Source organism: Clostridium sp. AF20-7 (genome assembly GCF_003479275.1).
Taxonomy (GTDB): domain Bacteria; phylum Bacillota; class Clostridia; order Lachnospirales; family Lachnospiraceae; genus Otoolea; species Otoolea fessa.
The window spans coordinates 57098-114768 of record NZ_QUGF01000002.1 but is presented as its reverse complement, the minus strand read 5'-3'; the positions used below and the strand labels follow the sequence as shown (position 1 = coordinate 114768).

Below are 57671 nucleotides of genomic sequence, written 5' to 3'. Positions count from 1 at the left end.
TGGCACTTTGCGGACTTTCCCAGCTTCTCATGGGAGGCGGTCAGCATCTGGACTGGAATCTGGGCGATTATTACGCGCAGGCAGGTGGAGGCGGCTTTATCGGTGGCATTCTGATGTTGCTGTTGTGCGGAACAGTGGGAACGATCGGAGCAGTTCTGATTCTGCTGGTGCTTTTGGCACTCGGTGCTGTGTGCATTACGGAGCGTTCCCTGGTAAACTTCGTTAAACAGGGCAGCGGAAGGGCGTATGAGTATGCGAAAGAAGATATGAGCCGCCGCCGTGAGATACATGAGGAGAAAAAGGAAGAAAAACGCCGTCTGCGGGAGGAACAGCGGGTTCGTGGCGTTGATCTTGAGGGCGCCAAGCTGACCGAGCTGCCAGTGATGCGGAATTTCTTGGAAGGAGTCCCGGAGGGAACCGTGCTGGGACCGGAGGACGCACCGGAGGAATTCCGTGAGATGCATGGAAGACAGGAAAACTTGCAGGATGAGACAGCGGCTTATGATGATTGGACCGATGTTCCGGCAGAGGGAAAAAATCTGGCACAGGATTCCGGACAGGGAGTAGAGAAGAAGAATCCGGCAGATGTATTTCGCGGTCAGATATTTCACGGCGGCGGAGCGGTAGAACCGGAACCGGTGGAGTATGAAGAAGATCCGGTGGAGTACGAAGAAGAACCAGTGGAATCGGAGCAGGATCCATATACATACGCTGGTTCAGAATCCCAGCTTCAGGAAGAAGCGGAGCGCGAGACGGCGCGGGCGGTAAGAGAGACAGAATTTGCGGAGGAGCCTGCAGAGACAGAGGACAGTGCGAGCGACCAGTTACTGAAACGCCTGTATGTACGCCGTGATACCCGGACGATGGAAGAATTTGCCGGCGGCGAGAGTCAGAAAGGTCCAGGCTATTATCCGGTAGAGACACGGGAGAGACCGGCTGCGGAGGCGGTTTCCGGTTTGACCGCGGAGGAGGTTCATACAGATTTAGGGCATCAGGATGTCTTTGAACCATCGGAAGACGAGTGGGAAACCGTTTCGATGGAAAATGAGAATGAAGGGAACGGACCTATATCTGGGGAAACAGATTCCGAGCCAATTGATGGCTATTATAAGACGCTGGAATCGGAACGGGGCGAGGCAAAGGGCAGTTTCTTTGTCCCGGAGGATTCCAAAACGGTCGTGACTGCATCCGGAAAGGTGATCGAGACAGATACAGAGGCGATACAGAAAAAACTGGAGCAGAAACGGGAAGAACGAAAAGCACTTCCAGTTGAGGAACTAACGGTTCCAGAGCAGATCGAGCGCAAGGAAGAGGAAGAAAAGAAGATCCAGAAAGAATACATATTCCCGCCATTGACGCTTTTAAAACGTGGCACGGGACAGACCGATTTCTCGGATCAGGAGTACCGGGAGACGGCGATCAAGCTGCAGCAGACGCTCCAGAACTTTGGCGTGGGTGTGACGGTTACAAACATCAGCTGTGGACCGACGGTTACCCGCTATGAGCTTCACCCGGAGCAGGGTGTCAAGGTCAGCAAGATTGTAGCGCTGGCGGATGATATCAAGTTAAATCTGGCAGCGGCGGACATCCGTATCGAGGCGCCGATTCCTGGCAAGGCGGCAGTCGGTATCGAGGTTCCGAACAAGGAGAACCATGTGGTTCTGCTGCGCGATCTGCTGGAGTCGGAGACATTTAAGAAATATCCGTCCCGGCTGGCATTCGCGGTCGGAAAAGATATCGCAGGTCAGACGGTTGTCAGCGACATTGCGAAGATGCCGCATCTTCTGATCGCGGGTGCGACCGGATCGGGTAAATCAGTCTGCATCAATACGCTGATCATGAGTGTGATTTATAAAGCAAAGCCGAGCGAGGTCAAGCTCATCATGATCGATCCAAAGGTGGTAGAGTTAAGTGTATACAACGGTATTCCGCATCTTTTGATTCCGGTTGTGACCGACCCGAAAAAGGCATCCGGAGCCCTCAACTGGGCGGTGGCAGAGATGACCGACCGTTACCAGAAGTTTGCAAAATACGGTGTGCGCGATCTTAAGGGTTTCAATGCCAAGGTTGCGTCGATTGCGGATATCGACGATCCGAAGAAACCGGAGAAACTGCCCCAGATCATCATTATCGTGGATGAGCTTGCCGATTTGATGATGGTAGCGCCGGGCGAAGTAGAAGATTCGATCTGCCGTCTGGCACAGCTGGCGCGTGCAGCGGGCATTCATCTGGTGATTGCGACGCAGCGACCATCGGTCAATGTCATCACCGGTGTGATCAAGGCAAATATTCCGTCGAGAATTGCTTTTTCCGTCTCTTCCGGAGTGGATTCCCGTACCATTATTGATATGAACGGCGCGGAGAAACTGCTCGGAAAGGGCGATATGCTGTTCTATCCGTCGGGTTATCAGAAACCGCAGCGTGTACAGGGCGCGTTTGTGTCCGACAATGAGGTTTCGGATGTGGTCGGATTTTTGAAACAGGAGGGGCTGACCGCAGAGTACAGCGCCGAGGTTGAGTCCAAGATCCGTTCGACGGCGATGGATGTGGGCTTTGGCGGCGGTGAGCGCGATGCCTATTTTGCACAGGCAGGTAAATTTATTATTGAGAAAGACAAAGCATCCATCGGCATGCTGCAGCGTATGTTTAAGATTGGCTTCAACCGTGCCGCGCGTATCATGGATCAGCTTGCAGATGCAGGCGTGGTCGGTGAGGAAGAAGGCACGAAGCCGCGTAAGGTGCTGATGAGCATGGAGCAGTTTGAAAACATGATGGAAGAAGGATATTAAAAAGCGGAATCATTATAAAATATCAAAATCAGGAGGTATCCTATGAAGCTTAAAAGCTGGCTGAAAGAATTGCCGTATACATTATTGCAGGGCAGCCTGGAGACGGAGGTTGACGAGGTGGTCTACGATTCAAGAAAGGTGGCGCCGGGGACGGTGTTTGTGTGTATGCGCGGGGCAAACGTCGATTCGCATACCTTTATCCCGGATGTGGTTGAAAAGGGCGCGCCGGTTCTGGTGGTCGAGCATCCGGTTGAGGCACCTGAGAACGTGACGGTCATTCAAGTGAAGAATGGACGGAACGCGCTATCGCTTCTTTCGGCGGCACGTTTTGATTATCCGGCGCGGAAGATGACGGCGATCGGTGTGACCGGCACGAAGGGAAAGACGACTACCACTTATATGATCAAGGCGATTCTGGAGGCAGCCGGACAGAAGACGGGTCTCATCGGAACGAACGGCGCTGTGATCGGTGAGAATCATTATCCAACCAAAAATACGACGCCGGAATCCTACATTTTGCAAGAATATTTTGCAAAAATGGTGGAAGCGGGCTGCCGTTACATCGTGATGGAGGTTTCTTCCCAAAGCTACCTGATGCACCGGGTAGACGGACTTTTCTTTGATTATGGAATTTTCCTGAATATTTCCAATGATCATATTGGCCCGAATGAACATGCAAGTTTTGAAGAATATCTTTACTACAAAAAGCAGCTTTTGAAAAACTGCCGGACAGCGCTGGTCAACCGCGATGATCCGAACTTTGATGCGATCGTAGAAGGGGCGACAGCAGAGATCCTGACCTTTTCATTGGAACAGGCGGCTGATTTTACAGCGGATGACATTCACTATGTACGCGAACATGATTTCGTGGGCGTCGAATTTCAGACGCATGGACGATATGAGAGCGATCTGCGTGTCGGCATTCCGGGCAAATTTAACGTGGACAATGCGCTGGCGGCAGCGGGCGTGTGCAGCTTCTTTGATCTGCCGAAGGAGAAAGTCTGCCATGCGCTGGAACATATCCAGGTCGATGGACGGATGGAGATTGTATATAAATCAGCAAAGTGCACCGTGATCGTTGACTACGCCCACAATGCGGTCAGCATGGAAAGTCTTCTTCTGACGCTGCGCGACTACAAGCCGAAGCGTCTCGTCTGCGTCTTCGGATGCGGCGGCAACCGGGCGCGCGATCGCCGGTACTCGATGGGAGAGATTGGCGGAAAGCTGGCAGATCTGTCGATCATCACGGCGGATAATTCCCGCTTTGAGAAAGTGGAAGATATTCTGGCAGATATCAAGGTCGGACTTGCAAAAACCGACGGCAAATACGTTGAAATCCCGGATCGCCGCGAAGCGATTGAGTACAGCTTGTCCCATGCGGAGGATGGCGATATCATCGCGATCATCGGAAAAGGGCATGAGGATTATCAGGAGATCGAGGGCGTGCGCTATCATTTCCTTGATCGGGAAGTAGTGCAGGAGACGGTGAAGAAGCTGCATATGTAATCAATTTGGAGGCAAAATATGGACCATATTACAGTCAGACATATCGTGGAAGCAGTGTCGGGAACACTGCTCTGCGGAGATGCAGATACAGAGTTAAAACACATCAGCATTGATTCCCGGAGTATGCGCGGGGCGGATCTGTTTGTTCCGCTGATCGGGGAGAAATCAGACGCGCATCGTTTCCTGGTTCAGGCGATGGACAATGGGGCGGCAGCCGCACTGACTTCGGAGCATGAGGCGGCACCGGAGGGCTTTCACGGCGCCCTGATCCAGGTGAAAGATACGAAACTGGCATTGCAGACGATCGGACGCTGCCTGCGGGCACGCCTTTCTATCCCGTTAGTTGGTATCACCGGCAGCGTGGGAAAGACGACGACGCGCGAAATGGTGGCGGCGGCGCTTTCAGCGAAATATAAGACATTCAAGACACCGGCAAACCACAACAGCCAGATCGGTGTGCCACTCACGATCTCGGAGATTTCTGAGAATGATGAGATCGGCGTGCTGGAACTGGGAATGAGTGAGCCGGGCGAGATGGCGGTGATCGCGGAGATTGCGGCGGTGGATTCGGCAGTCATGACGAATATCGGTGTGACGCATATTGAGAATCTGGGCTCCCGCGAGAATATCTTAAAAGAAAAGCTGCATATCCAGGACGGTATGAAGGCAGGCGGAATCCTGTTTGTAAATGGAGATAATGATATGCTTTCTACCGTGCATGCAAAAGCAGGCTGCCATACCGTCCGTTATGGACTTGGAGCAGATAACGACTACCGCGCCGAGGATCTTTCATATCTGGATGGATTTCCGTCCTTTACGATGGTACACGGCGAGGTGCGCGTCCCGGTGAAGCTGACTGTTATGGGCGAGCACAATGTCATGAATGCGCTGGCTGCCCTGGCGGTTGCGGATGCCTACGATGTGCCGCTTGCCGATGCAGCGGAAAAGCTGCTTGAATTTGGCGGGTTCAAGAACCGTCAGCAGATTTATCATAAAAATGGTTATACGATCGTGGACGATACCTACAATGCAAGCCCGGATTCGATGAAAGCGGCGATAGGTGTGCTTTCTTCCCTGCCGGCAGGACGCAGAATTGCGGTTCTGGCGGATATGAAGGAACTGGGAGAGAATACGATTCAGTTCCACCGTGAAGTTGGTGCGTTTCTGGCGGAAAAACCGGTCGATATCCTGGTTGTATATGGCGAACTGGCGCAGGCGATCGCCGAGGGAGCAAAGAAAGTCAAACCGGATCTGCATGTCGTTTCGTTTGAAGAGGACGAAAAAGAAGATATGCTTGACTGGCTGGATGCACAGATCGGTGAGGGAGATGCAGTCCTGTTCAAGGGTTCCAACAGTATGAAGCTGGGGGAGACGGCAGCGAGGTTTATCTCAGTCGAGAAGACTCCCACCTCTTCAGGTGGTAAGTAATAGCAAGTTTGTCTCAGTAGGAGTCCATTCTCCGACTGAGATAAACGCTCCGCGAGGATGCGCAGTGATTCTGTAGAGAATATGTCAGCTTCGCTGACCAGAATCACGCGCCAAATCTCACGGACGTTCGACTTGAATTAGAAATAGAAAGAGAAGGAATCATGGCGTATCAATACGCGGATATTATTATAGATATATCCCATGAGAAGGTGGATCGCCCGTTTCAGTACCGGATTCCGGCGCAGCTGGCGGAGGAGATTACGGCGGGAACGTGCGTGACGGTACCGTTTGGAAAGGGTAATTCACTTCGGACTGGATATGTGGTGGGAATGGGAAATACGGCGGAGTATGACCCATCCCGCATCAAGGAGATAGCTGGGATCGCACCGGGCAGTATGTCGGTGCAATCTCAGCTTATCCGTCTGGCGTGGTGGATGCGGGAACGTTATGGCGCGACGATGAACCAGACGCTCAAAACCGTACTTCCCGTCAAGGAAAAGATAAAACCGCGCGAGAAAAAGACGCTGCATTGTCTTTTAAAACAGGAAGAGCTGGAAGCGGCAATCCTGGCGGCACAGAAGCGGCATTATAAGGCGCGGGTGCGGCTCCTTGAGGCATTCCGGGACAATCTGGATATTCCGATGGAATTTGCCCGACGGGAGCTTGACCTGACCCTGGCGGCGATCCGCCCGATGGAGGAACAGGGACAGCTTTCAGTGAAAGTTTCCCGTGAGGAACGCGGGTTAAACCATGCAAAACTGCCGCGTCCAGCCGGACAGACCGTGCATCTCAATGAAGAGCAGCAGGCGGCGGTTGACCGTTTCTGTGAGGATTATGAGATGGGGAAACGTGAAACGTATCTGATTCACGGCGTTACGGGAAGTGGAAAGACCGAAGTCTACATGGAGCTGATGGCGCGTGTCCTGCGGGATGGAAAGCAGGTGATTCTGCTGATCCCGGAAATTTCGCTGACATATCAGACGGTGATGCGGTTTTACCGGCGATTTGGCGATCAGATCGCGATTCTGAATTCCCGTCTCTCTGCGGGAGAACGCTATGATCAGTGGGAACGGGCGGCGCGGGGCGAGGTTTCCGTGATGATCGGACCGCGGTCGGCGCTGTTTGCCCCATTTTCCAATCTGGGACTGATTCTGATCGACGAGGAACATGAGGGCGCCTATAAGAGCGAGACGATGCCGCGCTATCATGCAAGGGAAGTAGCGGCGGAGCGCGCCCGGCTTTCCGGGGCTTCGCTGGTCTTGGGCTCAGCGACTCCTTCTCTGGAATCGTATCTGCGGGCTCAGAATGGCGAATATGTGCTTCTGCCCCTGCATCACCGGGCAGTGGCGGGAAGTATCCTGCCGAAGGTACAGATCGCTGATATGCGTGCGGAGATGCAGGCAGGCAATAAATCGGTGTTCAGCCGGTCATTGGATGCAATGTTGACAGAGAGACTCGCACGTGGCGAGCAGGCGATGCTTTTTATGAACCGGCGCGGCTATTCCAATTTTGTTTCCTGTCGTTCCTGCGGAAAGGCGGTGACCTGTCCGCATTGTGATGTTTCCCTGACACTACACGGGAAGAACCGTCTGGTCTGTCATTACTGCGGCTATACGATTCCGCTGATGAAGCAGTGTCCGTCCTGCGGATCACCGTATATTGCCGGGTTTGGGGCCGGAACGCAGAAGATGGAAGAATTTACGAAAATTCGGTTTCCGGATGCGAGGATCCTGCGGATGGATGCGGATACAACGGCAAAAAAAGGCGGACATGAAGCGATTCTGGAGGCATTTGCAAATCGTGAGGCAGATATTCTGATCGGCACGCAGATGATTGTAAAAGGGCATGATTTTCCAGGAGTGACGCTGGTCGGAATTCTGGCGGCGGATCTTTCCTTAAATACGCCGGATTACCGCAGCGCGGAGCGGACGTTCCAGCTTCTGACGCAGGCGGCTGGCAGAGCGGGACGCGCCGGGAAGCCCGGCGATGTGGTCATCCAGACGTACCGGCCGGAACACTATGCCGTGCAGGCGGCAGCGGCGCAGAATTATGAGCTGTTTTACAGCCATGAGATCAATTACCGGAGGCTGCTTCGTTATCCACCAGTCTGCCAGATGGCTGCGGTTTATTTTGCCTGCGGCGATGAGGTGGTGCTGGATAAATGTGCGGAAATGGCGGCGCGGCGGCTGCGCGAAAGTGCCGAGTGTATCGGTCCGGTTCCGGCACCAGTATACAAAGTTAATGACATCTACAGAAAAATTTTATATATAAAGTGTGAAAAATGTGCTATACTGGATCAAATCAGGGGTCAGATTGAAACCCTGGCTGCCGCAGATACAAAATGGCAGGCGGTCCAGATTCAATACGATATATCATAGAGAGGAAGAGTGTATAAAATGGCAATCCGGTCAATTAGAACTATTGGCGATGAGGTACTGAAAAAAGAGTGTAAGGCAGTGACGGAGGTAACCGATCACACACTTGAACTGATAGAGGATATGTTTGACACGATGTATTCAGCCGGCGGCGTAGGTCTGGCAGCACCGCAGGTCGGTATCCGCAAACAGATCGTAGTAATCGACGTGGAGGACGGCAACCAGTATGTCCTGATCAATCCGGTCATCGAGGAAATGTCCGGCAGCCAGACTGGTCAGGAAGGCTGTTTAAGCGTTCCGGGCAAGGCTGGTATGGTAACCCGTCCGAGCCACGTAAAGGTACGCGCGCTGAACGAAAAAATGGAAGAGTTTGTCCTGGAAGCAGATGATTTCCTGGCACGTGCGATCTGCCATGAGTGCGATCATCTGCACGGACATCTGTATGTGGAGTTGGTAGAAGGTCCGTTAGAGGATGTAACGGCAGAGGAAGAATAAAGCACATTGGCAGAATGAGAGAAAAACAAGAGTGGGGTGACAGGCAGATATGAAGATCGTATTTATGGGAACACCGGATTTTGCGGTTCCGACACTGGAAGCGCTCTATCAGAGCCGGCATGAAGTAGCGGCGGTGGTGACACAGCCAGATAAGCCGAAGGGACGCGGCAAGGCGATGGCAATGCCGCCTGTCAAGGAAAAAGCGCTGGAATATGGAATCCCGGTGTATCAGCCGGTGCGCGTCCGCAAGGATGAGGCATTTTTTGAGGAATTGACGAAGATTCAGCCGGATGTGATCGTCGTGATTGCATTTGGTCAGATTCTGCCGGAGCGGATTCTGAACCTGCCGAAATACGGCTGTATCAACATCCATGCGTCGCTTCTGCCAAAATACCGTGGGGCAGCCCCGATCCAGTGGGCGGTCATCAATGGCGATGAGGTCAGCGGTGTGACGACGATGCAGATGGATGTCGGTCTGGACACCGGAGATATCCTGGATACCGTGGAAGTACGCCTGGATCCGAAAGAGACAGGCGGCAGCCTGTTTGACCGCTTGAGCCTTGCGGGAGGAAAGCTGATTCTCTCCACGCTTGAAAAAGCGGAGGCGGGAATCCTGCATCCGGTTAAACAAGATGAGGCAGAGGCAACCCATGTGACAATGCTCGATAAGTCGATGGGGCAGATCGACTGGTCGATGGATGCGGCAGTGATTGAGCGCCTGATTCGCGGCTTAAATCCATGGCCGAGCGCTTATACAAAATTTGAAGGAAAAACCCTGAAAATCTGGTCGGCGGATGTCGAGGAAGATGCGGCGGGAAGGCCGTCACCGGAGACATTCGGACAGGTGGTATGTGTCGGTAAAGATGCATTCTCTGTCCAGACCGGCAAAGGGCTTCTCACAATTCGGGAACTTCAGCTGGAAGGCAAGAAGCGGATGGATACGGCGGCATTTTTACGCGGATATCCGGTGGAAACGGGAGTAAAGCTCGGATAAAATGAATGCTTCAGCAGGAACTGAACTGCTACAGGCAGCCAGGCGTTTGAAAGGAGTTGGAGTGATATGTACGGATACGGATATGGATATTACAGTATGTTTGATCCGACGATGATTCTGGTATTAATTGGTGTATTTCTGTCATTAGGGGCATCTGCGAAGGTGAAAAGCACCTACGCGCGGTTTTCAAGAGTCCGGAGCATGACTGGCATGACGGGAGCCGAGGCGGCGAGACAGCTTTTAAATTCACAGGGCATCTATGATGTCCAGATCCGCCAGGTGGCAGGCAGTCTGACCGACCACTATGATCCGCGGACCAAGACTGTGAATTTATCTGAGAGTGTATATGGTTCTACTTCGGTCGCGGCGATCGGTGTTGCGGCGCATGAGTGCGGACATGCGATGCAGGATGCATCTGAGTATGTTCCGCTGCGCCTGCGCGGTTCAATGGTGCCGGTGGTCAACATCGGCGCACAGCTTTCCTGGCCTATGATCCTGATTGGTGTCCTGATCGGCGGCATGGGATCTCCGATCGTTTCACTTGGAATTCTTTTATTTTCCTTGTCGGTGCTGTTCCAGCTGGTGACGCTTCCGGTTGAGTTCAATGCATCCGCGCGTGCGGTACGTCTGCTTGATTCAACAGGGATTCTTCGCGGGGAAGAAGTTGGATATACCAAACAGGTGCTTGGTGCGGCGGCACTGACGTATGTGGCAGCGGCGGCTGGTTCGATTTTACAGCTTCTGCGTCTGATTATATTATTTGGAGGACGACGCGATGACTGATGGAACTGCGCTGCGTGAAATAGCGGCAGAAATTTTGACTGAGATTCTGGAAAAGGGACAGTATACACATCTGGCCCTTTTTCAGGCTCTTTCTAAATATCAGTATCTGGAGAAATCAGACCGCTCGTTTTTAAAACGGATTGTGGACGGGACGGTGGAGTATAAAATCCAGATTGATTATATTATCAACGCATATTCCAAAACAAAAGTTCATAAGATGAAACCGTTTATCCGCACACTTCTGCGGATGAGCGTGTACCAGATTTATTATATGGACCGTGTACCGGATTCGGCGGCGTGCAATGAGGCGGTGCGCCTTGCGAAAAAACGCGGATTTTCCGGACTTTCCGGCTTTGTAAATGGTGTGTTGCGTTCTGTGGTGCGTGGAAAAGGCAAACTGACCTTCCCGGATGATTCAGTGCGGTATTCAATGCCGGACTGGATTTTATCTCTCTGGGAGGAAAACTATGGGGCAGAGACGACGCACAGGATGGCACAGGCTGGTCTGGAGAAACGTCCGTTTATGGTGCGGTTTGCCGAGAGCCGTGCAGGGAAAGAAGAGATTCTTGCCTCCCTGTCCGCCCAGGGCGTGACGGCAGAGGAGACAGCGGCGGGAAGCGGCGTTTACCGTCTGACGGGAGTGGACTATCCAGAGAGTCTGGATGCGTTCCGCGAAGGACTAATCCGGATTCAGGACCTGAGTTCGTCGCTGGCAGGTGATGCGGCGGGTATTAAAGAGGGTGATTTTGTACTCGATGTCTGTGGGGCACCGGGTGGAAAAGGGCTTCATGCGGCGGATCTGCTGTACGGAACTGGACAGGTTGAGATCCGGGATGTGAGTGATTACAAGGTATCTTTGATCAAGGAGAATATTGCCTGCAGCGGCTGTACAAACGTCTCTGCCTGCGCCTGGAATGCGTGTGAATTCGATGCTTCGATGGAGCAGAAAGCGGATGTGGTCATTGCCGATCTGCCGTGTTCAGGACTTGGCATTATCGGACGCAAGCCGGATATCAAATACAACGCTTCAATGGACGGAATCCGGGACCTGGCTGCATTGCAGCGGCAGATGCTGTCGGTGGTCTGGCAGTACGTGAAGCCGGGTGGAGTGCTGGTTTACAGCACCTGCACGGTCAACCGTCTGGAAAATGATGAAAACCGGGCATGGTTTTTAAACGAATATCCATTTGAGCCGGTTGATATCAGTGGTCGTCTGGGGATTGATTTTCAGGAAGACAGCCTGAAAGAGGGATACATCCAGCTCTATCCGGGCGTTCATCCGTGTGATGGATTTTTCATCTCTGTGATGAAAAGAAAAGGATAACTGGACGGAACAGCGTATGAATACAGGAAAGACTCCGAGAGTGCATATAGGAGAGAGGGAGGCAGTCCGATATGGAAAAGCAGGATATAAAATCAATGACGCAGGAGGAACTGCGTGCCTTTTTGGTGAGTCTGGGTGAAAAACCATTCCGGACCGCCCAGATCTATCAGTGGATGCATGAAAAACTGGCATCTTCCTTTGACGATATGACAAACCTTTCCAAGGTACTCCGGCAGAAGCTGCAGGACGCGTGCGAGTATGTATCGCTGGAAAAGGTACGGGTGCAGATTTCGCAGATCGATGGAACCCGCAAGTACCTGTTCCGCCTCGCGGACGGCAATGTCATCGAGAGTGTCCTGATGCGTTATAAGCATGGAAATTCCGTTTGTATTTCCTCGCAGGTGGGGTGTCGGATGGGCTGCCGTTTCTGTGCTTCGACCCTGGACGGCCTGGAACGGAACCTGCGCCCGTCGGAGATGCTGGACCAGATTTATCAGATTCAGCGCGATACAGGCGAACGCGTTTCCAACGTGGTTGTGATGGGATCGGGTGAACCGCTGGACAATTACGATAACCTGATCCGCTTTATCCATCTTTTGACGGAGGAAGGCGGACTGCATATCAGTCAGCGGAATGTGACGGTTTCCACCTGTGGGCTGGTTCCGAAGATCCGGGAGCTGGCAGATCAGGGACTGACCATCACGCTGGCACTTTCTCTGCATGCGCCGAATGACGAGGTGCGGAAGAGCCTGATGCCGATCGCGCGTACATATGCGTTAAAGGATGTATTGGCGGCCTGTCATTACTATTTTGAAAAAACGGGACGCCGCATGACGTTTGAGTACAGCCTGGTGCAGGGAGTCAACGACAATCTGGACGAGGCGCGCGAGCTGGCGGCGCTGATTCAGGATCAGCACGGGCATGTGAATCTGATTCCGGTCAATCCGATCAAGGAGCGCTCTTATGTACAGTCGGGACGGAAAGCGATCGAAGCATTTAAGGGATGTCTGGAATCCAAGGGAATCAATGTGACAATCCGGCGCGAGATGGGGCGCGACATAGACGGTGCCTGCGGACAGCTCCGGAAGAGCTATATGGATAAAGAGCAGGAGAAAGAAGGTGCGGCAGTCAAATGAAAGCATACGCACTGACGGATATCGGAAAAACGCGTAAGGTCAATCAGGATGCTCAGTTTGCCAGCACGGAGCCGGTGGGAGAACTTTCCAACCTGTTTGTTGTGGCGGACGGAATGGGCGGTCATCAGGCGGGAGATTTTGCTTCGCGCTATCTGATCGAGCATATGCCGGAATATATCAAAGAGAGTGGTGAGAATGAGCCGGTCGCGGCGCTTCGAAAGGGGATCGAGGCAGTCAATCAGGAACTTTATACCCTTTCCTGTGAGCGCGAGGAGCTTGCCGGCATGGGAACAACGCTGGTAGCGGCTTCAATTCAGGGAAATACACTCTATGTGGCAAACGTGGGGGACAGCCGTCTCTACCGGATTGAGCGCTCCGGCATTCATCAGATTACCCGGGATCATTCCTACGTGGAGGCGATGGTCTCGCTGGGACAGATGAGCCGCGGCAGCCGGGAATATGAGACGAAGAAAAATATCATTACCCGCGCAGTCGGGATCGGTGGGCATGTGGAGCCGGATTTCTTTGAGGTTTCACTGAACCCGGGCGATTACGTACTGCTGTGTTCGGACGGGTTAACCAATATGGTGGATAATTCAGCAATTTACCGGATGGTGCTTCTGCCGGGAACCCTGGACACCAAGGCAAGGGCGCTCACGGCGCTCGCAAACCAGAACGGCGGGAAAGATAATATCGCGGTCATATTGATTGACCCGCAGATCAAGGAGGTGAGAGAATCATGATGCTGAAACCGGGAACCTATCTGCAGGATCGCTATGAGATCCTCTCACTGATTGGTACGGGCGGCATGTCAGAGGTGTATCAGGCAAAATGCCACACTCTGAACCGTCTGGTGGCGATCAAGGTTTTAAAGGATGAGTACAGCCAGGATGCGAATTTCGTCAGCAAATTCAAGATGGAGGCGCAGGCGGCGGCAGGGCTTTCCCATCCAAATATTGTGAGTGTTTATGACGTTGTGGATGAGGGCAGTCTTCATTATATCGTCATGGAACTCATCGAGGGAATCACGCTGAAAAGCTACATTCTCAAGAAAGGTCATCTGGGCGTCAAAGAAACGATTGGAATTGCCATCCAGGTAGCGCAGGGGCTGGCAGCGGCACATGACCAGCATATTGTGCACCGGGACATCAAACCGCAGAATATGATTATCTCGCGTGACGGCAAGGTGAAGGTGGCGGATTTCGGTATTGCCAGAGCTGTATCGTCCCAGACGATCGGGGTCAATGCGGTCGGTTCCGTGCATTATATCTCGCCGGAGCAGGCAAAAGGAAATTATAGCGACGGACGAAGCGATCTGTATTCACTGGGAATCACGATGTATGAGATGCTAACAGGAAAACTTCCGTTTGACGGGGATAACCCGGTTTCAGTGGCACTGGCGCATTTGGAAGAACCGGTGCAGCCGCCGAGCCGCATCAACCCGGAGGTGTCGGCAAGCCTGGACCGCATTATTTTAAAATGTACCCAAAAAAAGCCGGAACGCCGTTACCAGAATGCGTATGAGCTGATCGCGGATCTGCGCCATGCGCTGGTGGATCCAAACGATGATTTCCTGAAAAAAGAACCGGAATTTGATGAAAATTCCCCGACAGTCGTGCGCGGGGCAGAGGAACTGAACCGCCAGATGGAGGCACAGAGAAATCGAAATCTGGAACAGACGATGGAACATCCGGCAGTGAGTGAAAAGACCAGACCGGTTCCGACAGAAAATGAACGTGGTGAGGTAGTCTGGAAAGAGCCGGAACCGTCGGAGAACGAGATAGAAGGTTGGCAGGAAGAAGAGACGGATGTCTATGAGGAAGAAACCTCAAGGCGCCCAGACCGTAGACGGAAGGGACGCCGTATAGAAGAAGACAGCGAGGATGTCAATCCGCAGATGGAGCGCCTGCTTACGATGATTGGAATCGGTGCAGCCGTATTGATTGTGGTGGTTGTGATTGTCATTGCTGCGAAGTTGACAGGCATCTTTAATCTGGGATCTGGTAGTCAGAAGCATCCGAAGACGACCGTTGAAGCTTCTTCGGATGCGTCTGAGAGCGAGAGTCTGGAATCAACGGAGTGCAGGGTTCCGCCTATGGACGGCATGACGGAGGATGAGGCGAAGACAGCATTGGAAAAGCAGTCGTTGAAAATCCGTTATGAATATGAAAAGTCGGAAACCTCTGAAAAGGGGAAGGTCATCGGTCAGAGTATTGCCAGCGGCACGGTTGTCTCGAAACAGACGGAAGTTATCGTCACGATCGGAGAAGGCAATGAGGCAATAGATTTGACGAAACTTGGACTGGAAGAGATGTCCGGCGAGGATGCAGAGACGCTTCTGGCAGAAGAAAATAAACTGACCGTAGTAGTGCAGAAAGAGAGCAGCGATACGGTTGCCTCCGGTATAGTGATCCGATACAGTCCGTCCAGCGTGGATCCAGGCGGTACGGTGACGCTGTATGTCAGCACAGGTCCGAACGTACCGACGGTACCGATGCCGAGGATTACAGGGCTTTCAGAGGAAAATGCAAAAGTTGTTCTGGAAGCGGTCGGATTAGAGCTTGGCGAGCGCAAGGAAGCGAAGAGTTCAGAAGTGGCAAAGGGCAAGATCATCAGTCAGGATGTCCTGGAGAAAACAGATACACCGGAGGGAAGTGCCATTGGCTATACAGTCAGTCTGGGAAAAGGAACCCGCTATGTGGCGGCGATCAACGATGAATTCCAGATGAGTGAACTGTTTGGACCAAGTTCCGGAGATACGCATATCCGCGTCAGTATTGTGATGAAGCAGACGATTGCCGGCAATACTGTGACTAAGACGGTCATGGAACCGAGGGAGATCGGCGGCGATATCACGCTTCCGATTCATTATAATATCGAGGGAGCGGACGGTGTGCAGACAGGTGAGCTGCAGATCCTCGATCTGACGAACGATCGGGTTCTAAAAACGTATCAGCTTGAATTTGTGGAAGTTTCAGATAATTAATAAGAGGTAGTTGTAAGGTACAGATATGCAGGGAAAGATAATTAAAGGGATCGGCGGTTTCTATTATGTACACGACGGTATTGGAAAGGTATATGAATGCCGTGCAAAGGGAATTTTCCGAAATCGCGGCATCAAGCCGCTGGTAGGCGATGACGTGGAGATCAGTGTTCTCGATGAGGAGAAGGCGACAGGCAATCTCGATGAGATCCTTCCTCGTAAAAACCGTCTGATCCGCCCGGCGGTTTCAAATGTTGATCAGGCGGTGGTGGTTTTTGCCATCACCGATCCGATGCCAAATTTAAACCTTCTCGACCGCTTCCTCGTCATGATGGAACGGCAGGAAGTTCCGGTCAGCATCTGTTTCAACAAGATCGATCTGGTTGATGCAGCCGAGCAGGAGAAGCTGCGTGCGATCTATGAACCGGCGGGCTATCCGGTGCATTTTATCAGCACCTACGAAAAATCAGGGCTGGAGGAGTTTCATCGGTTGATCATTGGGAAAACAACGGTCTTAGCAGGACCTTCGGGTGTCGGAAAATCGTCGATCACGAACTTTATCCAGCCGGAGGCACAGATGGAAACGGGCGGTATCAGTGAGAAGATCCGCCGGGGCAAACATACGACGCGCCATTCAGAACTGTTTTTCGTGGAAGAGAGCACCTATATGATGGATACGCCGGGATTCAGTTCTCTCTATATCGAGGATTTGGAGCCGGAGGCGCTCAAGGACTTTTTCCCGGAATTTGAGGCATATGAGGATGAATGCCGTTTCTTAGGCTGTGTCCACATTGGCGAGCGCGAATGCGGCGTCAAGACGGCGGTGCAGGAGCATAAGATCGGGCAGAGCCGGTATGACAATTACCGTTTGATGTATCAGGAATTAAAAGAGAAAAAGAAATACGGCAGAAGCAGCCGTTGAGGATATTATACAAAAAATGGGAGGAAAGAACCATGATTATATTATCACCTTCGATTCTGGGGGCAGATTTTACGAAGCTGGGAGAGCAGGTCGCTGAGGTGGACAAGGCAGGCGCACAGTACATCCATCTGGATGTGATGGATGGCGCGTTTGTGCCGAGTATCTCCTTTGGAATGCCGGTAATTAAGAGCCTGCGCCCGGTGACGGATCGTGTGTTTGACGTACACATGATGGTGGAAGAACCGGGACGTTACGTAGAGGATATCAAAAAAGCGGGGGCGGATCTGATCTGTGTGCATCAGGAAGCCTGTCTTCATCTGGACCGCACGATCGCGCAGATCCGTGAGGCAGGGCTGCAAACAGGTGTAGCGTTAAATCCGGCGACCCCGGTCGAGACACTGGATGTTATTTTGCCGGAGGTGGACATGGTTCTTCTGATGACGGTCAACCCGGGATTTGGCGGTCAGAAATTTATTCCATATACGGTAGAAAAAATCAAGAAGCTGCGCGCAATGTGCAGCGAGAGGGGACTTTCCACCCGCATTGAGGTGGACGGAGGAATCACGCCGGACAATGTGCGGACGGTATTAGAGGCAGGAGCCGATGTGATCGTGGCGGGAAGCGCCGTATTTAAGGGAAACCCGGCTGGGAATGTAAAAACATTTTTAAATATTTTTCAGGAATTTGAACAGGGATGATGAAGATGAAGCGTTGTTTGATTGTGACAGGCGGAACGATTGATATTGCGTTTGCGAAAGATTTTCTCTCACAGCGCTCGTATGACTATGTAATTGCGGCAGATGCGGGGCTGGAGGTTCTGCGCCCGCTGCATATTTCTCCGAATGCGGTGGTCGGCGATCTGGACACGGTGGACAAAAAGGTTCTGGAAGAATATCAGAACCAGCCGGACATCGAATTTGAGATCCATAAACCGGAGAAGGATGAGACGGATACGGAGCTGGCGCTTTTGACGGCGGCGCGCCAGGGCTGTGAGGCAGTTGATATCCTGGGGGCGCTGGGCGGCCGTATGGATCACGCCATCGGCAATATCCAGCTGATGTATCAGTTTTTCTGCCAGGGAATGGAAGTGAATATTTATGATGCCCGCAACCGCCTGTATCTTCTGGGCGGGCATAAGGTATTTCACCGGGAAAAGGTGTATGGAAAATACATTTCGTTCCTGCCGATGACCGAGACTGTCGAGGGACTGACGCTGCGGGGATTTAAATACCCGCTCCAGCGGCGGACGATCGGGCTGGGGACGAGTCTCTGCATCAGCAATGAACTCAAACGGGAAGAGGGCATTCTGGAGCTGGAGAGAGGCGTCCTTTTGTGCGTGGAGGCACATGATTAATCAGGATAAAAAAGTGGCAAGTTATAACTGACCTGCTTAAAATGATAAAAACTGTATGTTTTTCAGGGGACAAGATTGTGCTATGATGAGTCCAATAACAAGGGAGGATGAAACATCATGGCAAACAAATCAAATCAGGCTTACAAGATCGCGATGGTCGGTCTGCTGGCAGCTCTCTCCTATGTCGTATTTACATACGGACAGGTGAAGATCACACTTCCGGGCGGCGATGCAACCTCCATTCATCTGGGAAATGCAGTCTGTGTCATCGGGGCACTCTTAGTCGGCGGCTTTTACGGCGGTTTGGGAGGTGCTATCGGCATGACGATAGGTGACCTTCTCGATCCGGTTTATATTGTATATGCACCGAAGACATTTATCTGCAAACTCTGCATCGGACTGATCGCCGGATTCGTAGCACATCGTCTGGGCAAGATTGACCGGAGCACCGATAAGAACCACATCCTTGGTTTTACGATTGCAGCAGCGGTGGCAGGTCTTTTATTCAACGTCATTGCAGATCCGCTGATCGGATATTATTATAAACTCTGGATCATTGGTAAACCGGCGGCAGAGCTCACACTTGCATGGAATATCGCAGCGACTTCGATCAATGCGGTGACATCTACGATTGCGTCTGTTGTTATATATATGGCAGTTCGTCCGGCACTCCGCAAGGCAGGTTTTCTGGATGCATTGTCTGTAGAAGCGAGAGCATAAGGCAATTTATCTCAGTCGAGAAGAATTAAAATGAAATACATACAGGAGACTGTGGTTGGGCAGAATGGGAAAAACATCTGTCCGGGCGCAGTCTCCTTGTTGCGTCATTGGAGTGTACGGCTTATGAAACACAAATGCATAGATACACGCTTGTAGAAACCAGAATCATGCTGCAGGCAGTCGTATCTGCCGCGAGAATATGTTAGATTATAAAGTTGCTTAAAATGATGTTGGGGTCAAAAGACGTTTTGACCCCTCTGATACCAGATTGCTCCGCACTATATGCTCCAGCAATCTTCGAAAACATTCGTAATTCGCTCATTTTTCTTTGAAAAATGGCTACTTACTCATGTTTTTGGCGGGTCCCAAGGTCAAAAATTCTCCTGCAAGCAAGCTTGCGTCGAACTTCTGACCTTTTGACCCTGGTATCTTAAAATTAAGAAAATGAGGAAAAATTATACATGGAAGGAATGCAGAAGAAAATAGCAGTTTTAAATGACCTGTCAGGCTACGGGCGCTGTTCGCTGACGGCGGCGATGCCGGTTATCAGCGCCCTCAAGGTACAGTGCTGTCCGGTGGTAACGGCGGTGCTGTCCAATCACGCGGGATATCCGGAATGCTATATGGATGATTATACCGATCGGATGGAGGCATACCTGGAGCCGTGGCGGAAGATGGGATTTGAGATGGACGGAATCATGACTGGATTCTTAGGTTCTGCCAGACAGGCGTCGATCGTGGCAGATTTTATCCGGGATTTCAAACGGGAAAATACGCAGGTTTTGGTAGATCCGACGATGGGCGACCACGGACATCTCTACAGCGTCTGTGACGAGGATCTGATCGAGGCGATGCGGGAGCTGATGCAGTATGCGGACGTTGTCACGCCAAATCTGACTGAGGCCTGTGCCCTGACGGACACGCTGTATCAGGAAAATGGATGGAGTAAGCGCAAGCTCTCAGATCTGACCTGGAAGCTTCACCTTTTGGGCGCGCGGTCAGTCATTTTGACGGGCGTGGTCAAGGGCAAACAGATCCTCAACGTGATCCATGAGCGCGGCAAGGAGCCGGTCTTTCATGCAACTAAATTTGTGGCGGGCAATTACCACGGAACCGGGGATATCTTTGCAGCAGTCATCGGTGCCAGCATGGTGCGAGGTGTGCCGATGGAGGAAGCCGTCAGACGGGCGGCAGCTTTTACAAAAAAATGTGTGGAAAAGACAGAAGAACTTGGTGCCCCGGAGCAGGACGGACTGTGCCTGGAGGCGTGTCTGTCCTATTTGACGAAGTTGAGTTAAATATAATGGGGCAGTCTATCCTGTTTTGTATCAAGAAGAACAGAGGTTACAGTTCACGGGTAGGCACTTTTGGAACCGAAAGTGCCGTAAGAAAACGTGATGGCAGCAGGAATTTGCCGTATTTAAATGCGAAGCCACGGCAAATTCCGCTACTGTTCACGTATGCGTGAACAGTAACGAACAGAGGAACTCTTGAAACAGGGCTTTTCATTCGTACAAAGTTGTAGTATAATTATAACTAGTTTTCGTGCAGTTAATTGCATAACAGTAGGAGGAAGATATGTTAGATCTTAAATTCGTCAGAGAAAATCCTGACATTGTAAAGCAGAATATTAAAAATAAGTTCCAGGACAAGAAAATTCCGCTGGTAGACGAGGTAATTGAGCTGGATGCCAAGAACCGTGCAGCGAAGAAGGAAGCAGATGATCTGCGTGCGAACAAGAACAAGATTGCAAAACAGATCGGCGCTCTGATGGGTCAGGGAAAGAAAGAGGAAGCAGAAGAGCTGAAGAAACAGGTAGCAGAGCAGTCTGCCCGCCTGTCTGAGCTGGAAGAGCAGGAGAAGGATCTTGGCGAGCGCATCTTAAAGATTATGATGACCATCCCGAACATCATTGATCCGAGTGTTCCGATCGGTAAAGACGACAGCGAGAACGTAGAGATCGAGCGCTTCGGCGAGCCGGTGGTACCGGATTTCGAGATCCCGTACCACACCGAGATTATGGAGAAATTTAACGGCATCGATCTGGACAGTGCCAGAAAGGTAGCTGGAAATGGTTTCTATTACCTGATGGGCGATATCGCAAGACTTCATTCTGCTGTTATCGCATATGCAAGAGATTTCATGATTGACCGTGGATTTACCTACTGTATCCCGCCGTTCATGATCCGCAGCAATGTTGTAACCGGCGTTATGAGTTTCGATGAGATGGATGCGATGATGTACAAGATCGAGGGCGAGGATCTTTACCTGATCGGTACCAGCGAGCACTCTATGATCGGTAAATTCATTGATACCGTAGTTCCGGAGGAAGAGCTTCCGAAAACACTGACCAGCTATTCTCCGTGTTTCCGTAAAGAGAAGGGCGCTCACGGCATCGAGGAGAGAGGCGTATACCGCATCCACCAGTTTGAGAAACAGGAAATGATCGTAGTCTGCAAACCGGAAGACAGCAAGATGTGGTATGACAAACTGTGGAAGAACACCGTGGACCTGTTCCGTTCCATGGATATTCCGGTTCGTACTCTGGAGTGCTGCTCCGGAGACCTGGCTGATCTGAAAGTAAAATCCGTTGATGTAGAGGCATGGTCCCCGCGTCAGAAGAAATATTTCGAGGTTGGAAGCTGCTCCAACTTAGGTGATGCACAGGCAAGACGTCTGAAGATCCGTGTCAACGGCAAAGACGGCAAATACTTTGCACACACCTTGAACAACACTGTAGTAGCTCCGCCGCGTATGCTGATCGCATTCTTAGAGAACAACCTGCAGGCAGACGGTTCTGTCCGCATTCCGGAGGTTCTGCGTCCGTATATGGGTGGTAAGAGCGAGATTCGCTAAGTTCATTTGAGTCCAGTAAAAAAACGCCATGGGTTGTGTGCCTGTGGCGTTTTTTACTGGACTCATTGTGAATTGCAGAAATATAGACATTGTCTTTTTTCAGGCGGCATTATGATGGCAGTTCTTCCAGCTGATTCGACGGCGTCGCCATCATCGAATAATTCGTATGATAAATCACAAATCCCGGAGCAGCGCCCGCTACTTTTTTGACCTGCTTTTTCTGTACATAATCGATCTCAACTTTTTCATTTTCCCGTCCCTTGGAATAGTAGGCAGCCAGCCCGGCAGCTTCCTCGAAGGTGCGGTCCGGAAGCTCTTTTCCTTCGGATTTCACAATGACATGGGAACCCGGGATTCCTTTTGCGTGGAACCACCAGTCATTTCCAGTCGCGATCTTGAAGGTCAGCTCCTCATTCTGGTAGTTGTTTTTGCCGACGTAGATATGGAATCCGTCGGAGGAAAGGTAGTGGAATGGGCGGCTTGTGATTTTTACTTTCTTTCCAGCCGGACCGTGCTTTTTGATGAAGCCATATTCCGTCAGCTCCTGCTTGATCTGGGTCAGATCTTCCTCCTTTAAGGCAATATCGAGGGAGGTACTGATGGATTCGAGGTGCTCGATCTCCTGCTTCGTCTCCTCAATGAGCTGGCTCTGAGCCTCGAAAGTACGTTTGAGTTTTCCATATTTGTCAAAATACTTCTGCGAATTTTCGCGGGCGGTCAGCTGCGGGTCAAGCGGGATCTTGACCTCTTTTCCTGTGTAGTAGTTCGTGCAGACAAGTTCTTTTTCGCCGCCGGTCAGCTCATAACCGTAGGTGTTTAACAGCTCGCCGTAGAGCTTGTATTTATCCCGTTTTTCGGTGTCCTTTAACTGTTTCTGCTGCAAATCGTATTTTTTATAATTGCGCTCCAGGGCAGTCTGGACGATCCGGCGCAGATCCGAGGATTTCTGGCGGATTCGTGTGATGACGTTCTTGGACGCATAGTAGGTCTCCAGCACTTTACTGATCGAATCAAAGTGTTCGACCTGATATTCCGGCGGGAACGAGGTCAATGGGAGAGCAGCAAATTCCATTGGCTCATCTTCACGGTATACGATGCAGGGCGAGAACTGTCCATTTTTGATGGATTCCATTGCCAGTTCCAGCGTGTGACCGAGGTGCGTGCGCTCCAGCTCATTCAGTTCCGATGCGGGGCGGTCGGCATCAATCGATGCCTCATAGCAGAATTCTTCTGCCATGACCGGGCTGATACCGGTGAAATTCGTGTAAATGGCTTTTCCTGCCGGTGCCGGTGACTGTGCCAGAATGGCGGCGAAATCATCGGCAGATGCAGTCAGCGGATCCTGCTTTGCGACCGTCTGCGGGAGGAAATATTGCCGTCCCGGCAGAACCTCGCGCACGGAGCTGACCTGCACGGAGATATGTTTGATACTGTCGAGGATCGTGCCGTCAGGGCTGCAGAAAATGATATTGCTGTATTTTCCCATCAGTTCGACGATAAGCAGCTTGCGGCAGAGGTCACCCATCTCGTCCAGATGTTCGATCTCAAAATGAATACAGCGTTCCAGACCCGGCTGGCTGACCGACACGATGCGTCCGCTTCCGATGTGCTTGCGAAGCAGCATGCAGAAATTCGGGGCAGTCATCGGTCCCTGCTTGTTGGTATCCGTCAGATATGCCAGCGGAAGACTTGCGTTGACCGAGAGAAGAAGTCGTTTCGTCTCCCGGAAGTTCTTTATGGTAAAAAGAAGTTCATCGCGCTCGGTCTGCGTGATCTTTGCGATCTTGCCGCCGGTAAGCGCGTCACTAAACTCCTTAACCAGGTTTGCGATTACAATTCCGTCAAATGCCATGGTTTTGGTGCTCCTTTATTTGTGTAGTATCTACTATTATAATGAAAGAAGACACGAAAAACAATCACTTTTAAATTCGGTTGACGCTTGCGGCGATTTGCATTATAATACCATTATCTATGGATGAAAGAGAGAGGCGTCACTATGCTTAAAAGTATGACTGGATTTGGCCGATGCGAGATGGCAACGGATGAATATAAGATTTCTGTGGAGATGAAGGCGGTAAACCACCGTTACCTGGATCTCAGCATTAAGATGCCGAAGAAATTTAATTACTTTGAGGCGGCGATTCGCGCGCAGCTCAAAAAATACATTCAGCGGGGAAAGGTAGATGTCTTTATTTCCTATGAAGATTATACGGATGAGAAGATGTCCTTAAAGTACAATCGTTCCCTGGCCGGCGAGTATATGGATTATTTCCGTCAGATGGCGGACGAGCTTGGAATTCCGAATGACGCAACGGTGATGCGTCTTGCACGGTGTCCGGAGGTCTTTACGATGGAGCAGGCGCCGGAGGACGAGGAGCATATGTGGCAGATTCTCGAAAAGGCGATCGGCGAGGCGGCAGAGAAATTTGTCGAGACACGCACACGCGAGGGTGAGAATCTGAAGCAGGATCTGCTTGGCAAGCTGGACTATATGGTAACGCTGGTCGATCAGATTGAAGAACGTTCCCCGAAGATCGTGGAAGAATACCGGGCGAAACTGGAAGATAAGGTGAAAGAGCTTCTGGAAGGAAGCAGCGTCGATGAAGGCCGGATTGCGGCAGAGGTTGTGATTTTTGCAGATAAGATCTGCACCGATGAGGAGACGGTCCGCCTGAGAAGCCACATTGAGGCGACCCGCAAGGAGCTGACGGCGGGCGGAAGCGTTGGACGTAAGCTGGATTTCATTGCACAGGAGATGAACCGCGAGGCGAATACGATTCTTTCCAAGGCAAACGATCTGGAGGTTTCCGATTGTGCGATTGCACTCAAGACAGAGATCGAGAAAGTCAGAGAGCAGATTCAGAATATTGAATAGCCGATCATGCTGGAAGAGGTATTCACGGAAAGCTGCCGTTGGCGGTGAAAATACGGAGAATATGAAATATTGTAATAATAGATAGAATTTAGAAAGCAGGCGAAATATATGGATAATCAGGGAGTACTGGCAGTTATATCCGGATTTTCAGGGGCAGGCAAGGGAACATTGATGCGTGCATTGCTGGAGCGGTATGACAATTATGCCCTTTCCATCTCCGCGACCACCCGCGCACCGCGCGAGGGCGAGGTTGATGGAAGAGAGTATTTCTTTAAGACCCGGGAAGAGTTCGAACAGATGATCGAACACGATGAGCTGGTCGAATACGCCCAGTATGTCGGAAACTATTACGGCACACCGAAGGAGTATGTGTTTTCCAACCTGAAAGCGGGCAAGGATGTTCTTTTGGAGATTGAGATTCAGGGTGCCCTGAAAATCAAGAAGAAATTCCCGGAGGCAGTTCTCATTTTTGTCACGCCGCCGAGTGCCGGGGAGCTTAGAAACCGGCTGGCAGGTCGTGGAACCGAGACACCGGAGAAGATTGCCGCACGGCTTTCGAGAGCAGCAGAGGAGTCCAAGCAGATGGATGACTACGATTTCATTCTGGTGAATGATGAGGTAGACCGCTGTGTAGAAGAAATGCACGCACTGATTCAGGCGATGCATGCCAGAACAGAAAATCACAAGACTTTGATTGAAAAAATAAAAGAAGAGATGAAGCAATTCTGAAAGGAGAAAGATGTATTATGATGCTGCGTCCGTCATATCTTGACTTAATTAATGTTGTAAACAAAGAGGCTGAGCCGGGGAAAGAACCGCTGATTCAGAGCCGTTACTCCATCGTAATTGCGACTGCAAAGCGTGCAAGACAGCTGATCGCCGGTGATGAGGCACTGGTCATTGAGAATGGAAGAAAACCGCTTTCGATCGCGATCGACGAGCTGTACCATTCTAAGGTTAAAATTGTAGCAGAGAACGATTCCCCGGAGGAAGAGGTCTAAAAGGTGACAGAAGACCGTCCCGTGTTCATTATGTACATGGAGATGGTCTTTTCTTAGATATAGAGTAACTGTTCAGTAGGTCTGCGCATTTACTGCGCTGACCGTACGAAAACATGGGCCAGCAGGCAAAAATCCCATTGCCGTAGGCAATTTTTAATGGATTTTTGCGCGTGACTGTGAAGGTACTGAACAGTTACGATATAGAATTTTTGTGACGGTTCAAATCGATTATGGTTACAGAAATTTTTTAAATATGTTATTAGGAGAGAATTGAATGAAATTACTTTGTATATCCCTTGGCTGCGATAAAAACCTGGTTGATGCAGAGCGTATGCTGGGTTCGCTGAGCCAGGATGGGTACACGTTTACCGATGACGAGCAGGAGGCAGATGTCATTCTGGTCAATACCTGCTGCTTTATCAACGATGCCAAGGAGGAGAGTGTCAACACTATCTTAGAGATGGCAGAGTACAAAAAGAGCGGAACCTGCAAGGCGCTCTTAGTCAGCGGCTGTATGGCACAGCGTTACAAGGAAGAGATCCTGCAGGAGGTGCCGGAGGTGGACGGTATTCTCGGTACGACCAGCTATGATGAGGTCAGCAAGGTGCTGGCGGAGGCGCTGAAGGGCGAGCGGGTATCTGATTTCCACGATTTGTCCGAACTTCCGGAGACGAAGATGCGGAGCAAACGTCTGGTTACGACCGGCGGACATTATGCTTTTTTAAAGATTTCCGAGGGCTGTAACAAACGGTGTACCTATTGTATTATCCCGTCCCTGCGTGGACCGTACCGCAGTGTGCCGATGGAGCAGCTTCTCACAGAGGCAAAGGAGCTCGCGGATCAGGGTGTGAAGGAACTGATTCTTGTCGCACAGGAGACGACGCTTTACGGCGTGGATTTGTATGGAGAGAAGACCCTGCCGAAACTTTTACATGAACTGGCACAGATCGATGGAATCGAATGGATCCGTATCCAGTACTGTTATCCGGAGGAGATCACCGAGGAGTTGATTCAGGCGATCAAGACGGAGGAAAAAGTCTGTCACTACCTGGATATTCCGATCCAGCACGCGAGCGATGCCGTTCTCAAGCGGATGGGACGCCGCACGAATCAGGCGGAGCTTCGGGAGCGGATCGCGCATCTGCGGGAAGAGATCCCAGATATTGCACTCCGCACGACCTTAATTTCCGGTTTCCCGGGTGAGACACAGGAGGATCATGAGGAACTGATGCGGTTCGTCGATGAGATGGAATTTGACCGCCTGGGCGTGTTTGCATACTCTGCAGAAGAGGACACACCGGCAGCCGGATATCCGGATCAGGTACCGCAGGAGGTCAAGGAAGACCGCCGCGACGAGATCATGGAGCTGCAGCAGGAGATTGCCTTTGAGAAAGCCGAGGATATGAAAGACCGTGTGCTTGAGGTTATGATCGAGGGAAAAGTGGCAGACGAGAATGCTTTCGTGGGACGTACCTATAAGGACGCGCCGAACGTAGATGGTTTGATTTTTGTCAATGCGGATGTTCCGCTGATGTCCGGCGATTTCTGCCGTGTCCGCGTAACGGGAGCACTCGAATATGATTTGATAGGAGAGTTGGCTGATGAATTTACCGAATAAGCTTACGACGCTTCGCGTCATCATGATTCCGTTTTTTGTGTTTTTTCTTCTCTGGCAGAATGGTGAAAACCATACCTTCCGTATGATTGCACTGGCACTGTTTATCATAGCCAGCCTGACCGATCTTCTGGATGGAAAGATTGCCAGAAAGTACAATCTGGTTACGAACTTTGGAAAATTTATGGATCCGCTCGCGGACAAGCTTCTAGTGTGCTCGGCGCTCATCTGCCTGATTGAGCTGAACGCGCTTCCAGCCTGGATGGTTATCATCATCATCAGCCGGGAGTTTATCATCAGCGGATTCCGTCTGATCGCCTCGGACAACGGAGTTGTCATCGCCGCCAGCTATTGGGGCAAATTTAAGACGACGTTTCAGATGGTATCGGTGGTGTTATTGATTCTGGATATTCCGGCGCTTGCGTTTGTCACGACGATCTGTGTCTGGATCGCGCTGCTGCTGACGATTGTGTCACTTGTTGATTATATTTACAAGAATCATAAAATACTGACAGAAGGGAGTATCTGATATGATAGTCGAACTGATCTCGGTAGGAACAGAGCTGCTGCTTGGCAATATCGTCAATACCAATGCGCAGTATTTATCGGAAACGTGTGCAAAGCTGGGGCTTAACGTCTATTACCAGACGACGGTAGGGGACAACCGGGAGCGCATGACAGAAGTCTTCCGGACGGCGCTCTCAAGAGCCGATCTCGTTATCATCGGCGGCGGTCTGGGACCGACGGAGGATGATATCACGAAGGATGTCTGCGCGGAGCTGATGGGAATGCCGTTAGTCGAGGATCCGGAGGTGCGGGCACATCTGGAGGACTGGTACCGGCAGCGCAAGCGCACCGATATTCCGGATAGCAACTGGCGTCAGGCGCTGGTGCCGGAGGGCGCGGTGGTATTTTCCAACACAAACGGCACAGCTCCGGGACTTGCCCTGGAGAAAAACGGTAAGACCGCGATTCTTCTTCCGGGACCGCCGAACGAACTGTATCCGATGGTGGAAGATCAGGTTTGTGCTTATATTCAGAAACGATCTGACTGTGTGATCTATTCCCAGATGCTCAAAATCTGCGGATACGGGGAGAGCAAGGTGGAGGAGATGCTTCTCGACCTCATCGACCAGCAGACGAACCCGACGATTGCGACCTATGCAAAGACGAAAGAAGTACATTTGCGCGTGACCGCGAGAGCCGAGAGCGAAGACGCGGCAAAACAGCTGTTAAAACCGGTTATCAAAGAGATCAAGAAACGGTTCGGTAATGCGGTTTACACGACGGATGAGCATGAGAATCTGGAGGATGTCGTTGTCCGCCTCTTAAAGAAATACGACCTGACTGTGACAACCGCAGAGTCCTGCACAGGCGGTCTGATCGCCGGACGCATCGTCAACGTGCCGGGGGCTTCAGAGGTCTTTAACGAGGGATACGTGACGTATTCCAACAAGGCAAAGAAAAAGATCCTGGGCGTCAGCAAGGCGACCCTGAAAAAATACGGCGCGGTCAGCGAACAGACGGCGCGTGAGATGGCTGCAGGCGGTGTATTTACGACGGATGCGGATGCCTGTATCGCTGTGACCGGCATCGCCGGACCGGACGGCGGAACCGAGGAGAAACCGGTGGGACTCGTCTATATCGCATGTTATATGAAGGATAAAGTCAAAGTAGAGGAATACCATTTCCGCGGAAACCGCGAGAAGGTGCGTGAGCAGACGGTGATTCAGGCGGTGGATCTGCTGAGACGGTCGATTATTAAGAATTATAAAAAAGATTGATCACGTAAAGGAGGGAGAGCTGACAGGTGGGTGAAATAGCCGGAAACGTGCTGTTTTTAGAGCGCCATGGATCAGGCTCTCCTTTTTTAGGAGGCGGGGACGATGATTTGGTATAAATATCTGTATCTGGGAGAAACTGCTAAAAAGCATCGTTTTTCGATTCTACAGAAACTCCGCCTCGGAAAGGTACAGCCGGGCGTTCACGTGATCACGCCTGCCTCAGGCGGACACAACCTGCTTGATATCCTGCCTGCCTATGTGCTCCGGCAGAATTATTACCGGGAGCAGGCGGATCTGCTGATCGTAGGGGTCGGCGCGGGCTACCAGGATGCCGTGGAGATGGTGGGGCGGATTGTGGATGAGACGTACCGCGAGACGGGTGGATTTGATGTGAAGACGTATCTGAGAGAGAAGGAAGACAGGCTGAGGAAAAAGAGGTAAGTATTTTGCAGCCTTTGATGAAGATTTTTTGGACTGAAAATGTCTTTTGACTCCAACATCATATGATACAGAGCTGATACATGAATTTGTCAATGAAAGAATAAGAAGTGGGAGGGGATGGATTGCTGCATATTTTGTTCATAATCTTGAAAATACTCGGAATCCTGCTTCTTGTCATTCTGGGACTGTTGTTTCTGTGCCTGTTGGCGGTTTTATTTGTCCCGATTCGATACCGGGGGAACGGAAGCTACCACAGTATCAAGGATTTTGGCGTGCATCTGCATATCCATTGGCTGCTTCATGCGGTGTCGCTGCGGATTGCTTATGAAAATGGGCTTCGATATGCGGTTAAGTTGTTTGGATTCCGGATTTTCGGGAGTGAGAGTGAAGAGAAAGATACGGAATCTGGGCGTGTGCGGGAAGGCACGCAGGCAGCGGATTCGGATGAGCTGGAATTTGTAAATGCGCAGGAGAAAACAGAGGATGATGATTTAGACACCGGTGAACTGATTTTGCGGGCGGAAGCAGCATCGGAGAAGACAGACGCCGCGATCGAGAAAGCGGAGGAAACTGCCAGGCTGCTGGAGGAGGCGGTGAAGAGACGGAGTGCGCAGAGGGAGGCGGAAATGTCTCAAGCTGTGAAGAATGCAGATGCATTTCCAGATGTGAAGGAGGCGGGAGTGTCCGAGGCAGAAGGAGAAACGCATCGGGCAAAGAATGAATTAAAATCAAATCCCAGCCAGGAAAAGCGTGAATCGTTCCTTCATAGAATCATTAGCTGGTTCAAACAAAAATGGAGCGCCCTGCGGCAATCCCTCTCAAAGCTGCTTACCCGAATCAACAACCTGGAGCACAAATGCCAATCCGTCCTTGCATTTATAGAAAATGAAGAAAATCAGAAGTTATTTCGCCTGATCAAACGCCAGCTCATGCGAGTTCTGCGGCATATATTTCCCAGAAAGCTGTCCGGGCAGGTTACGTTTGGCGTGGAGGATCCTTATTTGATGGGACAAATTTTGAGTGTGGCGGCTTTTTTGTATCCAGTTTACGGAAAGAAGGTTGATTTGACTCCGGTCATGGATGCAAATGCGCTGGACGGGGAGCTTTCGTTCCGGGGCAGAGTCCAGATTGGCGTGCTGGCATTGATGGCGCTTCGGATCTGGATGGATAAGAATGTACGGACACAGGTTTATAAATATAGAAACCGAGGAGGAAGATAATATGGCAGACAATCAGTTTGCATCGACAATCGGTGCATTATTTCAGGGTATGGATGAGTTCGTCACAACAAAGACAGTCGTGGGAGAGCCAGTGACAGTTGGCGATGCGATTATACTTCCACTCGTGGATGTAACCTGCGGCATGGCGGCGGGCGCGTTTGGTCAGTCGGCGAAAGAGAAGAATGCGGGCGGCATGAGCGCCAAGATGACGCCGAGCGCGGTGCTGGTCATTCAGAATGGCATGACGAAGGTGGTCAATATCAAGCATCAGGATGCATTGACCAAGGTTCTCGACATGGCACCGGATCTCGTCAATAAATTTGTCGGCGGAAGCACCGGACCGATCGATGCGGAGACGATGCAGACAGCTGAGAAGATGGCGGGCGAGATGGAAGAGAAGAAATAAAGAAATTAAAATCAAAACGCTTCATAGAATGATCATAGCACACGACCGAATGACAGATGTCTCTGGCAATGATCGCCTGCTATTTAACTTCTTTTGAAAACAGACATTTCAGAGAGGTATCATTCTATGAAGCGTTTATTTGGTTTAGTTCTTTTTTCAATGGGATTTGGCATGACCCTGGTGCTCATTTTCCCAAAGAATTTTCTATGGGTCAGCATCGCCATTTCTCTGATGATTGTCGGGTACAATATGTTTTGCCGATGAGATTCTATGCTTTTTCAAGCGGCAGAATCACTGTAAAGCAGCTACCCTCGTCCACCTGGCTGGATACCTCGATGGTACCGTGCATCAGGTCGATGATCCGTTTCGTGATGGAAAGTCCCAGCCCGTTGCCCTTTTCATTGGGATCAGAGTTCCTGCTGTAAAATTTTTCAAAGATCCGTTTCATCGTGGCGTCATCCATGCCGACGCCGGTATCGCGGATGGAGATGCGCACCTTATCTCCTGTGATGACGAGTTTGGCAGAAAGCATACCGCCAGCCGGGGTGAATTTGATGGCATTTTGCAGGAGATTGATCCAGACCTGCTGCAGCATCTCACAGTTGCCGTAAAATTTGCACGCCGTCAAATCAATGTCGAGATTCAGATGCTTTTTCTCCCAGAGCGGTTCCAGCAGAAGAATCGCCTGCCGGATTTGTTCGTCGAGGCTGAACGTCGTGCGGCCAGTCACGATCTCCTGCTTTTCCAGGCGGGAAAGCAGAAGAATGTTGCCGGTCATCGTGGTGAGCTGGCGCGTGCTGTCGATGATGATGCGCGTGTATTTATTCCGGTCCGCTTCTGAGAGAGATGGATCCTGCAGCAATGTCGCATAGCCCTCGATGGCGGCGAGCGGTGTCTTGAACTCATGGGAAACCGTGGTCACGAAATCATTTCGCAGCGATTCGATGCTGTTTAACTCCTGTACCATACGGTTAAAATTGTCGGTTAGTTCACAGATCGCCTGCAAAGACTTCGAATTTGGCACATGAACAGAAAAGTCTCCGTCTGCTACCTGCTTAGCGGCAAGGCTTATGGAACCGATCGGGCGGAGGATTTTCGACCAGAGGAACAGCGACAGCGCGATACTGAACGCAAGGCTGCTCAAAAATGACATCAGACGCGGAAAATTCGGACCGAAAATCCGAAAAACTTCGTGTTTATCTGTTCCGCTTGTGAGCATCGAGACAAAATATCCGGTCAGCATCGGTATCAACGAGGACACCAGGAAGAAAAAGACCAGGAGGGTCAGCCAGTAGAGTGGAATCTGGAAATATTTGGTAAAGTTCTTGCTGATCATGCTTCTGTTTTCACCGCCTTATAGCCGAGACCCCGCACGGTCATGATGATAAAATCATCGCAGTTTTTAAACCGTTCGCGCAGCCGGTTGACATGCACATCGACCGTCCGTTCGTCGGTTGTCGAGTCAAGCCCCCAGATTTCGTCCATGAGCTGCTGCCTCGTGAAAATCTTATTTGGATAAGAAAGTAATTTATATAGAAGATAAAATTCTTTCTGCGGCAGAAGCGTCTCCTGCCCGTTGACCGTGACCGTCAGTGCATCGTAGTCGAGAATCGTATTTTGGCAGACAATCCGATGCTCCGTCGCGATCTTGGCGCGTTTGAGCAGGGCGCCAACCCGCAGAATCATCTCATTGACATCGATCGGCTTCACCATGTAGTCATCCGTGCCTGCCTGAAAGCCGCGCTGCTTGTCTTCGAAGCGCTCTTTGGCGGTGATAATCAGGATCGGCATCGTAAATCCACTCGTCCGCAGGTGATCAATCAGTTCATATCCGTCCATTCCGGACATCATAATATCCGAAATAATGAGATCTACATATTCAGAATCTAAAAGAGATAATGCTTTTTCGCCGCTTTCTGCCGGAAGCGCCAGATAACCATTGTTGGTGAGTACCGTGCAGAACAGGGAACGCAGTTTCGCATCATCTTCTACCACAAGAATGTGAAACATATCCGTAAAACCTCCCTATAATCCAATTAAAAAGATGTAATATCATAAATATTCATAGTATACCATAAGTACTAAATTCAGCTCTCACCTTCGGCTCGGCTTCATTAAGGACTTAGGTATGACTCGCACTAAGTTCGAAAAGACCTCACTAAGTGCTCATATTATACCACATAAGTTTAAACTGATTGTGAACGGTGCAACACATTTTTTTCACGGTTCGTTTACATTCAGTTTATATGTAGTTGAAACTCGTTTAAAAATGGGATGATATACTAGGGACAATTAGGAAAAACCAGAAAGGAATATGCGAAATGAGTAAACTATCTTCTCTGATGGAAGCGGCAAAGCAGAATAAAAAGAAAACAGCCATCATCGCGGTGGTGGTGGTGCTCGTACTTGCGGCGCTTTTTATGCGTTTCAAGGGTGGCAGCAAAGGAGGTCCAGGCGGCGGTCCGGGAGGTCCGGGCGGCATGCAGGACACGCAGATGGACAATGTGGCGACGGTTGCGGCTGAGAATCCAAAGATCGGAACGATCCAGCGGACAACCAGCACATCCGGTACTGTCGAGGCATCGGACGTTGTCTATGTCTATGCGAAGGCATCCGGCGATGTGACGGGCGTCAACGTCAGCGTCGGTGATATGGTAACAGCGGGTCAGCTTCTCTGTACGATCAATACTGAACAGGTTGAGACGGCGAAAAATGCGATGGACTCTGCCTCTGTTAACCTGACCGAGGCACAGAGCAATTTAAGCCGTATGCAGCTTCTTTATCAGGGGGGAGATATTTCTGATCAGGAATGGGAGCAGTATCAGAACCAGGCGAAGACGGCACAGTTAAATTATGAATCGGCAAAATTAAACTACGACCGTCAGGTGGAATACAGTTCCGTGACCGCACCGATCTCAGGCAAGATTGAGACGATGGATATTGATGTATATGATCATGTCAACCAGCAGGCGCAGCTCTGTGTTATCTCCGGCGAGGGAGATAAAAGGGTATCGTTCTACGTATCCGAGCGTGTTATGAGCAACTTAAATCAGGGTGACGCGATGACCATTGTAAAAGATGGAACGACTTATGATGGTGTGATTACCGATGTCAGCAGCATGGCGGACGAGAGCAACGGTCTGTTTAAGATAAAGGCAGAGCTGCCGGAGGCGAACAGCCTTTCAACGGGAAGTACTGTCAAGGTAACAGTAACGTCTGAGCGTGCAGAGAATGTCATGACCGTGCCGGTAGATGCAATCTACTATGATAACGGTGTTGGAAATGTCTATGTTTACCAGGACGGAACGGTACATAAAGTGGAAGTCGAGGTGGGGCTTTATAATACGGAGCTGGCGGAGATTAAGTCCGGGCTGACGGCAGAGGCTCTCGTCATAAGTACATGGAGTTCCCAGCTTTATGAGGGTTCAACCGTTAACTTAAAGGGTGAAGAAACAGATGCGGAAGCAGCGGATGAAGCTGGAAACCAGAAAGCCGATGCCCTGGCAGGCTCTGAAAATGGACAGAAAGCGGGCGCTCCGGCAGATGGCGGAAAGGATCAGCCTGCGGGTGATGCAGGCACCCCGAAAGATGCAAAAAATGGACAGAAACAGTAGGACAGGAGGAATGTAAGACATGGGAGTAACGAAATATATCCTGAAACATCCGGTTACTACTGTCATGGCTCTGTTGTGTCTGGTTGTATTCGGTATTTCATCGGTCTTTTCGGCAAAGCTGGAGCAGATGCCGGATATGGAGACGCCGATGTTGATTATCATGGCAAATTATTCAGGCGCAGGACCGGAGGATATCAGTGAGCTGGTAACTGAACCGATCGAGGATGCGATCGGTACGCTGGAAGGTGTGGACACGATTACCTCCGAATCCAGCGATGGACGTTCGATGATCATGCTTCAGTATGACTACGGCACCGATATGGATGAGGCGTATGACAACTTAAAGCAGAAATTGGACAATATCCAGCGGGAGCTGCCGGATGATGTGGAACCCAGTGTTATGTCGATGAACTCTAATCAGGGAGACAGTATGATGCTTTCGATTGCACATAAGACGCAGACAAACCTCTACGATTATGTGGATCAGAAGATAGTACCTGAATTAGAACGAATTTCTTCGATTGCAAACATTGAGACGCGAGGCGGTTCTTCTAAGTACGTCAGCATTGAATTGCAGTCTGAAAAAATGGATCAGTACAATCTGACCATGCAGGATGTTGCGAGTGCCATCAGCGATGCGAACGTGGCATCCCCATCGGGTGATGCAGATGCCGGAAACCTGGAGCTTTCCGTTACTACCTCCTTAAAAACAGAACAGGTAAATGAGCTGCAGGATATTCCAATCAAGACGCCGGCAGGACAGATTATTTCTCTGTCGGATGTGGCAAATGTGTTTGAGGCAACGAAAGACCGGGGCGGCATTTCCCGTTACAACGGTCAGGAGACGATCTCCGTTTCGATTCAGAAGCAGCAGGACAGCACAGATATGGAAGTGTCCTCGGCTGTAAAAGAGAAAATTGAAGAATTGATGGCGGATGATTCGGATCTGACAATCACGGTTGCAAATGATACATCTGACACGATTCTTGCTTCCTTAAAAGATGTAGCAGAGACAATGGTTCTGGCGGTTATCATCTCCATGTTTATCATTTTCCTGTTCTTTGGCGATTATAAGGCGTCCCTGATCGTCGGAAGTTCCATTCCGACTTCGATTTTGATGTCCTTGATTGCGATCACGATGGCAGGATTTTCGTTGAACGTTATCACGATGAGTGCGCTGGTACTCGGCGTCGGCATGATGGTCGATAACTCGATCGTTGTACTGGAGAGCTGTTTCCGTGCAACGGCGGAGCAGGAAGACAAGGGGGCGCTTGGCTATTTTTCAGCAGTGCTTCACGGAACCGGCATTGTCATCAACTCGATCATCGGTTCGACGATCACGACCTGTGTCGTATTCCTGCCGCTGGCATTCTTAAACGGTATGACCGGACAGATGTTCAAGCCGCTGGGATTTACGATCGTGTTCTGTATGTCGGCGTCCCTGCTTTCTGCGATGACGGTGGTTCCGCTGTGTTATCTGTTCTATAAACCGAGCGAGGCGAAGCGCGCCCTGATGGGACGTCCGATTGAACGTTTACAGAAATGGTACCGCGGCATCATGGATCGTCTGTTAAACCACAAGGCGATGGTTATGGGATTTTCGGTTCTGATACTTGTACTGACGGTAATTCTGGCGAGCGGAATGCAGACGGAGCTGATGACATCGGATGATACCGGTACGGTCAGCGTCAGCATAGAGACGCGTCCGGGGCTGAAACAGGAAAAGATCGAGGAGGCACTGGCAGAAGCGGAGGCGATTGTTTCCGCGAGCGACCAGGTTGATTCGTACATGCTGCGTTACAACGGAGACAGCGGCGAGATCAGTGCCTATCTGAAAGATGACCGTACCATGAAAACAGACGATGTAGCCGATCAGTGGCAGAAAGAGATGGATAACATTGCAAACTGTACGATCGACGTATCGGCATCAACTTCCATGAGCTTCATGGGAAGACAGCGCGGCTATGAAGTGATTCTTCACGGCACGCAGTATGATGAGTTAAAAGAAGTTAGTGATAAGATTGTCAAGGAAATGACAGCAAGAACGGATGTCATCAACATCCATTCCAGTATTGAGAATAATGCACCGATCATTACCCTGAAGGTTGATCCGGTCATGGCAAAGGCGTATGGACTCACGGCTTCCAGTATCGGAACGACGATCAACCAGATGTTGAGCGGTATCGACGCGACGACACTTAAAATTGACGGCGAGGACATTACGGTAACGGTTGAGTATCCGGAGGGCGAGTACGAGACAGTTGATAACATAAAAGATATTATTTTGACGGCAACAAATGGACAGAAGGTGGCACTGACCGATGTGGCAAATGTCGTATTTGAGGACAGTCCGGCTTCGATTTCCAGAACCGACGGTGCATATGAGATCACAATCTCTGCCGATTACACCGGTGATAATGTACAGCAGCAAATCAACAGTGAGGTAATTACTCCGAACTTAAGTGGTACAATCAGCATTGGGCAGAACAGCCGTGACCGTATGATGAAGAGTGAGTTCAGCTCCCTGTACCGCGCGATTGCGATTGCAGTCTTCCTGGTATTCGTTGTCATGGCGGCACAGTTTGAGTCTGTGAAGTTTTCCATCATGGTTATGACGACCATCCCGTTCAGTTTGGTTGGTTCCTTCGGATTACTGAAGCTGACCGGCGTCAGCATCAGTATGACGTCCCTGCTCGGTTTCCTGATTCTGGTCGGAACTGTTGTAAATAACGGTATTCTTTACGTGGATACGGTCAACCAGTATCGCTCCACGATGGATCTGCGGACAGCGCTCATCGAGGCAGGTGCGACCCGTATCCGGCCGATTCTGATGACAAGTATGACAACCATCCTCTCGATGATTCCGATGGCACTGGCAATCGGAAGCAGCGGTTCCACGACACAGGGTCTGGCGATCGTAGATATTGGCGGTCTGAGCGTAGGTGTGATTGTCGCGCTCTTCATGGTTCCAGTATATTACGCACTGCTGAGCCGGAAACCGAAGGAAGAGATACCGGACATAGATTAATTGGAAACAGAATAGGATAATTGTTAAAATCAGATATATCGGAATGGAGTGACATACATGAATCGAAATAAAAAAAAATGTCTGAAGCATCGGATTGCGGCCGGTGCAGCAGCCTGCTCACTGGGGCTTTTTCTGGCGGCAGGTGCGCCGGTCCAGGTATTGGCAGGCAGCCCGCAATTTGCATATTCCACAGAAAAATGGGCTTCGCTGCAGGATGATAAGCTCGAATTTGACGAGATTGCTGATCTAATCCATGAGTACAACAGCACAGTGGAGAAGAACCGGATCGAGTACAAGGATTATCAGGGCAAAGACAGCAATGAGATCGCGCAGGAATATTATGACGCGGCAGATGAGATCGAGAGCAGTATCGAGTACCCGGATTCAGATGATGCGAATTATGGTTCCGCGCTGGCAGCAGCACAGAGAAGCGAGGCTTCCGCGACCCAGATGCGCGAGCAGGGCGATAATAACGTCGATGATGCGAATGTTAAGGCGTGGGGGTATACGCAGACCGAGAAATCGTTGGTACAGCAGGCGCAGAACCTGATGATCCAGTACTGGAATGCCCAGGAAAACTTAAAGAGTGTGCAGAACCAGGTGTCCAAGGCAGAAAAAGACTATGAGACGGCAAACTTAAAGCTTTCATCCGGAAGCGCGACCCAGACGGATGCACTGGATGCCAAGGAGACTCTTTTAAAGGCGCAGGCGTCCATCACGACGGCGGAGAGCAATATTGCATCGACGAAGGAATCCCTGTGCCAGATGCTTGGATGGAAATATGGCGCATCAGTAGAAATCTGTGCATTACCGGACCCGCAGGAACAGATGAGTGCATCGATCAACCTCGAAGAGGACATTGCGAAAGCACAGGAAAATAATTATCAGTTAAAGATTCTGGCACGTCAGGTCAACAACGCGATGACAAGCACCCTTAAAGAGCAGTACCAGACAACTCTGACCAGCGGGAAGGAGGCAGTCAAGTCGAATGTCCAGTCGGCTTATCAGAATCTGAAGCTGTCTGAGGCACAGTATGAACAGGCAAAACGCAGCCTTGAATTAGAAGAAAAGACGAAACAGACCAACGACCGCAAGCTGGCAGCCGGACTTATCAGCCAGAACGCATACCAGAGCGCAACCTATTCCTATGAATCGGCATCCGTGGCAAAAGAGACGGCAGCGATGTCGCTTCTCCAGGCGCAGTTCGCCTACCAGTGGGCGGTGGACGGCCTGGCGTCCACGCAGTAGAAAGGGGTGGGTGGATGATGCGAAATCTGAAAGGAAAATGGATGAACGCGGAAGCTGGGACAGAGCAAAAGATGCGCAAGGAGCAAGAAAGAGACCGAAGCGGTGCAAGTGCTTTGGATGTGCATCTGGACGGTCATAATGTGAAACGAATCGGAAAAAGCAGATTGAGTCGTTCGATCGGAATTGCCCTGGCGGCTTGTATTCTTGTATCGAGCCCGGCGCAGGCGGCGAAAACGCCTTTGATTTCCGGCACAGAAAGTGATTCAGACAGCGAAGCAGATGGTCCGGCGCTGGAAGATGGCACCATAACCGAAAATAGCGCAGACAATACGATCGCCAGCCAGTCGGGCTCCTATACGGAGGAACAGCTAGCGGATTCTGTGATAGAGTACGGGGAACTGGAGGCGCTGGTGCGGCGCGGCAATGGAACGGCTGTCAGCGCCGATTACAGTTATCAGGACAGCCTTGCCGTCTACCAGGAAGCCTACGATGCGATGATTTCCGGTGCCCGGGATATGAACTATAAAGCAGACGAGCTTGAAGATGCGGGCGGAGATGAGGCACTGATCGGCACCTATGAGCGAAATGCACAAACGCTGTCGATGGCAGCGAAGCAGTATAAAAAGTCGCTCACTTCCTTAAATTCGGCGTCAAGCCGTGCGTCCAGAAACCGGACGGTCTGGCAGGTCGTAAAGATCGCACAGATCCAGTGGGGCACCTGCCGGCAGCTTCAGGACGAGGTGGAGGCGGCTGCCAAGACGGCGGAGAACTATCAGGCGCAGGTGGATCGCAAAGAGAGGGAACTGGCAGCGGGGCTTTGCACGGAGACGGATCTGCTGCAGGCTCAGAAAAACCTGCTAAGCGCCCAGACAGCATTACAATCCACGACCGATCAGGCAAATAAGGCGCTGCGCCAGCTTGCCATTTTACTTGGAAAGAGCGGAACTTCTATTACGCTGGGGGAAATTCCAGCCGTATCGGCAACGGAACTGGCTTCTATGAATCTGGATGCGGACCGCGCGGCAGCTGTCATTGCAAGTTCCAGTGTCAAATCAGCCAGACGATCCTCCGCAACCGGAGATGCGGCGCGCAAGCTGCGCCACCAGCAGATCGAGGAAGCCGAGAGCGCCGCAAGCGCCTCAGCGGATGAGCAGTACGCTGAGATAGCGGCATTAAGCCTAGAACGCGACGCGACGCAGGCAGCCTACCAGTCTGCCGAAAAAACATACGGCGCCACCCAGATTAAGTATCAGTCCGGTGCGATTAATAAAGCAACGTATTTACAGGGTGAGGCGTCTTATCTGCAGAAAAAAGCAGAATTAGAGACAGCTGAAATTTCCCTGCGGACGGCGTATGATGCGTATGAGTGGATGTTGAAAGGGGTTGCGTGAGGAGCGGGTGATGGCGATTCCTGAGATTGTATAATTTTTTGTATGGATATGTGGAATAGAATTTTATAAGATGGGCTTGAAAAAGACGGCACTGCCCGGATGGGTAGTGTCGTTTTGTTACTGTTCACAGGTAGGCACTTTTGAAACCGAAAGTGCCGTAAGAAAACGTGGTGGCAGCAGGAATTTGCCGTATTTAAATGCGAAGCCACGGCAAATTCCGTTACTGGGCACGTATGCGTGAACAGTAACGTCGTTTCTCGTGCTTTCGGTGTGATAACAAATTTGTATTTGCGTATTGTTCCGGTCAATGGTACAATCATAGGCGGAATTTTGAACCGGTAAACGATAGACTGAAAGGGTACGCCCGTTCACGGACCCATGGAAAAGGCCGGAAACGAAAACGGGAGGAACATATAGATGCAGCAGGAGAATATGAAGACATTGGAATCTCTGGAAGATTTTCGGCATTTTTCGGAAAAAGAGCTGGAAATACGGTTTGACCAGCTTAAGAAACAGATTGTACCAGCGGACAAGACAATCCGGGAGCAGGCAGAAAAGCATTGGGGGCATGTGGCAAAACCGCTTGGCAGTCTGGGAGTCCTGGAGGAAGATATTGTGCGGACGGCGGCAGCGCAGGGGGAGAAAGTGCCAGACTTCTCCAAGCGTGCGCTTTTGATTTTTTGCGCGGATAATGGGGTGGTTGAAGAAGGGGTATCACAGACCGGGCAGGAGGTTACAGCGGCAGTTGTTTCGAATATGACACGCGGGAGGAGCTGCTCCTGCCTGATGGCAGAAAAGGCAGAAACGGACGTGTTTCCGATCGATATAGGAATCGCCTGTGAGGTGGAACATCAGGGGAAACTTCATCCCCTGACAGAACGGAAAATCCGGCGCGGGACTTCCAATTTTACAAAAGCAGCAGCGATGACGCGCCAGGAGGTGTTGACAGCCATTTTGACGGGAATCGATGCAGTGCGTGTGCTGAAGGAGCAGGGGTACCGCTTGTCTGCAGTGGGTGAAATGGGGATCGGCAATACGACGACCAGCAGTGCGGTCGCATCGGTTCTGCTGCAAAAGGATCCAGAACTTGTCACTGGAGCTGGGGCGGGTTTAGATTCGGCTGGATTGAAACGGAAAACGGAGGTAATCCGGCGTGGAATCGGACTGCATCACCCGGATCCCATGGATGGCATGGAGGTATTGCAAAAGGTAGGCGGATTCGATCTGGCGGCGATGGCAGGTGCTTTTTTGGGCGGTGCCATCTATCATGTTCCGGTTGTGATTGACGGGGTTATCGCGGCAGCTGCGGCGGCAGCTGCTGGAAGAATTGCACCGGCAGCGACGGACTATATGCTGGCAGCCCATGTATCGGCGGAACCGGCGTCTATCTGGCTGCTTGATTTGATAGGAGTAACTCCGGCTATCCAGGCGGGACTTCGACTCGGAGAAGGTACAGGGGCGCTGGCGCTGTTTCCACTGCTGGATATGGCGCTGTCCATTTACCGGGATATGGATACGTTTGCGGAGATGGAAATAGAGGAATATAAGCCGCTGGTGTGATGAGATATACGGATTAAAACATTTTTTGCGTATGTTTTTAAAGCATGGAAACTGCTGCAATTCGGTGAAAAAGAGGATAAATGAACGATGTTATATATAGTTACAGGCGGCAGTGGCAGCGGTAAGTCCGAATATGCCGAACAGACTGCCGTGCAGTGCCGGAACAGGAACGGTGGGACACTCTGGTATCTGGCGACGATGCGGATTTGGGATGATGAAGGCAGAAAACGGGTGGAGCGCCATCGGCGGATGCGCGCGGCAAAAGGGTTTGAGACGATTGAGCGGTATACGGGGTTAGAAACATTAGAATTAGAGGAGAGATTCGAAGAGTCCAATTCGGCTGGTTTGGACGCTGAACAGGAAAACGATAGTTTGAAGCGCTGGGAGTCCTGCCGAGTGGCACAAAAACCAGTGCTTCTCCTTGAATGTATGTCCAACCTTGTCCTCAATGAATTTTATGCTCAGGAAAATGGTGCGCAAGAGCGGATTCTGCAAGGAATAAAACGCTTGCAAAACCAGTGCCATGACCTTATCATTGTAACGAATGAGATCTTTTCGGACGGTGTGACGTATGATCTGGAATCGGAGCGGTACATAGAGCTTCTGGGACGGATCAACCGGGAACTGGGACAGATGGCGGATTCGGTGACGGAAGTGGTGTATGGAATTCCGATTGCGGTGTCAACACCTGTTTTTGCAGCCGATGAAAGGACAAAAGATGTAGGGTAGTCAGTGAGTGGAACAGAGCGGAATGCCTGCTAAAGTTATAGTTGCCAGAATAGAGTCAGGGGGATCGAAGATTGAATCTGATAGGAAGTTTTGTCATTGCATTTTCTATGTATTCACGCATTCCGATGCCGCGCATGGACTGGACGGAAGAGCGGATGCGCTATGCGCTTTGTTTTTTTCCGCTGATCGGGGCGGTGATCGGGGCGGTAGAGATAGCCACGTTTGCGCTCTGTGAAATTTTGGGTGCTGGAGTTCTGTTCCGGACCTGCCTGTTGACGGCGGTTCCACTATTGATTACTGGTGGAATCCATATGGATGGGTATCTCGATGTGACGGATGCGCGCCATTCCTACGGCGAGCGGGAAAAAAAGCTGGCGATTTTAAAAGATCCCCATACAGGGGCGTTTGCGATCATCGGTCTGGGGCTGTACCTGCTTCTCTATGCGGGGGCAGTTTCTGAGCTTGTGGGAGCAGATGTGTGGCTGCTGCCGGGGGCGCTTATGCTGGAACGCGCCTGCAGCGGCTATTCGGTGGTGGCATTTCCAAAGGCGAAAAAGGACGGGCTTGCCGCTGAATTTTCCAGAAGTGCCGAGACAAAGGTTGTTCGCGTGAGTATGGCAGTTTTAGCAGTGTTGGCGATCAGCTGGATGATTTACTGGGGACATCTGCGCGGCGCTCTGGCAGCGTTGACGGCTCTTGCAACCTTTGTTTGCTATTATCGTTTTTCCATGCGGGAATTTGGCGGCATCAACGGCGATCTGGCAGGGCATTTTCTGCAGAGCTGCGAGCGGAATGTGCTGCTAGTGCTGGCGGCGATGCGGCTGGCAGGTACGTGCCTGCGATTTTTGAATTTTTAAGCGAGGAAAAGCAGAATGATTTTTATAATTGGCGGCAGGGAACAAGGAAAGACAGCGTATGCGATGAAATTGTGGGAAAAACGTACTTTGGAACGGAGGAAAACAAAAGACTTATCCACCGTTCTGAATCGATCGGAAAATCCAGAAGCGTGTAGAGTTACGGCACGCATCGCGGACGGGAGATTAGAAACGGACGAACAGACGATCATGCAGGCGGATCTGATCACGCATTTTGAACTGTTTGTGAGGCGTGAGATGGAAGCCGGGCGCGATCCATACGTGTTTGCAGAACGCCTGATGCAGGAAAATCCGGATGCATTCGTGACGGCGGATGAAATCGGCTGCGGCATTGTGCCGATGGAAGCATTTGAGCGCGATTATCGGGAGACAGACGGGCGCATTTGCCAGCGGATCGCCGCATATTCGGAGGAAGTGCACCGGGTTATCTGCGGTCTGGGAATGCGGATCAAATAAAAGAATAGTTGGGAGTAGACAAAATGACAGCAATCAGTAAAGTATTGACAGGAATGATAGAAGGCAGAATGGTCGGATATCACTTAGCTGCGATTCTGGCAGGTTATCTTCTGGATCTGTGCCTGGGTGATCCGCATTCGATGCCGCATCCGGTCCGGGCGATCGGAAATCTGATTGTGTGGCTGGAAAAATATTTGCGTCCAGCTGGAAAAAAGCATGCAACGGAACGGGGGGAACGCCGCGCGGGCGTTCTTTTTGTGTGTCTGGTGCTGCTTGTGACAGGCAGTGTGGCAGGCGCAATCCTCTGGATTTCCCGTCTGGGCGGCATCTGGATTCAGACAGTAGTCGAGGCGGTCATGACTTACTATCTGCTGGCGGCGCGCTCCCTGCGGGATGAGAGCATGGCGGTCTGCCGGAAGCTGGAGGCGGGAGATACCGAGGGAGCCCGCTATGCAGTGTCGATGATTGTCGGGCGCGATACGAAACCTCTTTCAGAGGCGGGGATCGCACGGGCGGCAGTTGAGACGGTAGCGGAAAATGCGTCGGATGGAGTGATTGCGCCTTTGTTTTATCTGGCGATTGGAGGTCCGCTTCTTGGCTGGCTGTACAAGGCAGTCAACACGATGGATTCGATGGTCGGATATAAAAATGACAGGTATCTGCATTTTGGACGCGCGGCAGCAAAACTGGACGATCTGGTAAACCTGATTCCGTCGCGCCTGGCAGCGCTTTTATTGATAGTAGCTGCATACCTTTTACGATATGACGGAAAGAATGCTTACCGTATCTGGCGGCGTGATCGCCGGAACCACAAAAGCCCCAATTCCGCGCAGACCGAGTCGGCATGCGCCGGCGCGCTGGGCTTGCGACTGGCGGGCGATGCCTGGTATTTCGGCAAGTTAGTTCCGAAGCCATATATCGGTGATGAGATACACCCGATTGAACCGCAGGACATCCGCCGTGTCAACCGCCTGATGTATGGAGCGGCGGGAATCATGGGACTTCTGGCACTGGTGATGCGGGCCGTGATTTTGTTTTGATAAGGGAATTTTAACAAAGAAGAATATAAAAAAGGCAAAAAATCCAAATAATGAAACAATCAAACAGATAAAAATATCAAAAACAGAACGAACGAAGGAAAGAGTAACCAGATAAAGAATACACAAAAAAGAGGGAACAACAGGGAGGAAGCATCTATGCCATACACGCACGGCGGCGATATTTACGGTGATGCAGCCGTAGAGTTAGATTTTTCAGTCAATACAAATCGTCTTGGAATGCCGCAGGCTGTCCGTGATGCTGTGATTGCATCGGCGGCTGCTTGGGAACAATATCCGGATGCTTTATGCCGGAAGCTGCGGCGTGCAGCGGCTGCTTTTTATGAGGCAGACGGCACGCCGATTCCGGAGGACTGGCTCGTGTTTGGAAACGGTGCTTCGGATATTTTATATGCAGTTGTCTCAGCGATTCGGCCCAAACAGGCGATTTTGCTGGCACCGGGATTTTCGGAGTATGAGCAGGCGCTTCGGATGTGCGGCTGCGAGATCCGGTGGCTTCATTTAAAGGAAGAAAATGGATTTTCCCTGGAGAGTGCGAGGGAAGAATTGTATGCCATGCTTTGCGATGGCTCCGGGGATGCATCGAAGATAGCTTCGGTCCCAACTTTATCCTCTAAACGTGAAAACGTCTGGGAAAAAATTTTGATTCTCGGAAATCCCAATAATCCGACAGGGCGCGCTATTTCAGCCACCGAGCTGGAAAGGTTGGCGGAGGTCTGCCGGGAAACACATACCTGGCTTATGCTGGACGAGTGTTTTCAGTGGTTTTTGGATACACGGAGAGAAGGTTCGTTTGTTGGAAATTTGTTAAATGGTGTTGGAGATCACGTTATCCTCTTAAATGCCTTGACCAAAATCTGCTCAATGGCAGGTCTTCGCCTGGGCTATGGCATCATCCCCAATGCCGGACTCCGGGAACGCCTCGAGAAGTTCCGCCAGCCGTGGAGTGTCTCGGCTCCGGCACAGGCGGGCGGAGTGGCGGCATTTGCGGTACTGGCGGATCATTCAGAAGGAAATCTGCTGGAATGGACGGTTAAATCTTTGCAGACGGAACGTCCGCGGCTGGCGGAAAAACTGGAAGAACTGGGATTTATCGTTTATCTGTCCCAGACAAATTATCTGTTGTTTCGTTCGCCGGATGAGGATTCGCGCGATTACAAACAGGGATGTTTAGAGCATGGCATTTTGGTTCGCGCCTGTGAGAATTTTGAAGGGCTGAACCGTCATTATTACCGGGTGGCGGTGCGGAACCGGGGAGAAAATGAAAGGTTGATAAATATTTTGAAAGAGGTACAATCTGAAGAAAAACACAATGTGAATTTGTAATATAAAACGAAACCATAAAATAATCTCTGTCATTTGAAAGGACAAATGGCAGAAAAATAGTTTCGGTTAAGCACAAAATAGCTTCGAATTAAATAGCTTTGAGCAACCATTATTTGGTAAGACACTCAAAAATAAGGAGGATTTCACCGTGGCAAAAGCAATCATGATACAGGGAACGATGTCCAATGCGGGAAAAAGCCTGCTGGCGGCGGGACTCTGCCGGATTTTCAAGCAGGACGGCTATCGCGTGGCGCCGTTTAAATCGCAGAATATGGCGCTGAACTCCTATATTACCAGCGAGGGATTGGAAATGGGACGCGCACAGGTAGTGCAGGCGCAGGCGGCGGGCTGTGAGCCATCGGTGGACATGAATCCGATTCTCTTAAAGCCATCCAGCGATGTCGGTTCTCAGGTGATCGTGCGCGGTGTCCCGATCGGCACAATGCCCGCGAAGGAATATTTCAAGTATAAAAAGCAGCTAATCCCGGAAATCAAGAAAGCGTTTCAGCACTTGTCCGAACAGTACGATATCATCGTGATCGAGGGCGCCGGCAGCCCGGCGGAGATCAACTTAAAATCGGATGATATCGTGAACATGGGAATGGCGCGCATGGCGGGTGCGCCGGTGCTGCTTGCCGGGGACATCGATCGGGGCGGTGTGTTTGCACAGCTCTATGGAACGGTAGCGCTTCTGGAACCGGATGAACAGGCGATGGTAAAGGGGCTTATCATCAACAAATTCCGCGGCGATAAGACGATCCTGGATCCAGGTGTTGAGATGATCGAGAAATTATGCAAGATTCCGGTGGTCGGCGTCGTTCCGTACATGGATGTGGATATCGAGGACGAGGATAGCTTAAGCAGCCGCCTTTCATCCACAGGGCGGAATAATACCCTTAAACAGGAAAACAAGTCATCTGAAAAACATGTAGAGGCATGGATCGACATTGCAGCCATCCGCTTTCCGCGTTTATCCAATTTCACTGACCTGAACGTCTTTGACCCGATCCCCGGCGTTTCAGTGCGTTATGTGAGCCGTCTGTCTGAGCTGGGACGACCGGATCTGATTGTTCTTCCGGGAACGAAGAATACGATCGAGGATCTGCTCTGGATGCGGCAGAATGGTCTGGAAGCGGCAGTTTTAAAGAAAGCAGCCGGAGGAACGCCGATCTGGGGCATCTGCGGCGGCTATCAGATGATGGGACAGACGCTGTCAGATCAGGAAGGAACCGAGGCGGGTGTGCCTGGGCGTACGATCTCCGGTATGGGACTTCTGCCGTTACAGACACAGTTTCAGGAAGAAAAGACCAGAACGCAGGTCAAGGGATGTTTCGGGACGGTCAGCGGTATCTTTTCCGGGCTTTCGGGGATGGAGGCGGAAGGGTATGAAATACATATGGGAGAGACATCATCGGTCGGCGGTGATATTGTTAAGAACGTGATCAAGGAGCAGGAAAAAGCCGTAAATCATAGTTTATTGAAACTCAGGGAAGAACAGGCGGGAAACCACACTGAAAAACAGGATGGCTGCTGCCGGGACAACCTTTACGGCACTTACGTCCACGGCATTTTTGACAAGGCAGAGGTGGCGGAGACGATTGTCTGTGCGCTGATGAAAGAAAAAGGAATGGAGCCGGAAGTCGGCGGATTATCGTTTGATTATGAGAAATACCGGGAAGAGCAGTACAACCGGCTGGCAGACACGATGCGGAAGTACTTGGATATGGAAGCAATTTACCGGATTCTGGAAGAGGGAGTGTAGATAGATGGATGAGAAAATGAAAGAACTCAGTCAGGTATTGCCGTCGGAGATCGAGGCGAGAAGTTTTGAGATTATCACCGAGGAGCTGGGGGAACGGACATTTCCGGAGAAAGAAGCACCAATTGTGAAACGCGTGATTCACACGACAGCCGACTTTGAGTACGCAGATTCGCTTGTATTTTCACCGGGCGCAGTCGATAAGGCGTTGGAAGCCCTGAAAAATGGGGCGTGCATCGTGACTGATACGAATATGGGAAAATCCGGTATCAACAAGCGCGCGCTTGCGTCGCTGGGCGGTGAGGTCTACTGTTTTATGGCGGACGAGGATGTCGCGAAGAAAGCGGCAGCGTCCGGGACCACCCGTGCGGTTGCCAGTATGGACAAGGCGGCAGAAATGGGAAAAGACTGTATTTTTGCAGTTGGGAATGCACCGACCGCGCTGGTGCGTCTGTACGAGTTGATTCAGGAGGGAAAAATCCACCCGAAGCTCATCATCGGCGTGCCGGTCGGCTTTGTCAATGTCGTGCCGTCCAAGGAATTGATTATATCCTTGCCGGACACTCCTTATATTGTGGCAAGAGGCAGAAAGGGCGGCAGCAATGTAGCCGCCGCGATCTGCAATGCATTGATTTATCAGTTGACGCGCAAATAAGATGTGATGGTGTTAAATCTGCGGTATTAAAATGTACATGGATGCATTCTCAAAAGATATGCTGGATATGGGCGGATGTTTATCAGCAGCCAAAGCCACCGCCGCCACAGCAGCAGCACAGAAGCAGGATCCAGATCAGGCAGTCGCAGTTGTTGCCGCCGCATCCGTGATCAAAGCATCCGCCGCCACATCCGCCGCAGCACAGCAGAATCAGAATCAGGAAGAGACAGTTGTTGTTGCCGAAACCGCCGCATCCACAGCCACAATTACAGCCGCAGCTTCCTCCGTTGTTATCACATCCGCAACCGCAGTTGGTAGCCGCTAAATCACTCATGGTTATGTCCTCCGAGATTTTCTATACACTTCATCATATGAGGGGCAGCTTGCCACAGTTTCCATAAATCAGGAAAATTAGGACGGAAATATTTTACTATAAATTTTTTGTTGAAATAATCGAGATAACCGGGCGGATCGACATGGATGTTTATCCATAACGATTTGTCACAGAACATTGTACAACGAAATGAAAAGAGGAATGAAAATGGAACCGTTATATTATCAGACACCGTATGTAAAAGAATTTGATGCCATCGTCACCGCCTGCCGTCCGGCAAAGCACGGATTTGAGGTGGAACTTTCCCAGACCGGATTTTACCCGGAGGGCGGCGGACAGCCGTCGGACACCGGATGGATCGGGGAAGTGCACGTGACACATGTGAAGGAGAAACATGGCGTGGTTGTTCATGAGACGGACGCGCCGCTGGAGGTGGGAAGCACCGTTCACGCGGCCATCGACTGGGAACAGCGTTTTTCCAACATGCAGCAACATACGGGAGAACATATCATATCGGGGCTGATTCATGCTGCATACGGATATGATAATGTCGGATTTCATATGGGACACGATGAAGTGACGGTCGATCTGAATGGTCCGCTTAACTGGGAACAGTTAAAGGAAATCGAGAAGAAGGCAAATGCGGTTGTCTGGGCAAATCTTCCGGTACAGGTGACATATCCGGGTGAGGAGGAATTGAAAACGATCGATTACCGCAGCAAGAAAGAGCTGACCGGTCAGGTCCGCATCGTAGAGATTCCGGGGGCGGATATCTGTGCCTGCTGCGGCACACACGTGGATTACACGGGAGAGATTGGCGTGATCAAGGTGCTTTCCCTGATGAATTACAAGGGCGGCGTGCGTTTCTCCATGCTCTGTGGTGACCGTGCGCTGGAGAATTTTGAGGCGAAGACGGAGCAGATGCAGACGATCTCTAACCTGCTTTCTGCAAAACCGGAGAAGGCGGCGGAGGCGGTCAGCCATCTGAAAGAGGAGAGCGGGCGCAAGGACGGTGAGATCAACCACCTCTGGCAGCGCATTCTCACCATGCAGGCAGACGTCTATCCGCAGGATCAGAAAGCGCTGGCTGTATTTGAGCAGGGCATGACGCCAGTTCTGGTGCGTCAGTTTGCAAATCTGCTATTGGAACAGGAAAAAGGAGAGACCGTGCTGGTGTGCTCTGGCGATGACGCGTCAGGTTATAACTACACAGCCGGAAGTCTCGGCCGTGATATGCGTGCATTCGGAAAAGAATTAAACGCCCGTCTGCAGGGACGCGGCGGCGGGAGCACCCAGATGGTGCAGGGAACATTCCGGGCGTCGCGGGAAGAAATTGAAAAAGTCTTTCAAGAGCTGGCGCGGATAGAAGAGTAGTTGTTTAGAAGGTTTGCGTGTTTACTGCGTGAAATATGAGAAACGGTTTGACTTAGATTCATAAAACGGAAAAAAGCTTTCTGTGCAGCAGGGCCAATCTGCCATGCAGCCAGGAAGCTTTTTTATACAGTTTCTATCGCATCATTCAAACATTTTTTATACAACGGCAACGTACATACCGTGTACACCTCAGAAGAGAGCTTACTCCCCCTGATACATAAATTTAATCAGTCGGTCTAAGTCCTCTTTCTCATAAGCGACCAGCTCCAGCTCTTTGATATAGCCATTGGAAAAAATATTTGCCATCGACAGATACTGGGACAGCTTGGATTTCAGGTTGATGCGGTCGCCCTCCGGGGAAACCAGCTCGACGGTTCCTTTGCAGGAATCAATTACTTTAAAAAATGTGTTTACATCGGAAATGTTCTGGATTTTCATATTTAGCCCTCCTTCATGGATTGGCACACAACCCTGTGTGCAGTTTATAATTTTGTCAATCTTTTAACAATGATAATTATAACAGACCTCTATAAAGGGCGCAATGCTCACATTTTCCAAAAAAATCCTTAAAAAAATATCCCTGTATGTCAAAAATACAGGGATGTCCAAGAAAAGATTGTCTATTAATTGTCAAAATCAATATGAAACGTGTCGTTATTTGCGGTAATATGAACATAGGAGAGATTGAAGGACTCATCCAGAATGTCTACTTTGTATTCAAATACGACGCCATTGTCTTTTTTGGAGAGAAACAGATAGGTTCCATTTTCTTTTTCCTCCATCTGATCGCAGATGTCGTTGTAGATATCCTCGCCGTTTACCTCGCCCGGATAGCCGGAAGCTTTGATCTTGTCTTCGATTGCTTTGTAAAATTCTTCCATCGTTGTAACTCCTTTATTGGTATTAGTCAATCTTTTTATACTCATTGTATTGAATTTAAATGTGTTATAAGTATACAAAATCTGCACCGTTCTGGCAAGATAAAACAAGGATTACTTTTTACGTATACGGGTATTAATAAAAGAGGGTTACTGTACACGCATACGTAAAAAGTAACGGAATTTGCCGTGGCTTCGCATTTCAATACGGCAAATTCCTGCTGCCACCACGTTTTCTTACGGCACTTTCGGTTCCAAAAGTGCCTACCCATGAACAGAAACAAAAGAGGTTCTAAAATGAAAAATAGGTCTGCCTCATGCTTGATTTATAAAACGTGAAACCTTATAATAATACGGAAATACGGTTTTGAAGAGATGAACTCAATTCCGGTGGCATAGAAACAAACGAAGTAACTGTTCAGTAGGTCTGCGGATTTATTGCGCGTGGCTGTGAAGGCACTGAACAGTTACCAAACGAAAATAGTGGGAGAAGAGAAATGTCCTATTTTCCGATTTTTATAGATATGACAGATCGGCAGGTACTGGTTGTGGGAGCTGGAAGTGTGGCATCGAGGCGGGTCGGCGTGCTGGAAAAATTTGGCGCAGCGATCACGGTGATTGCACCGAACACTTCGGAAGAGATACGGAAGCTGGCGGATTCACGGAAAATCCGTCTGATTGAACAAACCTATGAGGAAGTTCGAGATACGATCTGGCAGGAAAAAAACTTTTTTATGGCGCTGGCAGCGACCGGGCAGACGGGGACGGACGCAGGGATCAAGGAGGATGCGTCGAGCCATTCCGTCTGGTTTAATATGGCTTCCGATAAAAGTCAGTCAGAGTTTTATTTCCCGGCGCTCGCCCAGGGCAGAGAACTGACAGCCGGATTGATTTCTGGCGGAGCGGATCCGGGATTAACGCATCGTGTGGCAAAAGAAGTACGCCGCGTGCTGGCGGAAGCAGAGGTAGAAGATACTTAATATATTTTATAGAGGAGATTAAAAATTGACAGATAAAAATAGGATCCGCGTAGGCAGCCGCGACAGTGCGCTGGCAGTTGTTCAGTCAAAGATGGCGATCGCAGCGATGCAGAATGTCTGTCCGGAGACAGGATTTGAATTGATCACGATGAAAACGACGGGAGACAAGGTGCTTGACCGTCCACTTGATGCGGTTGGCGGCAGGGGATTGTTTGTAAAAGAGCTGGATCAGGCGCTTTATGAAGGGCGGTGCGAGCTGACAGTTCATTCCTTAAAAGATATGCCGCTCTGTCCGCCGGAGGAGCTGCCGGTGCTGGCGCTTTTAGAGCGCGAAGATTGCCGCGATGTGCTGGTTCTGCGTGAAGGCTTATCCGAGCTTCCGGCACACCCGGTAATCGGAACTTCCAGCCGCCGCCGCGTCCTACAGGGGCAGAGATTATTCCCGGATGCAGAATTTAAGGGGATCCGAGGCAACCTGAACACGCGTTTGCGAAAGCTCGATTCTGGCGAATATGATGCGCTGATTCTGGCAGCGGCGGGGCTGATTCGTCTGGGATTTGCAGATCGCATCAGCCGTTATTTTTCTGTGGAGGAAATGATCCCGTCAGCAGGACAGGGCATTCTGGCAATCCAGGGACGGCGTGACCGGGAGATCCCTTTTGTGAAAATGGTTCACTCTGAGGAGTCTGCGGTTTTAACCAGGGCAGAACAGGGCTTTGTCGCCACGCTTGGAGGCGGATGTTCGTCGCCGACGGCAGCTTCGGCGGTGCTTGAAAATGGAAAAATCAAGCTGAGAGGTCTTTATTATAAGGAAGAAACGGGAGAAGTCCGTATTGGTTCCATTGAGGGGGAGGCAGAGAAAGCAGCGGAGCTTGGAAGAAAATTGGCGGAACAGTTATCGGGAAAGCCTGCACTGTCTCCGCTGGGGAAAGTCTACCTTATCGGCTCGGGGCCTGGCGATTCAGGGCTTTTTACCCTGCGCGGCAGAGAACTTCTGGAGCAGGCGGATGCCGTCGTCTACGACGCTTTGGCAGGCGACGCGGTACTGGGCTGGATTCCGGAGCACACGCGGAAAATTGACGTTGGTAAACGGAGTGGACGCCATTCGAAGAAGCAGGAAGAAATCTTAGAAATTTTATTAGAGGAAGCGAAAAAGGGCGGAACGATCGTGCGCCTCAAGGGCGGGGATCCGTTCGTCTTTGGACGCGGCGGCGAAGAAGCTGAATTTTTAAAGAAACATCAGATCCCGTTTGAGGTGGTTCCGGGTATCAGCTCCAGCCTGGCAGTTCCGGCATATTTTGGCATCCCGGTGACGCACCGAGGATTGGCGGGATCGTTTCATGTGATTACCGGACATCGAATGGAGGGCATGCCGGCTCTGGATTTTGAGGCACTTGCTCGGGTCGGCGGCACCTTAATTTTTCTGATGAGTGTTGCGAATGCGCCGAGGATCTGTGAGGGGCTTCTGAATGCGGGAATGAAACCGGAGACGCCGGCGGCATTTCTGATGAACGGAACCCTTGCGTCCCAGAGAATGATCCGCGCAACCCTGCAGACACTTCCGGAAGAGGGTGTGCGTCAGGGCGTCAAGGCGCCTGCCATCCTTGTGATCGGGGAGGTCTGTGCGCTTGCTGATACGTGTGCATGGAGAGAAGAAAAGCCGTTGGCAGGAAAACGGATCGTGATTACCCGCCCGAAGGAGCGCAGCCAGAAGCTGGCGGAACATCTGCGCGATGCCGGAGCGGAGGTGCTGGAATTTCCGACGATTGAGTTAAAACCGGTCTGGAAAAAATCAGAAAAAGCGGATGCTGGCACAGCGGATAAAGAAAAACTGTATGAACTGGTTCGGAATCTGGAATCGTATCACTGGCTGGTGCTCACGAGTCCGACAGGGGCGCAATATTTCTTTGCGCTTTTGAACCAGATGCAGAAAGATTTCAGGAGCCTTTCCCATCTGCGTTTTGCTGTGATCGGCGAGGGAACCGCGTCCGTCTGCCGGGAACACGGCATTTACCCAGATTATATTCCGGAGCGCTTTTATGCGGCAGATCTCGGAAAAGGGCTGGCAAAACAGGTGAAGCAGAACGAACGCGTATGCATCCTGCGCGCCAGACATGGTTCGCCGGAACTGACGCAGGCATTTGAAGCTGCCGGAATATCCTATATGGATGTGACACTTTACGATACGATCACGCCGGAGGAATCGCCGCTTGCAGCGCGCATCCGTGAACTCCTAAAAGAGGGCGCGATCGATGCGGTCACGTTTACGAGCGGATCGACGGTACAGGGATTCCTGGATATTTTACAGCCGGATAAGGAGACATTGAACGGATTTACAGCCGTCTGTATCGGAGAAAAGACAGAAAAAACCGCCAGCGCGGCGGGAATGAAAGCCGTACTGGCGGAGTCCGTCTCGGAAGAAGGGATTGAGCAGGCGCTCTATCATATGTAAACATATAAACAGACGTCTGTTCATCAGGTTCATGAAGAAGTTTTTATATAGATTGTAAATGCCTGAACATACGGAACCGATAGAAGCGTGAGCGGGTAAATCAGCATTTTAGCTGTTTTTCTGCTGTAACCGGGCTTTTATGTTGTCCAGCAGCAGTGCAGAAACCCGCAGACCGCCGTAGCCGCTTCCAAGATGGATATCTGGTTTGTTGGCACCGTGAAAATCGGAACCGCCGGTGGAGACCAGACCGAGACGCGAAGCTATTTCACGTAAATGAAGACTGTCGGATTGAGAGTGTGAGGAATAATAAATCTCGATGCCCATCATTCCGGCTTCTTTTAAATAGGAGAGAAGCTGCTCGGTCTTTTTCCAGCCAAGTTTATACTGGAGAGGATGTGCGAGCGCTGGTAAACCGCCAGCTACACGGATCAGGCGGATCGCTTCCTCCGGCTCAATCATCTGCTTCGGGCGGTAATATTTTTTGCCGTCCCCGAGGTATTTATCAAATGCCTGGCTGACCGAAGTGACACAGCCTTTTTCAAGCAGTGCGCGTGCAAAATGGGCACGGGTGATGACAGTGTGTTCATTTCCGTGAATTAAATCTTCATATTTAATGGGAAATCCATCTGCCTGAAATAAAGCGAGAAGCTCTTCATTGCGCCGGTTGCGGATCTCGCGGACCTGCCGCAGTGCAGATAAAAGTTCCGGGCAGTGCGGGTTCAGATAGAGCCCCAGAATATGGATTTCTTTTCCTTCATAAGGACTGGAAAATTCGGCACCGGGAATGACAGTCAGGGAGGTGTTCTCGGCTGCCTGCATGGCTTCCGCAACGCCGTCAACTGTATCATGATCCGTCAGCGCATAGGCGGTCAGACCGCATTGGAGCGCCAGCTTTGTCACTTCGGTGGGCGTGAGTGTTCCGTCCGAAGCAGTAGAATGAACGTGTAAATCAATTAACTGCATAGATGCAGACCTCCTTCTGCTGTAAGACTACCCGCATTAGATGGAAAAGTCAAGTATGCGGCAGATACCCGCTGCAGTTTGCCAGTGTGTAAACGGGAACAAAAATGATTGTTTACATCAGATATATTTGAAAGAAGAAGCGTTATACAAAAAACAGAGCGGCTGTGGAAATTTGTACCAGGAAAAGGTTGTGGGGATCAAAAAAATTTATAAGTTAATTTAAGAATTATGTTATTTTCTTTTCCTGGAATTGTGCTATACTGTAGCAGGGATATTTTCAAATAAACACATATAATAAAATTTCATGGAAAAGACGGACAGGTGATGGAAAATGAGTGAGTACAACAGAAATTCTTCAGGAGGAAGGAATTTTGAACATAGAGGATTGGAGGGCGGAACGCTGAGTTCGTACAACAGTACCGGGCATCGTTCGTCGTCCGGAACATCCAGCCATACAAAAAGTACAGCTGCGCACACAAGCACGGGACGCCGGGATACTGCGATGAACCGGGCGGCAGCCGGTCGGAGTGGGCATACTTCCGGGCGTTATAAAAAGAAGAGAAGAAACCATCTGGATATTACACAGATCCTTTTGATCGTGATCGGTGTCCTGGCGGTTATCCTGATAGCGGCGATTGCCTCCCGCGGGTGCGGTGGGGGCAGCGCGGCAGGCGGGGCGACCGAATCGGATGCCGTACAGGAGAGTACCGTGGCAGATGGAGCGGTGACCGTCAACGGCGTCAATATTTACGGAATGACGCAGGAGGAGGCGCGCAAGGCGATCCTTGATTCATTTGACTGGAAGATGAAGGTCAAATACGAGGACAAAGAGGCCGACGTCACCAATCTGATGGCGGATAAAGTTGATCAGCTTCTCGAGGAGATCTATGCAAGTGATCTGAAACCGGGTGAGACATATGAAGTCAACACGGAAAATATGATCGAGGATGCCAAGGCAGAGGCAGCACTGATTGCCGGAAACTGGAACATGGCAGCCAAGAGCGGCGGTATCTCCGGTTACAATAAGGAAACGGGCAAGTTTGAGTTCAGCGAGGGCACCAAGGGACTTGTCATCGATCAGGACAAGCTGGCACAGGCGATGGTCGATGCGATTGACAAGAAAGAGTTTGATGCCGTTCTGACCGCAGAGACGAAGGAAGTCGCAGCGGATTCGTCGGTACAGGATAAGTACAAGACAATGTCCACCTACACAACCACGACGACCTCCAACAGCAACCGAAACGAGAATATCCGTCTGGCGGTCGCAGCGTTAAACGGAACGATTGTCAAACCAGGACAGGAATTTTCCTTTAACAATACGACCGGTGCGAGAACCGAAGAAAAAGGCTACAAGCCGGCAACCGCATACTTAAATGGCGAGGTTGTCCAGGAGCCAGGCGGCGGTGTCTGCCAGGTATCTTCGACCTTATATAACGCGGTTGTATTTGCGGGGCTTAAAAGTACGGAGCGCCACGCACACAGCTACGAGCCGTCCTACGTTACACCGGGCGAGGATGCGGCAGTCAGCTACGGCGGACCGGACTTCAAGTTCGTCAACAACTCGGAATATCCGCTGGCTATCAAGGCAAGCTTCAGCGCATCTGATCGAAAACTGACGATCGCACTGTATGGAGTTCCGATTCTGAAAGAGGGTGTCAAGATTCGTATGTCTTCTGAGAAGACAGGCGAGATTGATCCGCCGTCTGCGGTTTATACCGAGGATGGTTCCTTGCAGCCGGGTCAGGAAGTGCAGACAAAGGCAGCGACTCCGGGCAGCCGCTGGTCCACGGATCTGGTTACCTATGAGAATGATAAAGAAGTGAGTCGTGAATTTTTTCACAATAGCAGCTATCGTGGAAAGGCAGCGCAAATCAAACGTAACAGTTCCGCTACTGTAGCGACCAACGCAACGGAGACAACGGCGGCAGCAGAGAGCACCGCAGCTGAGACAAATGCAGCTAATGAGAGCACAGCGGCACATGAG

At 50.8% G+C, this 57671-nt stretch carries 50 protein-coding genes (2 of these 50 running past the window's edge); 43 read left to right on the top strand and 7 right to left on the bottom strand.

Annotation, left to right across the window (positions count from 1 at the left end):
* From DWX68_RS02260 to serS, 17 genes are all read left to right on the top strand, one after another.
* Window positions 1–2789 carry the 3' portion of a DNA translocase FtsK gene (locus DWX68_RS02260; protein ID WP_243027490.1) on the top strand. Its footprint begins 508 nt before the window's first position, so only the last 2789 of its 3297 coding nucleotides appear in the window; the start codon falls outside the window, past its left edge; it ends in the stop codon at window positions 2787–2789.
* Window positions 2790–2831: 42 nt separating this feature from the next.
* The gene (locus DWX68_RS02255) at window positions 2832–4295 is read left to right on the top strand and encodes a UDP-N-acetylmuramoyl-L-alanyl-D-glutamate--2,6-diaminopimelate ligase (protein ID WP_118628491.1); all 1464 of its coding nucleotides are present in this window, start codon (window positions 2832–2834) and stop codon (window positions 4293–4295) included.
* 18 nt (window positions 4296–4313) lie between these two features.
* On the top strand, window positions 4314–5723 hold the full coding sequence (gene murF, locus DWX68_RS02250; RefSeq protein ID WP_118482177.1) for a UDP-N-acetylmuramoyl-tripeptide--D-alanyl-D-alanine ligase: 1410 nt from the start codon (window positions 4314–4316) through the stop codon (window positions 5721–5723).
* A 161-nt stretch (window positions 5724–5884) separates the two neighbouring features.
* On the top strand, window positions 5885–8101 hold the full coding sequence (gene priA / locus DWX68_RS02245; RefSeq protein WP_118628490.1) for a primosomal protein N': 2217 nt from the start codon (window positions 5885–5887) through the stop codon (window positions 8099–8101).
* An 18-nt stretch (window positions 8102–8119) separates the two neighbouring features.
* Window positions 8120–8593: a peptide deformylase gene (gene def / locus DWX68_RS02240; RefSeq protein ID WP_118293195.1), complete on the top strand. Its 474-nt coding sequence runs from the start codon at window positions 8120–8122 to the stop codon at window positions 8591–8593.
* 49 nt (window positions 8594–8642) lie between these two features.
* Window positions 8643–9587: a methionyl-tRNA formyltransferase gene (gene fmt / locus DWX68_RS02235; RefSeq protein ID WP_118482175.1), complete on the top strand. Its 945-nt coding sequence runs from the start codon at window positions 8643–8645 to the stop codon at window positions 9585–9587.
* A 66-nt stretch (window positions 9588–9653) separates the two neighbouring features.
* On the top strand, window positions 9654–10370 hold the full coding sequence (locus tag DWX68_RS02230; RefSeq protein ID WP_118482174.1) for a zinc metallopeptidase: 717 nt from the start codon (window positions 9654–9656) through the stop codon (window positions 10368–10370).
* Window positions 10363–11694 (top strand): 16S rRNA (cytosine(967)-C(5))-methyltransferase RsmB, encoded by a 1332-nt coding sequence (gene rsmB, locus DWX68_RS02225; protein ID WP_118628489.1) that lies wholly within the window; start codon window positions 10363–10365, stop codon window positions 11692–11694. The genes DWX68_RS02230 and rsmB overlap by 8 nt, the downstream gene beginning before the upstream one ends.
* Window positions 11695–11765: 71 nt before the next feature.
* Window positions 11766–12830 carry a 23S rRNA (adenine(2503)-C(2))-methyltransferase RlmN gene (gene rlmN / locus DWX68_RS02220; RefSeq protein WP_022358690.1) on the top strand — a complete coding sequence of 355 codons (1065 nt, stop codon included), beginning with the start codon at window positions 11766–11768 and terminating at the stop codon, window positions 12828–12830.
* Entirely contained in the window at window positions 12827–13573 is a 747-nt protein-coding gene (locus DWX68_RS02215; protein WP_118482172.1) for a Stp1/IreP family PP2C-type Ser/Thr phosphatase, read from the top strand. Before rlmN ends, DWX68_RS02215 begins: the two co-directional genes overlap by 4 nt.
* Entirely contained in the window at window positions 13570–15816 is a 2247-nt protein-coding gene (gene pknB / locus DWX68_RS02210) for a Stk1 family PASTA domain-containing Ser/Thr kinase (RefSeq protein ID WP_118628488.1), read from the top strand. The genes DWX68_RS02215 and pknB overlap by 4 nt, the downstream gene beginning before the upstream one ends.
* 25 nt (window positions 15817–15841) lie before the next feature.
* Window positions 15842–16735 (top strand): ribosome small subunit-dependent GTPase A, encoded by an 894-nt coding sequence (rsgA, locus tag DWX68_RS02205; protein ID WP_106999960.1) that lies wholly within the window; start codon window positions 15842–15844, stop codon window positions 16733–16735.
* 32 nt (window positions 16736–16767) lie between these two features.
* Window positions 16768–17433: a ribulose-phosphate 3-epimerase gene (rpe, locus tag DWX68_RS02200; RefSeq protein ID WP_022360278.1), complete on the top strand. Its 666-nt coding sequence runs from the start codon at window positions 16768–16770 to the stop codon at window positions 17431–17433.
* Window positions 17430–18089 carry a thiamine diphosphokinase gene (locus DWX68_RS02195; RefSeq protein ID WP_333490929.1) on the top strand — a complete coding sequence of 220 codons (660 nt, stop codon included), beginning with the start codon at window positions 17430–17432 and terminating at the stop codon, window positions 18087–18089. The genes rpe and DWX68_RS02195 overlap by 4 nt, the downstream gene beginning before the upstream one ends.
* A gap of 117 nt (window positions 18090–18206) precedes the next feature.
* Window positions 18207–18809, top strand: coding sequence for an ECF transporter S component (locus DWX68_RS02190; RefSeq protein WP_022360276.1), 603 nt, complete (start codon window positions 18207–18209; stop codon window positions 18807–18809).
* Window positions 18810–19279: 470 nt separating this feature from the next.
* Complete coding sequence (locus tag DWX68_RS02185; RefSeq protein ID WP_243027489.1) at window positions 19280–20107, top strand: pyridoxamine kinase; 828 nt, start codon at window positions 19280–19282, stop codon at window positions 20105–20107.
* Window positions 20108–20387: 280 nt separating this feature from the next.
* On the top strand, window positions 20388–21665 hold the full coding sequence (serS, locus tag DWX68_RS02180) for a serine--tRNA ligase (protein WP_022360274.1): 1278 nt from the start codon (window positions 20388–20390) through the stop codon (window positions 21663–21665).
* 109 nt (window positions 21666–21774) lie between these two features.
* Here the strand turns inward: serS and DWX68_RS02175 are convergent, their stop codons facing one another.
* A complete protein-coding gene (locus DWX68_RS02175; protein WP_118293189.1) occupies window positions 21775–23517 on the bottom strand; it encodes an NFACT RNA binding domain-containing protein in 1743 nt (580 codons plus the stop codon).
* A gap of 144 nt (window positions 23518–23661) precedes the next feature.
* On the opposite strand from DWX68_RS02175, the gene DWX68_RS02170 reads away from it, so the two are divergent.
* The 10 genes from DWX68_RS02170 (at window position 23662) to DWX68_RS14595 (ending at window position 31271) form a co-directional block, all read left to right on the top strand.
* Window positions 23662–24540, top strand: a complete 879-nt coding sequence (locus DWX68_RS02170) for a YicC/YloC family endoribonuclease (RefSeq protein ID WP_118468641.1) — start codon at window positions 23662–23664, stop codon at window positions 24538–24540.
* Window positions 24541–24648: 108 nt separating this feature from the next.
* Window positions 24649–25269, top strand: coding sequence for a guanylate kinase (gene gmk, locus DWX68_RS02165; protein ID WP_022360271.1), 621 nt, complete (start codon window positions 24649–24651; stop codon window positions 25267–25269).
* 17 nt (window positions 25270–25286) lie between these two features.
* Complete coding sequence (rpoZ, locus tag DWX68_RS02160) at window positions 25287–25541, top strand: DNA-directed RNA polymerase subunit omega (protein WP_022360270.1); 255 nt, start codon at window positions 25287–25289, stop codon at window positions 25539–25541.
* A gap of 274 nt (window positions 25542–25815) precedes the next feature.
* A complete protein-coding gene (gene rimO, locus DWX68_RS02155; RefSeq protein ID WP_118628486.1) occupies window positions 25816–27159 on the top strand; it encodes a 30S ribosomal protein S12 methylthiotransferase RimO in 1344 nt (447 codons plus the stop codon).
* Window positions 27143–27685, top strand: coding sequence for a CDP-diacylglycerol--glycerol-3-phosphate 3-phosphatidyltransferase (pgsA, locus tag DWX68_RS02150; protein ID WP_118628485.1), 543 nt, complete (start codon window positions 27143–27145; stop codon window positions 27683–27685). Before rimO ends, pgsA begins: the two co-directional genes overlap by 17 nt.
* A 1-nt stretch (window position 27686) precedes the next feature.
* Window positions 27687–28940, top strand: coding sequence for a competence/damage-inducible protein A (locus DWX68_RS02145; protein WP_118628484.1), 1254 nt, complete (start codon window positions 27687–27689; stop codon window positions 28938–28940).
* A gap of 102 nt (window positions 28941–29042) precedes the next feature.
* A complete protein-coding gene (locus tag DWX68_RS02140; protein ID WP_118628483.1) occupies window positions 29043–29381 on the top strand; it encodes a hypothetical protein in 339 nt (112 codons plus the stop codon).
* A 146-nt stretch (window positions 29382–29527) separates the two neighbouring features.
* Entirely contained in the window at window positions 29528–30601 is a 1074-nt protein-coding gene (locus DWX68_RS02135) for a hypothetical protein (protein ID WP_147354934.1), read from the top strand.
* A 1-nt stretch (window position 30602) separates the two neighbouring features.
* Window positions 30603–31007, top strand: a complete 405-nt coding sequence (locus DWX68_RS02130; protein ID WP_022360264.1) for a GerW family sporulation protein — start codon at window positions 30603–30605, stop codon at window positions 31005–31007.
* Window positions 31008–31133: 126 nt separating this feature from the next.
* Window positions 31134–31271 carry a hypothetical protein gene (locus tag DWX68_RS14595; RefSeq protein ID WP_022360263.1) on the top strand — a complete coding sequence of 46 codons (138 nt, stop codon included), beginning with the start codon at window positions 31134–31136 and terminating at the stop codon, window positions 31269–31271.
* Window positions 31272–31275: 4 nt separating this feature from the next.
* On the opposite strand, the gene DWX68_RS02125 is transcribed toward DWX68_RS14595, so the two are convergent.
* Both DWX68_RS02125 and DWX68_RS02120 read right to left on the bottom strand, forming a co-directional pair.
* Complete coding sequence (locus tag DWX68_RS02125; RefSeq protein ID WP_118628481.1) at window positions 31276–32343, bottom strand: HAMP domain-containing sensor histidine kinase; 1068 nt, start codon at window positions 32341–32343, stop codon at window positions 31276–31278.
* Window positions 32340–33017, bottom strand: a complete 678-nt coding sequence (locus DWX68_RS02120) for a response regulator transcription factor (protein WP_118628480.1) — start codon at window positions 33015–33017, stop codon at window positions 32340–32342. The genes DWX68_RS02125 and DWX68_RS02120 overlap by 4 nt, the downstream gene beginning before the upstream one ends.
* A 311-nt stretch (window positions 33018–33328) precedes the next feature.
* On the opposite strand from DWX68_RS02120, the gene DWX68_RS02115 reads away from it, so the two are divergent.
* The 12 genes from DWX68_RS02115 to DWX68_RS02060 all read left to right on the top strand — a co-directional run bounded on the left by DWX68_RS02115 (window position 33329) and on the right by DWX68_RS02060 (window position 48706).
* Window positions 33329–34621: an efflux RND transporter periplasmic adaptor subunit gene (locus tag DWX68_RS02115; protein WP_182432116.1), complete on the top strand. Its 1293-nt coding sequence runs from the start codon at window positions 33329–33331 to the stop codon at window positions 34619–34621.
* Between the two features lie 19 nt (window positions 34622–34640).
* A complete protein-coding gene (locus DWX68_RS02110; RefSeq protein WP_118628479.1) occupies window positions 34641–37649 on the top strand; it encodes an efflux RND transporter permease subunit in 3009 nt (1002 codons plus the stop codon).
* A 57-nt stretch (window positions 37650–37706) separates the two neighbouring features.
* A complete protein-coding gene (locus DWX68_RS02105) occupies window positions 37707–38897 on the top strand; it encodes a TolC family protein (RefSeq protein ID WP_118628478.1) in 1191 nt (396 codons plus the stop codon).
* Between the two features lie 14 nt (window positions 38898–38911).
* Window positions 38912–40288 carry a TolC family protein gene (locus DWX68_RS02100; RefSeq protein ID WP_118628477.1) on the top strand — a complete coding sequence of 459 codons (1377 nt, stop codon included), beginning with the start codon at window positions 38912–38914 and terminating at the stop codon, window positions 40286–40288.
* Window positions 40289–40705: 417 nt separating this feature from the next.
* On the top strand, window positions 40706–41848 hold the full coding sequence (gene cobT / locus DWX68_RS02095; protein WP_118628476.1) for a nicotinate-nucleotide--dimethylbenzimidazole phosphoribosyltransferase: 1143 nt from the start codon (window positions 40706–40708) through the stop codon (window positions 41846–41848).
* Window positions 41849–41935: 87 nt separating this feature from the next.
* Window positions 41936–42577: a bifunctional adenosylcobinamide kinase/adenosylcobinamide-phosphate guanylyltransferase gene (locus DWX68_RS02090; protein WP_118472661.1), complete on the top strand. Its 642-nt coding sequence runs from the start codon at window positions 41936–41938 to the stop codon at window positions 42575–42577.
* 71 nt (window positions 42578–42648) lie between these two features.
* Window positions 42649–43434, top strand: a complete 786-nt coding sequence (locus tag DWX68_RS02085) for an adenosylcobinamide-GDP ribazoletransferase (protein WP_118472660.1) — start codon at window positions 42649–42651, stop codon at window positions 43432–43434.
* A gap of 15 nt (window positions 43435–43449) precedes the next feature.
* Entirely contained in the window at window positions 43450–43908 is a 459-nt protein-coding gene (locus tag DWX68_RS02080) for a bifunctional adenosylcobinamide kinase/adenosylcobinamide-phosphate guanylyltransferase (protein WP_118628475.1), read from the top strand.
* Between the two features lie 23 nt (window positions 43909–43931).
* Entirely contained in the window at window positions 43932–44948 is a 1017-nt protein-coding gene (cbiB, locus tag DWX68_RS02075; protein WP_243027486.1) for an adenosylcobinamide-phosphate synthase CbiB, read from the top strand.
* Between the two features lie 156 nt (window positions 44949–45104).
* Window positions 45105–46292, top strand: coding sequence for an aminotransferase class I/II-fold pyridoxal phosphate-dependent enzyme (locus DWX68_RS02070; RefSeq protein ID WP_118628474.1), 1188 nt, complete (start codon window positions 45105–45107; stop codon window positions 46290–46292).
* Between the two features lie 148 nt (window positions 46293–46440).
* Window positions 46441–48054, top strand: coding sequence for a cobyric acid synthase (locus DWX68_RS02065; protein ID WP_118628473.1), 1614 nt, complete (start codon window positions 46441–46443; stop codon window positions 48052–48054).
* A 16-nt stretch (window positions 48055–48070) separates the two neighbouring features.
* Entirely contained in the window at window positions 48071–48706 is a 636-nt protein-coding gene (locus DWX68_RS02060) for a precorrin-8X methylmutase (protein ID WP_107000405.1), read from the top strand.
* Between the two features lie 82 nt (window positions 48707–48788).
* Here the strand turns inward: DWX68_RS02060 and DWX68_RS02055 are convergent, their stop codons facing one another.
* The gene (locus DWX68_RS02055; RefSeq protein WP_022359551.1) at window positions 48789–49040 is read right to left on the bottom strand and encodes a hypothetical protein; all 252 of its coding nucleotides are present in this window, start codon (window positions 49038–49040) and stop codon (window positions 48789–48791) included.
* 207 nt (window positions 49041–49247) lie between these two features.
* Between DWX68_RS02055 and DWX68_RS02050 the strand changes: the two genes are divergently transcribed.
* The gene (locus DWX68_RS02050; RefSeq protein ID WP_118628472.1) at window positions 49248–50414 is read left to right on the top strand and encodes an alanyl-tRNA editing protein; all 1167 of its coding nucleotides are present in this window, start codon (window positions 49248–49250) and stop codon (window positions 50412–50414) included.
* Between the two features lie 201 nt (window positions 50415–50615).
* On the opposite strand, the gene DWX68_RS02045 is transcribed toward DWX68_RS02050, so the two are convergent.
* Window positions 50616–50852, bottom strand: a complete 237-nt coding sequence (locus DWX68_RS02045) for a hypothetical protein (protein ID WP_022359553.1) — start codon at window positions 50850–50852, stop codon at window positions 50616–50618.
* A gap of 185 nt (window positions 50853–51037) precedes the next feature.
* Complete coding sequence (locus DWX68_RS02040; RefSeq protein WP_022359554.1) at window positions 51038–51295, bottom strand: hypothetical protein; 258 nt, start codon at window positions 51293–51295, stop codon at window positions 51038–51040.
* A 494-nt stretch (window positions 51296–51789) separates the two neighbouring features.
* Here DWX68_RS02040 and DWX68_RS02035 point away from each other — a divergent pair, with 494 nt between their 5' ends.
* Both DWX68_RS02035 and hemC read left to right on the top strand, forming a co-directional pair.
* Window positions 51790–52272, top strand: coding sequence for an NAD(P)-dependent oxidoreductase (locus DWX68_RS02035; RefSeq protein WP_118628471.1), 483 nt, complete (start codon window positions 51790–51792; stop codon window positions 52270–52272).
* 25 nt (window positions 52273–52297) lie between these two features.
* Window positions 52298–54724, top strand: coding sequence for a hydroxymethylbilane synthase (gene hemC / locus DWX68_RS02030; RefSeq protein WP_243027484.1), 2427 nt, complete (start codon window positions 52298–52300; stop codon window positions 54722–54724).
* A 108-nt stretch (window positions 54725–54832) separates the two neighbouring features.
* On the opposite strand, the gene DWX68_RS02025 is transcribed toward hemC, so the two are convergent.
* Entirely contained in the window at window positions 54833–55687 is an 855-nt protein-coding gene (locus DWX68_RS02025) for a PHP domain-containing protein (RefSeq protein WP_118628470.1), read from the bottom strand.
* A gap of 331 nt (window positions 55688–56018) precedes the next feature.
* On the opposite strand from DWX68_RS02025, the gene DWX68_RS02020 reads away from it, so the two are divergent.
* Window positions 56019–57671 carry the 5' portion of a VanW family protein gene (locus tag DWX68_RS02020; protein ID WP_182432114.1) on the top strand. The gene runs 150 nt beyond the window's last position, so only the first 1653 of its 1803 coding nucleotides appear in the window; the start codon lies at window positions 56019–56021; its stop codon lies beyond the right edge, outside the window.

What these genes read in the sequence shown, in the direction of transcription:
- DWX68_RS02255 (WP_118628491.1), top strand. Translation starts at nt 2,832, where the DNA reads ATGAAGCTTAAAAGCTGGCTGAAAGAATTGCCGTATACATTATTGCAG.
- murF (WP_118482177.1), top strand. Translation starts at nt 4,314, where the DNA reads ATGGACCATATTACAGTCAGACATATCGTGGAAGCAGTGTCGGGAACA.
- priA (WP_118628490.1), top strand. Translation starts at nt 5,885, where the DNA reads ATGGCGTATCAATACGCGGATATTATTATAGATATATCCCATGAGAAG.
- def (WP_118293195.1), top strand. Translation starts at nt 8,120, where the DNA reads ATGGCAATCCGGTCAATTAGAACTATTGGCGATGAGGTACTGAAAAAA.
- fmt (WP_118482175.1), top strand. Translation starts at nt 8,643, where the DNA reads ATGAAGATCGTATTTATGGGAACACCGGATTTTGCGGTTCCGACACTG.
- DWX68_RS02230 (WP_118482174.1), top strand. Translation starts at nt 9,654, where the DNA reads ATGTACGGATACGGATATGGATATTACAGTATGTTTGATCCGACGATG.
- rsmB (WP_118628489.1), top strand. Translation starts at nt 10,363, where the DNA reads ATGACTGATGGAACTGCGCTGCGTGAAATAGCGGCAGAAATTTTGACT.
- rlmN (WP_022358690.1), top strand. Translation starts at nt 11,766, where the DNA reads ATGGAAAAGCAGGATATAAAATCAATGACGCAGGAGGAACTGCGTGCC.
- DWX68_RS02215 (WP_118482172.1), top strand. Translation starts at nt 12,827, where the DNA reads ATGAAAGCATACGCACTGACGGATATCGGAAAAACGCGTAAGGTCAAT.
- pknB (WP_118628488.1), top strand. Translation starts at nt 13,570, where the DNA reads ATGATGCTGAAACCGGGAACCTATCTGCAGGATCGCTATGAGATCCTC.
- rsgA (WP_106999960.1), top strand. Translation starts at nt 15,842, where the DNA reads ATGCAGGGAAAGATAATTAAAGGGATCGGCGGTTTCTATTATGTACAC.
- rpe (WP_022360278.1), top strand. Translation starts at nt 16,768, where the DNA reads ATGATTATATTATCACCTTCGATTCTGGGGGCAGATTTTACGAAGCTG.
- DWX68_RS02195 (WP_333490929.1), top strand. Translation starts at nt 17,430, where the DNA reads ATGATGAAGATGAAGCGTTGTTTGATTGTGACAGGCGGAACGATTGAT.
- DWX68_RS02190 (WP_022360276.1), top strand. Translation starts at nt 18,207, where the DNA reads ATGGCAAACAAATCAAATCAGGCTTACAAGATCGCGATGGTCGGTCTG.
- DWX68_RS02185 (WP_243027489.1), top strand. Translation starts at nt 19,280, where the DNA reads ATGCAGAAGAAAATAGCAGTTTTAAATGACCTGTCAGGCTACGGGCGC.
- serS (WP_022360274.1), top strand. Translation starts at nt 20,388, where the DNA reads ATGTTAGATCTTAAATTCGTCAGAGAAAATCCTGACATTGTAAAGCAG.
- DWX68_RS02175 (WP_118293189.1), bottom strand. Translation starts at nt 23,517, where the DNA reads ATGGCATTTGACGGAATTGTAATCGCAAACCTGGTTAAGGAGTTTAGT.
- DWX68_RS02170 (WP_118468641.1), top strand. Translation starts at nt 23,662, where the DNA reads ATGCTTAAAAGTATGACTGGATTTGGCCGATGCGAGATGGCAACGGAT.
- gmk (WP_022360271.1), top strand. Translation starts at nt 24,649, where the DNA reads ATGGATAATCAGGGAGTACTGGCAGTTATATCCGGATTTTCAGGGGCA.
- rpoZ (WP_022360270.1), top strand. Translation starts at nt 25,287, where the DNA reads ATGATGCTGCGTCCGTCATATCTTGACTTAATTAATGTTGTAAACAAA.
- rimO (WP_118628486.1), top strand. Translation starts at nt 25,816, where the DNA reads ATGAAATTACTTTGTATATCCCTTGGCTGCGATAAAAACCTGGTTGAT.
- pgsA (WP_118628485.1), top strand. Translation starts at nt 27,143, where the DNA reads ATGAATTTACCGAATAAGCTTACGACGCTTCGCGTCATCATGATTCCG.
- DWX68_RS02145 (WP_118628484.1), top strand. Translation starts at nt 27,687, where the DNA reads ATGATAGTCGAACTGATCTCGGTAGGAACAGAGCTGCTGCTTGGCAAT.
- DWX68_RS02140 (WP_118628483.1), top strand. Translation starts at nt 29,043, where the DNA reads ATGATTTGGTATAAATATCTGTATCTGGGAGAAACTGCTAAAAAGCAT.
- DWX68_RS02130 (WP_022360264.1), top strand. Translation starts at nt 30,603, where the DNA reads ATGGCAGACAATCAGTTTGCATCGACAATCGGTGCATTATTTCAGGGT.
- DWX68_RS14595 (WP_022360263.1), top strand. Translation starts at nt 31,134, where the DNA reads ATGAAGCGTTTATTTGGTTTAGTTCTTTTTTCAATGGGATTTGGCATG.
- DWX68_RS02125 (WP_118628481.1), bottom strand. Translation starts at nt 32,343, where the DNA reads ATGATCAGCAAGAACTTTACCAAATATTTCCAGATTCCACTCTACTGG.
- DWX68_RS02120 (WP_118628480.1), bottom strand. Translation starts at nt 33,017, where the DNA reads ATGTTTCACATTCTTGTGGTAGAAGATGATGCGAAACTGCGTTCCCTG.
- DWX68_RS02115 (WP_182432116.1), top strand. Translation starts at nt 33,329, where the DNA reads ATGAGTAAACTATCTTCTCTGATGGAAGCGGCAAAGCAGAATAAAAAG.
- DWX68_RS02110 (WP_118628479.1), top strand. Translation starts at nt 34,641, where the DNA reads ATGGGAGTAACGAAATATATCCTGAAACATCCGGTTACTACTGTCATG.
- DWX68_RS02105 (WP_118628478.1), top strand. Translation starts at nt 37,707, where the DNA reads ATGAATCGAAATAAAAAAAAATGTCTGAAGCATCGGATTGCGGCCGGT.
- DWX68_RS02100 (WP_118628477.1), top strand. Translation starts at nt 38,912, where the DNA reads ATGATGCGAAATCTGAAAGGAAAATGGATGAACGCGGAAGCTGGGACA.
- cobT (WP_118628476.1), top strand. Translation starts at nt 40,706, where the DNA reads ATGCAGCAGGAGAATATGAAGACATTGGAATCTCTGGAAGATTTTCGG.
- DWX68_RS02090 (WP_118472661.1), top strand. Translation starts at nt 41,936, where the DNA reads ATGTTATATATAGTTACAGGCGGCAGTGGCAGCGGTAAGTCCGAATAT.
- DWX68_RS02080 (WP_118628475.1), top strand. Translation starts at nt 43,450, where the DNA reads ATGATTTTTATAATTGGCGGCAGGGAACAAGGAAAGACAGCGTATGCG.
- cbiB (WP_243027486.1), top strand. Translation starts at nt 43,932, where the DNA reads ATGACAGCAATCAGTAAAGTATTGACAGGAATGATAGAAGGCAGAATG.
- DWX68_RS02070 (WP_118628474.1), top strand. Translation starts at nt 45,105, where the DNA reads ATGCCATACACGCACGGCGGCGATATTTACGGTGATGCAGCCGTAGAG.
- DWX68_RS02060 (WP_107000405.1), top strand. Translation starts at nt 48,071, where the DNA reads ATGAAAGAACTCAGTCAGGTATTGCCGTCGGAGATCGAGGCGAGAAGT.
- DWX68_RS02055 (WP_022359551.1), bottom strand. Translation starts at nt 49,040, where the DNA reads ATGAGTGATTTAGCGGCTACCAACTGCGGTTGCGGATGTGATAACAAC.
- DWX68_RS02050 (WP_118628472.1), top strand. Translation starts at nt 49,248, where the DNA reads ATGGAACCGTTATATTATCAGACACCGTATGTAAAAGAATTTGATGCC.
- DWX68_RS02045 (WP_022359553.1), bottom strand. Translation starts at nt 50,852, where the DNA reads ATGAAAATCCAGAACATTTCCGATGTAAACACATTTTTTAAAGTAATT.
- DWX68_RS02040 (WP_022359554.1), bottom strand. Translation starts at nt 51,295, where the DNA reads ATGGAAGAATTTTACAAAGCAATCGAAGACAAGATCAAAGCTTCCGGC.
- DWX68_RS02035 (WP_118628471.1), top strand. Translation starts at nt 51,790, where the DNA reads ATGTCCTATTTTCCGATTTTTATAGATATGACAGATCGGCAGGTACTG.
- DWX68_RS02025 (WP_118628470.1), bottom strand. Translation starts at nt 55,687, where the DNA reads ATGCAGTTAATTGATTTACACGTTCATTCTACTGCTTCGGACGGAACA.